At 72.9% G+C, this 57671-nt stretch carries 46 protein-coding genes (2 of these 46 running past the window's edge); 18 read left to right on the forward strand and 28 right to left on the reverse strand.

All coding sequences use genetic code 11. From position 1 onward, the window contains the following. From FHS13_RS07850 to FHS13_RS07875, 6 genes are all read right to left on the reverse strand, one after another. Positions 1–423, reverse strand: the 5' portion of a protein-coding gene (locus FHS13_RS07850) for a sulfite exporter TauE/SafE family protein (RefSeq protein WP_343064943.1). 348 nt of this gene lie to the left of the window's left edge; 423 of the gene's 771 nt are visible here — the first part of the coding sequence; the start codon lies at positions 421–423; the stop codon falls past the left edge of the window. Between the two features lie 36 nt (positions 424–459). Beyond that, positions 460–1725, reverse strand: a complete 1266-nt coding sequence (locus FHS13_RS07855; protein ID WP_184289852.1) for a styrene monooxygenase/indole monooxygenase family protein — start codon at positions 1723–1725, stop codon at positions 460–462. A 501-nt stretch (positions 1726–2226) separates the two neighbouring features. Further along, on the reverse strand, positions 2227–3498 hold the full coding sequence (locus FHS13_RS07860) for a sugar ABC transporter permease (protein ID WP_184289855.1): 1272 nt from the start codon (positions 3496–3498) through the stop codon (positions 2227–2229). Further along, positions 3498–4295 (reverse strand): ATP-binding cassette domain-containing protein, encoded by a 798-nt coding sequence (locus FHS13_RS07865; protein ID WP_184289858.1) that lies wholly within the window; start codon positions 4293–4295, stop codon positions 3498–3500. The genes FHS13_RS07860 and FHS13_RS07865 overlap by 1 nt, the downstream gene beginning before the upstream one ends. A gap of 76 nt (positions 4296–4371) precedes the next feature. Further along, entirely contained in the window at positions 4372–5514 is a 1143-nt protein-coding gene (locus tag FHS13_RS07870; protein ID WP_184289860.1) for a substrate-binding domain-containing protein, read from the reverse strand. A gap of 278 nt (positions 5515–5792) precedes the next feature. After that, the gene (locus FHS13_RS07875; RefSeq protein WP_184289862.1) at positions 5793–6968 is read right to left on the reverse strand and encodes an ROK family protein; all 1176 of its coding nucleotides are present in this window, start codon (positions 6966–6968) and stop codon (positions 5793–5795) included. 317 nt (positions 6969–7285) lie between these two features. Between FHS13_RS07875 and FHS13_RS07880 the strand changes: the two genes are divergently transcribed. Further along, the gene (locus FHS13_RS07880; protein ID WP_420221934.1) at positions 7286–7915 is read left to right on the forward strand and encodes an AAA family ATPase; all 630 of its coding nucleotides are present in this window, start codon (positions 7286–7288) and stop codon (positions 7913–7915) included. On the opposite strand, the gene FHS13_RS07885 is transcribed toward FHS13_RS07880, so the two are convergent. The 6 genes from FHS13_RS07885 to FHS13_RS07910 all read right to left on the reverse strand — a co-directional run bounded on the left by FHS13_RS07885 (position 7902) and on the right by FHS13_RS07910 (position 18409). Next, entirely contained in the window at positions 7902–10118 is a 2217-nt protein-coding gene (locus FHS13_RS07885; RefSeq protein WP_184289865.1) for a serine/threonine protein kinase, read from the reverse strand. The two genes, FHS13_RS07880 and FHS13_RS07885, sit on opposite strands and share 14 nt — an antisense overlap. Before the next feature lie 87 nt (positions 10119–10205). Beyond that, positions 10206–11441 carry a hypothetical protein gene (locus tag FHS13_RS07890; protein WP_184289868.1) on the reverse strand — a complete coding sequence of 412 codons (1236 nt, stop codon included), beginning with the start codon at positions 11439–11441 and terminating at the stop codon, positions 10206–10208. Continuing rightward, complete coding sequence (locus FHS13_RS07895) at positions 11431–13407, reverse strand: hypothetical protein (RefSeq protein WP_184289871.1); 1977 nt, start codon at positions 13405–13407, stop codon at positions 11431–11433. The genes FHS13_RS07890 and FHS13_RS07895 overlap by 11 nt, the downstream gene beginning before the upstream one ends. Before the next feature lie 124 nt (positions 13408–13531). Beyond that, positions 13532–14098 (reverse strand): SRPBCC family protein, encoded by a 567-nt coding sequence (locus FHS13_RS07900; protein WP_184289873.1) that lies wholly within the window; start codon positions 14096–14098, stop codon positions 13532–13534. Between the two features lie 276 nt (positions 14099–14374). Next, a complete protein-coding gene (acnA, locus tag FHS13_RS07905) occupies positions 14375–17104 on the reverse strand; it encodes an aconitate hydratase AcnA (protein WP_343064944.1) in 2730 nt (909 codons plus the stop codon). A 369-nt stretch (positions 17105–17473) separates the two neighbouring features. Next, complete coding sequence (locus FHS13_RS07910) at positions 17474–18409, reverse strand: LLM class F420-dependent oxidoreductase (protein WP_184289879.1); 936 nt, start codon at positions 18407–18409, stop codon at positions 17474–17476. Positions 18410–18523: 114 nt separating this feature from the next. On the opposite strand from FHS13_RS07910, the gene FHS13_RS07915 reads away from it, so the two are divergent. From FHS13_RS07915 to FHS13_RS07935, 5 genes are all read left to right on the forward strand, one after another. After that, the gene (locus FHS13_RS07915; RefSeq protein ID WP_184289882.1) at positions 18524–19114 is read left to right on the forward strand and encodes a sigma-70 family RNA polymerase sigma factor; all 591 of its coding nucleotides are present in this window, start codon (positions 18524–18526) and stop codon (positions 19112–19114) included. Continuing rightward, positions 19111–19911 carry a zf-HC2 domain-containing protein gene (locus tag FHS13_RS07920; RefSeq protein WP_184289885.1) on the forward strand — a complete coding sequence of 267 codons (801 nt, stop codon included), beginning with the start codon at positions 19111–19113 and terminating at the stop codon, positions 19909–19911. Before FHS13_RS07915 ends, FHS13_RS07920 begins: the two co-directional genes overlap by 4 nt. Continuing rightward, positions 19908–20792, forward strand: coding sequence for an ATP-binding cassette domain-containing protein (locus tag FHS13_RS07925; RefSeq protein ID WP_184289889.1), 885 nt, complete (start codon positions 19908–19910; stop codon positions 20790–20792). The genes FHS13_RS07920 and FHS13_RS07925 overlap by 4 nt, the downstream gene beginning before the upstream one ends. Then, positions 20789–22324, forward strand: a complete 1536-nt coding sequence (locus FHS13_RS07930; protein WP_184289892.1) for a hypothetical protein — start codon at positions 20789–20791, stop codon at positions 22322–22324. Before FHS13_RS07925 ends, FHS13_RS07930 begins: the two co-directional genes overlap by 4 nt. 158 nt (positions 22325–22482) lie before the next feature. Continuing rightward, the gene (locus FHS13_RS07935) at positions 22483–23556 is read left to right on the forward strand and encodes a hypothetical protein (protein WP_184289896.1); all 1074 of its coding nucleotides are present in this window, start codon (positions 22483–22485) and stop codon (positions 23554–23556) included. 10 nt (positions 23557–23566) lie between these two features. Here FHS13_RS07935 and FHS13_RS07940 read toward each other — a convergent pair whose 3' ends face one another. Continuing rightward, positions 23567–24853 (reverse strand): class I SAM-dependent RNA methyltransferase, encoded by a 1287-nt coding sequence (locus tag FHS13_RS07940; RefSeq protein WP_184289899.1) that lies wholly within the window; start codon positions 24851–24853, stop codon positions 23567–23569. Between the two features lie 204 nt (positions 24854–25057). On the opposite strand from FHS13_RS07940, the gene FHS13_RS07945 reads away from it, so the two are divergent. Together FHS13_RS07945 and FHS13_RS07950 are read left to right on the forward strand one after the other, a co-directional pair. Continuing rightward, positions 25058–25732 (forward strand): NAD-binding protein, encoded by a 675-nt coding sequence (locus FHS13_RS07945; protein WP_184289902.1) that lies wholly within the window; start codon positions 25058–25060, stop codon positions 25730–25732. Between the two features lie 2 nt (positions 25733–25734). Further along, positions 25735–26421: a potassium channel family protein gene (locus FHS13_RS07950; RefSeq protein ID WP_184290258.1), complete on the forward strand. Its 687-nt coding sequence runs from the start codon at positions 25735–25737 to the stop codon at positions 26419–26421. On the opposite strand, the gene FHS13_RS07955 is transcribed toward FHS13_RS07950, so the two are convergent. After that, on the reverse strand, positions 26418–27155 hold the full coding sequence (locus FHS13_RS07955) for a DUF3159 domain-containing protein (protein ID WP_184289905.1): 738 nt from the start codon (positions 27153–27155) through the stop codon (positions 26418–26420). The genes FHS13_RS07950 and FHS13_RS07955 overlap by 4 nt on opposite strands. 230 nt (positions 27156–27385) lie before the next feature. Here FHS13_RS07955 and FHS13_RS07960 point away from each other — a divergent pair, with 230 nt between their 5' ends. Next, positions 27386–28486 (forward strand): serpin family protein, encoded by a 1101-nt coding sequence (locus FHS13_RS07960; protein WP_184289908.1) that lies wholly within the window; start codon positions 27386–27388, stop codon positions 28484–28486. Positions 28487–28551: 65 nt separating this feature from the next. On the opposite strand, the gene FHS13_RS07965 is transcribed toward FHS13_RS07960, so the two are convergent. The 4 genes from FHS13_RS07965 to valS form a co-directional block, all read right to left on the reverse strand. Continuing rightward, positions 28552–29295 (reverse strand): PIG-L deacetylase family protein, encoded by a 744-nt coding sequence (locus FHS13_RS07965; protein ID WP_184289911.1) that lies wholly within the window; start codon positions 29293–29295, stop codon positions 28552–28554. Between the two features lie 58 nt (positions 29296–29353). Then, on the reverse strand, positions 29354–30181 hold the full coding sequence (locus tag FHS13_RS07970; protein ID WP_184289914.1) for a DUF3710 domain-containing protein: 828 nt from the start codon (positions 30179–30181) through the stop codon (positions 29354–29356). Positions 30182–30238: 57 nt separating this feature from the next. Further along, entirely contained in the window at positions 30239–30715 is a 477-nt protein-coding gene (dut, locus tag FHS13_RS07975) for a dUTP diphosphatase (protein ID WP_184289917.1), read from the reverse strand. Positions 30716–30827: 112 nt separating this feature from the next. Further along, positions 30828–33413, reverse strand: coding sequence for a valine--tRNA ligase (gene valS, locus FHS13_RS07980; protein ID WP_184289920.1), 2586 nt, complete (start codon positions 33411–33413; stop codon positions 30828–30830). 195 nt (positions 33414–33608) lie between these two features. Here valS and FHS13_RS07985 point away from each other — a divergent pair, with 195 nt between their 5' ends. Beyond that, a complete protein-coding gene (locus FHS13_RS07985; protein WP_184289923.1) occupies positions 33609–33887 on the forward strand; it encodes a DUF4235 domain-containing protein in 279 nt (92 codons plus the stop codon). A gap of 156 nt (positions 33888–34043) precedes the next feature. Here the strand turns inward: FHS13_RS07985 and FHS13_RS07990 are convergent, their stop codons facing one another. From FHS13_RS07990 to FHS13_RS08000, 3 genes are all read right to left on the reverse strand, one after another. Continuing rightward, entirely contained in the window at positions 34044–34340 is a 297-nt protein-coding gene (locus FHS13_RS07990) for a DUF4193 domain-containing protein (protein ID WP_184289925.1), read from the reverse strand. Between the two features lie 579 nt (positions 34341–34919). Next, positions 34920–36176 (reverse strand): ATP-binding protein, encoded by a 1257-nt coding sequence (locus tag FHS13_RS07995; protein WP_184289928.1) that lies wholly within the window; start codon positions 36174–36176, stop codon positions 34920–34922. Then, on the reverse strand, positions 36173–36826 hold the full coding sequence (locus FHS13_RS08000) for a response regulator transcription factor (RefSeq protein ID WP_184289931.1): 654 nt from the start codon (positions 36824–36826) through the stop codon (positions 36173–36175). Before FHS13_RS08000 ends, FHS13_RS07995 begins: the two co-directional genes overlap by 4 nt. 625 nt (positions 36827–37451) lie before the next feature. Here FHS13_RS08000 and FHS13_RS08005 point away from each other — a divergent pair. Beyond that, a complete protein-coding gene (locus FHS13_RS08005; RefSeq protein WP_184289934.1) occupies positions 37452–37613 on the forward strand; it encodes a hypothetical protein in 162 nt (53 codons plus the stop codon). Between the two features lie 85 nt (positions 37614–37698). Here the strand turns inward: FHS13_RS08005 and FHS13_RS08010 are convergent, their stop codons facing one another. The 3 genes from FHS13_RS08010 to FHS13_RS08020 all read right to left on the reverse strand — a co-directional run bounded on the left by FHS13_RS08010 (position 37699) and on the right by FHS13_RS08020 (position 41914). Continuing rightward, on the reverse strand, positions 37699–38511 hold the full coding sequence (locus FHS13_RS08010) for an inositol monophosphatase family protein (protein WP_184289937.1): 813 nt from the start codon (positions 38509–38511) through the stop codon (positions 37699–37701). A 98-nt stretch (positions 38512–38609) separates the two neighbouring features. After that, positions 38610–40649: a S9 family peptidase gene (locus FHS13_RS08015; RefSeq protein WP_184289940.1), complete on the reverse strand. Its 2040-nt coding sequence runs from the start codon at positions 40647–40649 to the stop codon at positions 38610–38612. Between the two features lie 245 nt (positions 40650–40894). Further along, positions 40895–41914: a ferrochelatase gene (locus FHS13_RS08020; RefSeq protein ID WP_184289943.1), complete on the reverse strand. Its 1020-nt coding sequence runs from the start codon at positions 41912–41914 to the stop codon at positions 40895–40897. Positions 41915–42060: 146 nt separating this feature from the next. Between FHS13_RS08020 and FHS13_RS08025 the strand changes: the two genes are divergently transcribed. Beyond that, positions 42061–43362, forward strand: coding sequence for a D-arabinono-1,4-lactone oxidase (locus FHS13_RS08025; protein WP_184289946.1), 1302 nt, complete (start codon positions 42061–42063; stop codon positions 43360–43362). 13 nt (positions 43363–43375) lie between these two features. Here FHS13_RS08025 and FHS13_RS08030 read toward each other — a convergent pair whose 3' ends face one another. After that, positions 43376–44224 (reverse strand): hypothetical protein, encoded by an 849-nt coding sequence (locus FHS13_RS08030; protein WP_184289949.1) that lies wholly within the window; start codon positions 44222–44224, stop codon positions 43376–43378. A gap of 556 nt (positions 44225–44780) precedes the next feature. Between FHS13_RS08030 and sepH the strand changes: the two genes are divergently transcribed. Continuing rightward, the gene (gene sepH, locus FHS13_RS08035) at positions 44781–45965 is read left to right on the forward strand and encodes a septation protein SepH (RefSeq protein ID WP_184289953.1); all 1185 of its coding nucleotides are present in this window, start codon (positions 44781–44783) and stop codon (positions 45963–45965) included. Here the strand turns inward: sepH and FHS13_RS08040 are convergent. Together FHS13_RS08040 and FHS13_RS08045 are read right to left on the reverse strand one after the other, a co-directional pair. Next, complete coding sequence (locus FHS13_RS08040; protein WP_184289957.1) at positions 45937–47679, reverse strand: PH domain-containing protein; 1743 nt, start codon at positions 47677–47679, stop codon at positions 45937–45939. The genes sepH and FHS13_RS08040 overlap by 29 nt on opposite strands. After that, a complete protein-coding gene (locus tag FHS13_RS08045; RefSeq protein ID WP_343064945.1) occupies positions 47676–48245 on the reverse strand; it encodes a PH domain-containing protein in 570 nt (189 codons plus the stop codon). Before FHS13_RS08045 ends, FHS13_RS08040 begins: the two co-directional genes overlap by 4 nt. A gap of 232 nt (positions 48246–48477) precedes the next feature. Here FHS13_RS08045 and FHS13_RS08050 point away from each other — a divergent pair, with 232 nt between their 5' ends. Then, the gene (locus FHS13_RS08050) at positions 48478–49446 is read left to right on the forward strand and encodes an ATP-binding cassette domain-containing protein (protein ID WP_184289963.1); all 969 of its coding nucleotides are present in this window, start codon (positions 48478–48480) and stop codon (positions 49444–49446) included. Continuing rightward, positions 49443–50267, forward strand: a complete 825-nt coding sequence (locus FHS13_RS08055) for an ABC transporter permease (protein WP_184289966.1) — start codon at positions 49443–49445, stop codon at positions 50265–50267. Before FHS13_RS08050 ends, FHS13_RS08055 begins: the two co-directional genes overlap by 4 nt. A 33-nt stretch (positions 50268–50300) precedes the next feature. Here FHS13_RS08055 and FHS13_RS08060 read toward each other — a convergent pair whose 3' ends face one another. Then, the gene (locus tag FHS13_RS08060) at positions 50301–53567 is read right to left on the reverse strand and encodes a BTAD domain-containing putative transcriptional regulator (protein ID WP_184289969.1); all 3267 of its coding nucleotides are present in this window, start codon (positions 53565–53567) and stop codon (positions 50301–50303) included. Positions 53568–53782: 215 nt separating this feature from the next. On the opposite strand from FHS13_RS08060, the gene FHS13_RS08065 reads away from it, so the two are divergent. The 3 genes from FHS13_RS08065 to FHS13_RS08075 all read left to right on the forward strand — a co-directional run. Then, positions 53783–54388, forward strand: coding sequence for a YbhB/YbcL family Raf kinase inhibitor-like protein (locus FHS13_RS08065; RefSeq protein ID WP_184289972.1), 606 nt, complete (start codon positions 53783–53785; stop codon positions 54386–54388). Between the two features lie 346 nt (positions 54389–54734). Then, positions 54735–56687 carry a hypothetical protein gene (locus FHS13_RS08070; RefSeq protein WP_184289975.1) on the forward strand — a complete coding sequence of 651 codons (1953 nt, stop codon included), beginning with the start codon at positions 54735–54737 and terminating at the stop codon, positions 56685–56687. A 247-nt stretch (positions 56688–56934) separates the two neighbouring features. Continuing rightward, positions 56935–57671, forward strand: the start of a protein-coding gene (locus FHS13_RS08075) for a SulP family inorganic anion transporter (protein ID WP_184289978.1). 1612 nt of this gene lie beyond the right edge of the window; 737 of the gene's 2349 nt are visible here — the first part of the coding sequence; the start codon lies at positions 56935–56937; its stop codon lies off the right edge, out of view.

A 57671-nucleotide genomic window follows, 5' to 3' on the forward strand; every position in this document is an offset into this window, starting at 1 on the left:
CGACGCCGGGGTGATGCGCACCCGGACCGACCACAGCGAGAGGACGACGGCGAGCAGGACCATCGCCCCGATCGTCCCGGCCAGTGCCCGGGGGTCGAGCACCGAGACCACCCACACCCCGGCCACGGTTCCCGGGACGCGCGCGGGCAGGCCCCAGGCAAGGGCCCTCAGGTCCACGTTCCGCCACTCCTGCAGGAGGGTGAGCACCGGCAGGGCGACAGCCGTCACCAGGAGCGCGCCGGGCATGACGGTCGGGTCCAGGAGCGAGACGACGGGCGCCGCGACCATTCCCAGACCGAGGCCGACCGTGCTCTGCACGGCGGCCCCGGCCAGTACCGCGAGCGCGGTGAGGGCGAGGAACGTCCAGGCCTCGCCCTCACCGAGAACCCCGTGGCCACTGGGAGAGAAGAGTTCTACGGGCACGGTGAGGACGTTACACCGCATTTCGTCCGATTTTCGTCACCAGGTCGGAACATGGGACGGCCGGTCGGGTTCTGCCCTCCTGATGCTGTCCACGTACTCCAGGGCCCGCTCCGGGTGCAGGAACCACTCGATCAGCCCCATGGGATCGCTGAAGGAGTTGGCGAAGCGGTCGGCGGTCTCCTGGTGGCGGGAGGCGAGGCGGTACAGCTCCCACACGTGCGGCGGCCCGGAGAGCATGACGCGGCTCCAGGCGGTCACCTGGCGGGCGCGGAGCCAGTAGTCGGAGAACGCCTGGCGCATGAACGCCTCGTCGAAGGGGCGCATGCCGTGGTCGACGATGGCCCGGCGGTAGACCTCTGCGGCCGTGGAGGCCATGTTGGCGCCCTGGGCGGTGATGGGGTCGTTGCTGACCACCGCGTCGGCCATCCCGAGGACCACTCTCCCGCCGGGCGTACGGGCCACGGGCTCACGCACCACCGGCGTGTATCCGCCGCTGAGCGAGGCCTTGGGGTCGGCGGGGCGCGCACCGGCGAAGCGCTCGTACTCCCAGGGAGCGTGGCGGCGCACCACCTCCAGGAGGTTGGCCAGCACCTCCTCGGCCGGGGCGTCGAAGGGCAGCGGGCGGTCCAGCGGGCCGCCGGGGACCGCCTCGACCATGAGCGCGTCGCAGACGCCGTTCAGGGAGAGGGTGGACAGGCTGAACACCTCTCCCGCCCCCGGGACGATGCTGCGGGCCAGGATCGGGCCGTCGGGGTGGGGCGCCGCCCCTGACGTGTAGACCAGCGACAGCGAGCGCTGGGGTGCCCGGAAGGGCGAGCGGGAGGTGTCGCGGGGAAAGATCTCCGACAGGCCGCCGCGGCCGGTGGCCACGACGACGAGCTCGTGATCGGCGGCCAGAAGGTCCAGCTCCTCGGCCGCCACCTGGTGGCGGACCAGCTTGCCGCCGCTCCGGGCGAAGAGCTCCATCCAGGCCGCCATCTTCAGGCGCTGGTCGACCGACCGGGCGTGCTCGTCCAGTCGCCCCACCCAGGCCAGGGAGGGTTCGCGACCGCCCGAGGGATCGGCGACGCGCACGCCGACACCGTGGACGGTGGGCGCCTCGCCGTCCCAGAAGGAGAGCCCGTGGCGGCGCTCCCGACGCAGCGCGGGCCCGAAGAGGCACTGCGTGGAGGCCACACGTCCGGCCCTCAGCTCGTCGGGGCCGGCTGCGGTGGCCAGGGTGACGTCGTAGTCCTCGGACAGCAGTCCGAGGGCGAGTTGGAGGCCGGACTGCCCTGCTCCGACGACAAGGATCTTTCGCATGGTCTTCTTTCTGGGGCCGCACGTGCGCACAGCGGCCCGTGGCGGACTTCGGTCGGTCGCGGTGAACCTAACAGCAGCCGGGTAAACGCTGTTTTCACCCCTCTTTGCCGGGACCTTCGGCCCTGTTCGCCCGGGACCTGGGCCCCTGCGGCCCCGGCCGCGAGGAAGACGCCTCCGGCGCCCCGGGCGCCCGAGGCGCATCGGGGCGTTCCCGCAGTTCACATGCGTCACAGAAGCATTTGATGTCCCGTTCGAGGGTGGAGAGGCGCCCTACCCCCACCGCAGCGGCCGGCTCGCCGCACGGGGAGGCCATATCCGTTCGACACAGCAGGAAAAAAGTGCCCGAAGTCACAAATGTTCACACGCGAGCGCGGCACAGGAAAGGCCCCGGTCCGGACGACGGGGTCCGGACCGGGGCCGAGCGGGGCGGCCAGGAGTGGAGGGGCCGCCCCGGGGAGGGGAGGGAAGCCGGTGCACCGGGGAGGAGCGGCGCACCGGCTGTCAGGCTCCTCCCCTGGCGTGGGTCTTGCGCCCTCGGCGGGAGGCCGCGTCCATGACGACCGCCACCAGCAGGACGGCCGCGGTGATCATGAAGCGCACCGAGGTGTCCATCTGGAGCAGCAGCAGGCCCGAGGTGATGGCACCCAGCACCAGGCCGCCCAGCAGGGCCGAGTAGGCGTTGCCCCGACCTCCGAAGAGGCTGGTGCCGCCGATGACCGCCGCGGCGATGGCCATCATCAGCTCGGCGCCGTCACCGGTGGACACGCTCGCCGCGAAGTTGCGCGAGACCAGCAGGATCCCGCCCAGGGCGGCGAGGGCCGAGGCGATGCCGAAGACCGAGATCCGGACCATGTCGACCTGGATCCCCGCGCGGCGGGCGGCCTCGGCGTTGCCGCCGACCGCGTAGACCATGCGGCCGTAGCGGGTCTTGCGCAGCACCAGGTCGAGGACGACCACGGTGCCGAGGAAGATCAGGAAGGCCAGCGGGACGCCCTTGTACTGGTTGAGCACCCACACCCCTCCCAGGATCGGCAGGGCCAGCAGGGCGGTGCGCAGGAGGATCTCGGCCGGCGGCTTGTAGGGCAGCCCGCTGCTGCGGCGCCGCCGCTCGGCCGTCAGGACCGACACCACGTACAGGCCGATCGCGAGGGCGGCCAGGCCCCAGCCCACGACCGGCACGAAGTAGGTCTGGGTCAGCATCGCGATCGCCCCGTTGGGGCTGGTGTTGATGGTGCCGTCCGAGCCCATCAGGTACAGGTGCACACCCTGCCAGCCCAGGAGGCCGGCCAGTGTGACCACGAAGGCGGGCACCCCGACCTTGGCGAAGACGACGCCGTGGAGCAGGCCGATGAGCAGGCCGACCGCGATCGCCGCGAGGATCGCCAGCCACTCGGGCATCCCCTGCTTGACCGCGAGCACCGCCAGTACCGCGGCGGACAGGCCCGCCACCGACCCGATGGACAGGTCGATCTCACCGAGCAGCAGCACCATGAGCACGCCGGCGGTCATCAGGCCGATCGCGGCGATCTGGACGGTGAGGTTGGACAGGTTCTGCGGAGACAGGAACCGGTCGTTGAGCGACTGGAAGACGATCGCGATCAGCACGAGGCCGATGATGACGGGGAAGGGTCCGAGCTCCCCGCCGCGCAGGTTGCGGCGGGCGGCCTGGAGCCACCCCTTGGGCGAGGCGACCGTGGTCAGCAGGCGCGGGTCGCGCGGGGCCTGCGGAGCGGCCGCGCCCTCGGCCTTGGAGGCGTCGATCTGCTGGGTCATCACTTGTCCTCCGTGGCCGGCACCGGGGAGGCGGTGCGCTCCGAACGGCGGCTGACCGGGTTGTCGGCGGCACCGGTGATGGCTGCCACGATCTCCTCGTAGCTGGTCTCCGCGATGGGGAAGTCCCCGGCGTTGCGGCCCAGCCGCAGCACCACGGCGCGGTCGGCGACCGCGCGCACGTCGGCCATGTTGTGGCTGATCAGGACCACGCCGTGGCCCTGGTCGCGCAGGCGCTCGATGAGGTCGAGCACCTGGGCGGTCTGGGCGACGCCCAGGGCCGCGGTGGGCTCGTCGAGCATCACCACGCGCGGCTGTCCGAGGAGGGAGCGGGCGATGGCGATGATCTGGCGCTGGCCGCCGGAGAGGGAGGCGACCGGGACGCGCAGGCTGGGGATCCTGACGGACAGGGAGTCCAGCAGCTCCATCGCCCGGCTCTCCATCTCGACCTCGTCGAGGGTGCCGGGGAAGTGCAGGCTCTCGTTCCCGAGGAACAGGTTGGCGACGATGTCCAGGTTGTCGCACAGGGCGAGGTCCTGGTAGATGGTCGCGATGCCGAGCTTCTGGGAGTCGGAGGGGGAGTTGATGGAGACCGGGCGGCCGTCCCAGCGGATGGTGCCGCCGCTGTCGGCCGGGTGGGCTCCGGAGATGACCTTGACCAGGGTCGACTTGCCCGCGCCGTTGTCTCCGAGCAGGGCGACGACCTCGCCCTCGCCGACCTGGAAGTCGACATCGCTCAGCGCGCGGACCGCCCCGAAGGTCTTGGAGATCCCGGAGAGTTCCAGGACTGGTGTGCTCATGGGTTCGCTTCTCTTCTCTCGTCCCGGGCGGGGCAGGGCCGGGGCCCCGCCCCGCCCGGGGCGTCGCGCCGGCTGCCTACTGGGCTTCCTTGCAGAAGTCGGTGTCGGCGTAGTCGTCGGTGCAGATCTCCTCGATGGAGTAGATCCCGTCCGAGACCACCGTGTCGCCGATGTTGTCGACGGTGACGGCGACCGGGTCCAGCAGGACGGCCTGGACGGTCTCGCCGGCCGCGTCCTCGACCTCGACGAGGCGCTCCTCGCCCAGCTCGGGCTCCTCGCCGGTGGCCAGGGCCACGGCCATGGCCGCGGCGATGCGGGCCTCGGGCTCGATGGCCTTGTAGACGGTCATGTACTGCTCACCGGCGGCGATGCGCTGGATGCCCGCGAGCTCGGCGTCCTGTCCGGTGACCGGCGGCAGGTCCTCGACGGACACGCCCGCGCTGCGCAGCGCGGAGATGATGCCCGAGGCCATGCCGTCGTTGGCGGAGTAGACACCGACGATCTCGTCCACGCCCAGGGCGGTGATGGCGCCCTCCATCTGGGCGTTGGCCTGGTCGGGGGACCAGTCAGGGGTGTCGAACTCCTGGCCGATCTCGATCTGGCCGTCGAGGATCTCGTGGGCGCCGGCCTTGAAGTCGGCGGCGTTGGGGTCGGTGGGCGAACCGTTGATCATGACGATCGAGCCGTCACCGGTGTCGCCCTCCTCCTCCACGGCCTCGAGCAGGGCCTCGGCCTGGACCTGGCCGACGCGGCGGTTGTCGAAGGAGACGTACATGTCCACGCCGCCCTCCGCGAGGCGGTCGTAGGCGACCACGGGAACACCCTGGGACTTGGCCTCGGCCACGGTACCGGCGGCGGCGGCCGAGTCGACGGCGTCCAGGACCAGCACGTCCACGCCCTCGGTGAGCATGGCCTGGGCCTGGGTCTGCTGCTCGTCCACGTCCTGGTCGGCGTTGGCGTAGGACAGCTCGCAGTTGGGGCAGTACTCCGCCAGCGCCTCCTCGAAGAAGGGCTTGTCGAAGGCCTCGTAGCGGGCGGTCTGGAGTTCGGGCAGGAGGAGGCCGACGTGGAAGCCCTCCTCGACGGTGTGGGTCTCCCTCTCGGCGTCCTCACCGCTGGTGGTGAGCGAAGCGCAGCCGGAGACGAGGAGGGCGAGCGCGGCCCCGGCCGCGGCGAAGCCGCCGGCGACCTTGCGCTGGTGAACGGTGCGTGTACTCACGCTGTACCTCTCATGTACGGGGAATGGTGTGAACTCGCGAGTGATGGTGTGAAGTCAAACCCCGACCCCGGCTTGCCGTCAACTCCTGAACACATAACTGAAACATCACGGATATTGCGTTCACACGTTTAAGTCATGATACGTGCAGGTCAGAGCGTATGTGACCTACGAGGCACACATCAACATCGCACGGCAAGAACATGCACGGACACGTACAGTGTTCACATATCGCCTCGCCCGCAGGCGCGGGAAAGGGCCTTTTCCCAGCTCTGGGCGACTCAGCCGATACGGACCGCAGCCATGCGCAGGGCCCCGCGGAGCGACGCGTCCCGCCCGATCCCGCTGGGTACCAGTTCCAGCCGTTCCAGGGCGCTGCCCAGCGCCCCCATCTCCATCGACCGGTACATCGGATCGAGGAGGAGGTCCCCGGCCTCGGAGAGGGGGCCTCCCACGATCACGCGCTCGGGGTTGAACAGGTTCGCCATGATCGCGACCCCCTGCCCCAGCGCGTTGCCCGCCTCGGCGACGACGCGGCGGCAGCCGGGGTTCCCCGCCCGCGCCGCGGCCACCAGGTCCTGGATCCGCGCCGGTTCCGGGCCCCGGGCGATCTCGGCGGTCTGGGGCAGCATGTCCAGCAGGTAGCGGGAACCCACGAAGGTCTCCAGGCAGCCGCGGTTGCCGCACCTGCACACCTGGCCGCGCGGGTCCAGGGCGATGTGTCCGACCTCCCCGGCGGTGCCGCCCGCACCGCGGAAGAGCTGCCCGGCCACGACGATGCCCGCGCCCACCCCTTCGTTGATGACCAGGTGGATCACGTGTTCGGCACCCGCGCCCGCGCCGCCGTGCTGCTCGGCCAGGACGGCGAGGTTGGCGTCGTTCTCGGCCACGACCTCCACGCCCAGCCGTTCGGACAGGGCCTCGGCCGGACGGAAGCCCGCCCAGCGCGGCACGCAGGAGATTCCGCCGACCTCGCCGGTGCCGGGGTCGACCGGTCCCGGTACCGAGGCCACCACCAGCGACACCGAGGACAGGTCGATGCGCGAGCGCATCAGGGCCGTCTCGACCAGCCAGGCCGCACGGCGCACGCTGCGGCCGGGATCCGCGGCCACGTCGTAGGCGATCTCCTCGCGCGACAGCATGGTGCCGCCGCTGTCGCCGATCGCGACGGCGACGCGCCCGGCGGTGAAGTCGACGGCCGCGACCGCGCCGGGTGACCGCACGAGGGTGACGGCCCGGGCGCGCCTGCCGTTGGAGGAGGTGTCCCGGACCGAGACGGTGCCGACCGCGCGCAGGCCGCGCACGATGTTGGAGACACTGGCGGCCGAGAGCCCGGTGGCCCGGGCCAGCTCGGCCTGGGTGAGGGTGCCCTCGCTGCGCAGCACCTCGACCACGCGGCGCTCGTTGGCCTGGCGCAGTGCGGACTGGGAACCCGGTGTCACTACGGTTTCGGTCACCCGTGCCCCCTGCGTTCTGTCGGCTCGACGGCGCTGCTCGCCCGTTGCGTGGAATGCTACAAGCATTGAAGGCAAGCGGAAACGAGGGCCTCCGAAGACCCCGCGGCACTCCGGGGACCTCCTCGGCCCTGTTCTTCGGATCATCTCGGGCTGCACGGCCGCCGGGCGCCCCCTTGCCGCGCCGGAGAGCGTGCCGAGCCCACCAGGCCGAGCTGCGCTCCCCGCCTCGCAAGGGCACGCCTGGCCGGCCGCTCGCCGGAGGATCGGCTCCGCCGACACGGCGAGAGCATCCACACAACAGGTCCTAGAGTTCAGGCGTGACCGTACCCTGTATCCGCACCGGCGAGGACCGGTGGGAGGAGCGCCTGGCCGACGCCGTGTCGGCGGTCGGTGCCCGCCGCCGTACGCGTGTCGTGGCCTTCGAGGGCCACTCGGGCTCGGGAAAGAGCACCGTGGCCGAGAGGCTGCGCACCGTGCTGGAGGAGCGGGGCGAACCCGCGGCCGTGGTGGCGATGGAGGACCTCTACCCGGGCTGGCACGGCCTCGGGGAGGCTCCGGGGCTGCTGCTGGAGTGGGTGCTCGTCCCCCTGGCCCGCGGCGGCCGGGCCGCGTGGCGGCGCTACGACTGGTCCCTGGGGCGCTTCCTCGACGGGTGGACGGAGCTCGACGCGCGCGTCGCGGCGGGCGGCACCTTGATCGTGGAGGGGTGCGGTTCGGGCGCCGCCTCCGTCCGCCCCTTCCTGGACCTGCTGGTGTGGGTGCGGGCCCCGCGCCGGGTGCGGGCCGACCGCCTGGACGTTCGAGCGGACGCGGACGCCTACGCCCCCCACCGCCGGACATGGGCGGACCAGGAGAGGGCCTTCCACACGCGGGACCGCCCCCGCGACCACGCGGGCCTGGTCGTCGACAACGGCCGGCCCTCCCCCGCGCCCGTCAGCCGCCGGTGATGCGGCGGGCGGTCGCCAGGTCGCCGCGGATCCTCTCCACCCCCGAGGTGAGCTGGGGCAGCTGGCTCCCCACGTGGGTGAGCTCCATCAGCCGCTGGTTGCGTACGGCGAGGTTGCCGTACCCCACCCGCAGAACGATCGAGAGCACGGCCGTCGCGGCCAGACCGAGGACGGAGAGCAGGATCAGCAGGTCGCCGATCAGCGCGGGAAACCAGCTGCCCTCCAGGAACAGGGACGAGAACATGTGCAGGAACATCCCCGCCGGAAAGCCCCAGAGGGCGAGGTTGCAGTAGCGGCGGATCCGGGTCATCTGCTGCTGCTGGGCGACCCTGCCGGCCAGGGCCTCGTGCTCGGAGGACACCTTGGCGAAGCGCTCCTCCCAGTAGCGGCGCTCGCGGGCCAGGGTCTGGAGGAGCGGCAGGGAGGTGTAGACCACCGCCGCGTACCCGGCGGCCTCCGCCTCCGGGGAGCTGCTCACCCTCTGCCAGAGGATGTCGACCCATTCCTGGGCCCCCGGGTCGCTGGCGGCGGGCGGAAGCATCCGCTCGGGGTGCAGCAGGAAGGTGAGGACGAGGACCGGGTTGACGGCACCGGCGGCCTTCCACCCCGCGAGCTGCCCGGTCAGCTCCTCCCGGAAGGCGCTGCCCGCACGCTCCGCGGAGTCCAGCTGGTCGGCGAGCCGGCGGAGGGTCTCCTGTTCGACACCGCGGTGGAGCGCCATGGTCCGCAGTACGGCCGGGCGGGCCAGGAGCGCCATCTCGTTGGAGACCGGTTCCCCGGTGAGGACCGGCCGGGGGTCGGTGAAGATCTCGCGGAGCTCCGCGACGGTGGCGCCGCGGCCCCGGAAGACCGGCGGCAGGTCGGGGCGCAGCTGGGCGACGAAGGAGGCCAGGGAGAGGTTGGCGTCGCCCGCCGCGCGCCGGAACAGCGAACGGTCGACGGTGGTGTCCCCCAGGTCGTCGACCAGCCAGGCGCCCAGGGCCGCCCGCTCGACGGGGTCGCCGAACACGCGCACGGCCATGCTCCAGTTGCTCTGCATCGCCTCGGCGAGGGAGCCGGGGTCGGTGAACCGGATGCCGTCGAAGTGGTAGGGCGGCCTGCCTCCGACCGCCGCACCGGAGGGCGTCGGGGGCTCTCCCCAGGAGGGGCTTCCGGACGGAGGAGGCATGCCGGGGGCCGGGGCTCGGCCCTCCTGCCCCGTCTCCCCGCCGGTGTAGGAGGTGGTGGGGAACACTCCGCCCGGTGGTGCCACCCGCGTGGGGTCGACCCCCTCGGCCGGGGCCACCCGCGTGGGGTCGATCCCCCCGGCCGGGGCCACCCGGGTGGGGGAGAGCCCTTCCGGAGGCGCCGTGAGGGTGGCGGCCGCCTGTCGCACACCGGTACGGGTCCCGCCCCCGGAGATGAGGAGGTCGAGCAGGGCGGAGGCCTCCGGACGCCGCCGGGGGTCCTTGTCCAGGCAGCTGCCCACGATCTGGAGCAGCGGTTCGGGGAGACCGCCCAGCTCGGGCTGCCCGCCGAGGATGCGGGCGATCCTGGAGGCCTGGGTCGGGCCGGGGAACGCCTCGTGGCCGGTGGCGGCGTAGACCATCACCGACCCCCAGGAGAAGATGTCCACGGCAGGGGTGAGCCGGATGCCCTCCAGCTGTTCGGGGGCCATGTAGCCGATGGTCCCCACGACCCCGCTGGCGGTCACGGAGGTGCTCTCCACCGCGCGGGCGATTCCGAAGTCGATCACACGCGGACCGTCGGCGGCCAGCATGATGTTCTCCGGTTTCAGGTCCCGGTGCACCACCCCGGCGGCGTGGATCGCCGCCAGTGCCGTGGCCGTGCTCACCGCGAGCCGGTGCAGCTCGGACCCGCTCCGGGGCCCCTTCTCCTGCACGAAGTCGTGGAGCGTGGGGCCGTCGATGTACTCGGTGGCGATCCAGGGCCGGGGCGCGTCGGGGTCGGCGGCGAGGATCTCCGCGACGCAGAAGCCGCTCACCTTGCGTGCCTGCTCCACCTCCGCGGCGAAGCGCCGGCGCATGTCGGCGTCGCCCGCCCAGGAGGCGTGCAGCATCTTCACCGCGGCCCGGCTCCCGTCCGGGGCCTCTCCGAGGAAGACCTCGCCGAACCCGCCCCGGCCCAGCGAGCGCACGAGCTGGTAGTCCCCGACGACACGCGGTGACTCCGCCGTCCCGTTCCCGCCCTGCGGGTCGGCCATGGAAAGCTCCCTCTGTCCATCTCTTCCGTCGCACCCTCTACGACGGTTGGAACTATAACGGGGTTTCGGACACCTGGGTGCGGGCCCTCACACCGCGCCGCGCCGGTGTTCTCCCCGCTGGATCCGCGCCACGAGGTCGTCGGTGAGCGTCCCGTATCCCGTGGCCGCCCACACGCTCCGCTCCGCGGGGACCTCGTAGTAGGGAACGGTGGCGCCGTCGTGTTCGGCAGGCAGGACGGTGGGCCGGACCCGGACCCGGACCGCACGGGCGCAGTCCGCGCACAAGGGGACGCGAATGCTGTGCGTGCCGCCGAACTGGCGCCACTGCACGGGCCTGGTGCCGCTTCCGTGCAAGGGGTCGGCGTAGCAGGGGCGGCGCGGAGTGCGCAGGCCGGCCAGGGCGTCCTCGGCCAGGTCGAGCAGGACGAGCACGCCGACGGCGTCGGGCAGGTTCGTGCCCTCCCGCAGCATCCGGTCGTGGACGGCGGCCGCGGCGTCCCGGGCGTCCAGGGCGCGGGAGAGGCGCTCCGCGGGGACCCCCCGGGCAGAGCTCAGCCGCTCCCCGAGTTCGACCAGTTCGCGGCCGCCGCGGTCCACCAGCCTCTCCAACCGGGCCCGGTCGGCGTTGGCGAACGCCGCGTGCTGGGGAAGCCCTCGCAGGACACCGCGCCGGGTGCGCGCCCCCAGGGCACGGCCGACCAGGAGCGCCGCGGCGGCCGCCAGGAGGACGAGGAGGAGCACGCCCGTCCAGAGCGCCCACCGGGGCAGCGCGAACAGGAGACCGTGGGAGGGGCGGCCCTCCTCGTACACCTCTCGGGCGGCGTGGTAGGCGGCCTCGGGGTCCGGGGAGTAGGCGGCGTCGAGCGCCGCGTCGACCTGCTCGACCGGGCCGCCGTCGAAGCCGGTGCCGTAGCTCGCGGCGAGGGCTCCGTAATAGGCGGGCGAGAGGCCCTGCGTACCGAACCCGGTGCCGGTCAGCTGCTCTCCCCCGTAGACGAGGTAGTGGGCCTCTCCCCCGCCCCTGCGGTCGTGGACCGCCGAGGCCAGGGCCTCGGGGTCCCCGTTCCAGGGGTCTCCCCGGGTCAGGGGCACCGCGATGACGTACAGCTCCAGGTCCTCGGCCCCGATGCGCGCGGCGACCCGGTCGCGCTCGTCCTCGGGAAAGGCCGTCCCGTAGGCGGGGTCGACGTGGACGGGCACCCCCTCCAGGGCCTCGGCCACCGCCTGTGCGGGCGAGACCGCGGTGTCGGCCGCCGCGGGTGCGGGCAGCGCCGCCAGCAGGGCTGTGGCCGCGGCGGCCGCGAGCGTCCTCTCAGCGGACACGGTTCTCCTCCAGGACGAGTTCGATCATGCGCTCGGGGCGCCGGGCTCCGAAGGCATGGGTGATCCAGGGGCTGTCCCCCTCGTGCGTGTAGGGCGTGAAGGCGCCGCCGGGGCCCCGCAGGGACAGGACCGCCGTCCGCCTCCGGGCCTCGGTGAGCTCCGCGCAGTCCCGGCACACCCGGGCGGCGCCGGCGGCACCTTCCCCGCGGGTCCGAACGCGCTCGGTCGCGGTCCCGTGGAGGGGGTTGACCTCGCACGGCCTGCCCCGGACCGGGGCGCCGGGCTCCCGTGCCGCGGCCAGGACCCGGCGGGCCAGTACGGTGGCGCCGACCAGGTCGAGCGGTCCGGGATCGCGCTCGGCCACCAGGAGGGCGGCCTCGGCCTGGGGCATGAGGGAGGCGGGGATCCGCTCGGCGCCGGGCGAGGACAGCAGCCGGGCCAGCCGCCGGCACTCGGCCCCGGCCAGGCGCCGCAGGCGGCGGGTCCCCGGCCTGGAGCCGATCCGGCGCCGCACTCCCCGCAGGACACCGGCCGCGACGCCCAGGACCGCGACCGCGAGCACCCCCAGGAGCGGACCGGCCCCGAAGAGCCCTCCGAAGAGACCGCTGGAGAAGCGCTCGCCGCGCGGACGCGGAACCGAGGGTTCGGACTCGACCAGGGGCGGCTCCTCCGGCCCGCCCGGATCGGTCTCCACGTCCCCGAGGGCTCTCACGGCTGCGGCCAGTGCCTGGGCGGGGGTGTCCGCCTCGATGTCGTGGACGGCGTTCCACACGTCGTAGGGGTCGGTACCCAGCCCGGTGGCGTGGGCCCCGATCTCGACCCCTTCGCCGTGGGAGCGGTGGCGGACGACGAGGTGGACGCCGTCCCTTTCCGACAGCGAGGCCAGGGCCGCGGCCAGCAGCTCGGGGTTGCCGCCGGCGTCGTCGCCGGGTCCCATCGCCAGCACCGCGGCGTACACCGGCGGCTCCGCGGTGGCGATCAGGTCGGCCGTCTCCGCCAGGCCCTCTCTCCGCACCGGCGCGAGGGGGTCGACGTACAGGGGGTCCCCCTCCCACTGCTCCAGCACGTTCTCCGCGCGGGCCGTGGAGACCACGTAGGGCGGTCCGGCCCTCGCCTCGTCCTCCGGGTCGGGGGTCTCGTGGCGGCCGGCGGGAGCCCGCACCATGTATCCGTGGGGCACCGCCACGGCCGCCGCGGCCAGGCCGGCGGCGAGCACGGCGATCAGGGCCGCACGGCCCCGCGAGCCCCCGCCGGCCCTCTTCCTTCCCCGGCCGGCCCGCCACGCGAGGACACCGCCGACTACCAGGACGAAGCCGGCGGTGCCGCCGGCCAGCATGCCGAGGTTCTCGGGGCCGGTGTAGGACGTGGGGTCGAGGTCGTCCAGGAGGTACCGCAGGGTGCCGGGTCCTCCGTCGTAGGTGTACTCGCGCGCGCTCTCCGGGTCGGCCGCGATCTCGGCCAGCACCCCGACGACCTCGGTCGCGGGGGTGTCGTACTCCAGATCGGGGTGCAGCTGCACGGCCAGGCGGATGTCCTCGGCGGGCAGGTCGACGCCGTGGGCCGCCAGCTCCAGGTCGGTGCCCCGGGGGCGCAGGCGGAGGTAGAGGCCCTCTTCGCCGAGCCTGTCGTACAGGGCGGGCACCACCGTGTCCCCGCCCCACCGGGCCTCGTGCCCCGGGAAGGGGCTGACCACCGCGTAATAGGGGATCCCCAGCGGGGACAGGGCCTCGTGCACGGCCCGCGCGATCTCCTCCGGGGAGGAGGCGCCGCCGGTGGCGGCGTCCACGACGACGGCCGCGCCCTCGGGTTCCTGCGCGAGCAGGGCGGCGTAGTGGGCGGCGGGAGTGGTGTGCTCGGCGGACGGAGGGGGCGGGGGTGAGGACTCAGCGCGGGCGGGGGCGGGGGCTGCCAGGAGGGCGAAGAGCAGCGCGGCGATCCCCCGTGCGACCTGGGTGGGAACAGGCATGGACCGAGCATAAGGGGCGTACCGAGCGGGGGAAGAGCCCGGCCGCAGGTCAGGGGCCCTCACGAGCGGGCCCCCGCGCCGGCGGCGGCGCGGGGGCCCGGGGGCGGCGGGGTGGGTCCGCCGGTCAGTTGCCGGGGAAGCGGCCGGGGTTCTGGCCGGGCTCACCCGGGATCCGGCCGGGGGCCGGGTCGGTCGGGCCGGGGAAGCCGCCCAGCCTCTGGTCCGGAGTGGTGTTCGGCGTCGGGCCCGGCGTGTACCCGGGTGCACCGTCCGGGGTGCGCGCCCCCTCGATGTACTCCTTGAAGCGCTTCATGTCGCCCTTGGCGCGGGCCTTGACCAGGCCCAGCTTGTCGCCGAGCTGCTCGACGGCGCCCTCGGGAACCGTGCGCAGCTGGAGGGTGATCCTGGTCCGGGAGGCCGAGATGTGGTGGAAGGTCACCACACCGGCGTGGGACACGCCGTCGACGCTGCGCCAGGCGATGCGCTCCTGCGGGACCTGCTCGGTGACCTCGGCGTCGAACTCGCGCTTCTGGCCGGCGATCTCGATGTTCCAGTGGAGGAGGCGCTCGCCGGTGCGCGTGATGCTGTTGACGCCCTCCATGAAGCGGGGGAACTGCTCGAAGTCCGTCCACTGCGCGTAGGCGACGGACACGGGGACGTCGACCTCCACAGTCTCCACGATGTCAGACACTGTCGGAATCCTTCCGTCGGGTGTGATGCGTCCTCGGAGGCACCGCTACCCAAACGCCGATACCCAAACGTTACCCAACATCCGGCCAAGCTCGGGAGAAGCACCGAGCGCCCGCCGTGACCTGGGATTTTTTCCGCGCGGCGGATCGCGAAATTTTTCCCGCCGCCGGTACCCCGTACCGGAAAAGGGCGGGGCCGCCACCGTCGGTCGGACGGTGGCGGCCCCTTCTCGCACCGCGCCGCGCACCGGTCGGGTGCGGGGCGGAGTCGGCAACCGCTACTTGGCGATCAGCTGGCGCAGCACGTACTGCAGGATGCCGCCGTTGCGGTAGTAGTCGGCCTCACCCGGGGTGTCGATGCGCACCACGGCGTCGAACTCGACACCGGTGTCGGTGCTGACCTTCACCGTTTCGGGGACGCGGCCCTCGTTCAGCTCGGTCACGCCGGTGATGGAGAAGGTCTCCTCGCCGGTCAGGCCGAGGGAGTCGGCGGACTGACCCTCCGGGAACTGGAGCGGCAGAACACCCATGCCGATCAGGTTGGAGCGGTGGATGCGCTCGTAGGACTCCGTGATGACCGCGCGCACACCCAGCAGGGCGGTGCCCTTGGCGGCCCAGTCGCGCGAGGAGCCCGAACCGTACTCCTTGCCGCCGAGGACGACCAGCGGGGTGCCCTGCTGCGCGTAGTTCTGCGCGGCGTCGTAGATGAAGGAGACCGGCGCGCCCTCCTGCGTGAAGTCGCGGGTGTAGCCGCCCTCGGTGCCCGGCGCGATCTGGTTGCGCAGGCGGATGTTGGCGAAGGTGCCCCGGATCATCACCTCGTGGTTGCCGCGGCGGGAACCGTAGGAGTTGAAGTCGCGGCGCTCCACACCGTTGGCCTTGAGGTAGTCGGCCGCCGGGGTGCCCGGCTTGATGGCGCCGGCCGGGGAGATGTGGTCGGTGGTGACCGAGTCGCCCAGCTTGGCCAGGACGCGGGCACCGGTGATGTCGGTGACCGGCTCGGGGGTCTCGCCCATGCCCTCGAAGTACGGGGGCTTGCGGACGTAGGTGGAGTCGTCCTCCCACTCGAACGTGTTGCCCGTCGGGGTGGGCAGCGAGCGCCAGCGCTCGTCGCCGGCGAAGACGTCGGAGTAGGCGGACTCGTACATGTCGGCGGCGATCGCCGAGTCCATGACCTCCTGGATCTCCTCGGCGGTGGGCCAGATGTCGGCCAGGTAGACCGGCTGGCCGTCCTTGTCGGTGCCCAGCGGCTCGGTGGTGATGTCGACGTCCATGGACCCGACCAGGGCGTAGGCGACCACCAGCGGCGGCGAGGCCAGGTAGTTCATCTTGACGTCCGGGTTGATCCGGCCCTCGAAGTTGCGGTTGCCCGACAGGACCGCGGCGACGGCCAGGTCGTTGCTCTGGACGGCCTGGGAGACCTCCTCCGGCAGCGGGCCGGAGTTGCCGATGCAGGTGGTGCAGCCGTAGCCGACGAGGTTGAAGCCCAGCTTGTCCAGGTACGGGGTCAGGCCGGAGCGCTCGTAGTAGTCGGTGACGACCTTGGAGCCCGGGGCCAGCGAGGTCTTGACCCACGGCTTGCGGGACAGGCCCTTCTCCACCGCCTTCTTGGCCAGCAGGGCGGCGCCGAGCATGACCGAGGGGTTGGAGGTGTTGGTGCAGGAGGTGATCGCGGCGATCACCACGGCGCCGTGGTCGATCTCGGTCTCGGTACCGTCGGCCATGGTGACCGTGACCGGGCGGGAGGGGCGGTCGCCGCCGGGCTGGGCCATGTGGGCCGGGGAGTCCGAGGCGGGGAAGGAGTCGGCGCTGGCCTCGTCCACCAGGTCCTCGACGTAGTTGTGCACGTCGTGGCGCCAGGTCTGCTTGGCCTCGGACAGGGCGATGCGGTCCTGCGGGCGCTTGGGTCCGGCGATGGAGGGGACGACGTCGCCGAGGTCGAGCTCCAGGTACTCGGAGTACTCGGGCTCCTTGGACGGGTCGTGCCAGAAGCCGTTGGCCTTGGCGTAGGCCTCGGTCAGGGCGACCTGCTCCTCGCTGCGGCCCGTCAGGCGCATGTAGCGGATGGTCTCGTCGTCGATCGGGAAGATCGCGGCGGTGGAGCCGAACTCGGGGCTCATGTTGCCGATGGTGGCGCGGTTGGCCAGCGGCACGGAGGTGACGCCCTCGCCGTAGAACTCGACGAACTTGCCGACCACGCCGTGCTGGCGCAGCATCTCGGTGATGGTGAGCACCAGGTCGGTGGCGGTGGTGCCGGGCTTGAGCTCACCGGTCAGCTTGAAGCCCACCACGCGCGGGATGAGCATGGAGATCGGCTGGCCGAGCATGGCGGCCTCGGCCTCGATACCGCCCACGCCCCAGCCCAGGATGCCCAGGCCGTTCTGCATGGTGGTGTGCGAGTCGGTGCCGACGCAGGTGTCGGGGTAGGCCTGGCCGCCGCGGCTCATGGTGACGCGCGCCAGGTGCTCGATGTTGGCCTGGTGCACGATGCCGGTGCCGGGCGGGACGACCTTGAACTCGTCGAAGGCGGTCTGGCCCCAGCGCAGGAACTTGTAGCGCTCGTAGTTGCGCTCGTACTCGATCTCGACGTTGCGCTCGAAGGCGTCGGGGCGGCCGAAGAGGTCGACGATCACGGAGTGGTCGATCACCAGCTCGGCGGGGGCGAGCGGGTTGATCTTGTCCGGGTCGCCGCCCAGGTCGCGCACGGCCTCGCGCATGGTGGCGAGGTCGACGACGCAGGGAACGCCGGTGAAGTCCTGCATGATCACCCGGGCGGGGGTGAACTGGATCTCCTGGCTGGGCTGGGCCTTGGCGTCCCAGCCGCCCAGGGCGCGGATGTGGTCGGCGGTGACATTGGCACCGTCCTCGGTGCGCAGAAGGTTCTCGAGGAGGACCTTCAGGCTGTAGGGGAGCCGGTCGGCGCCCTCGACTGCGTCCAACCGGAAGATCTCGTACGACTCGTCGCCAACGCGCAACGTGTCGCGGGCGCCGAAGCTGTTCACGGACACGGTGTCTGCCTCCTGATCTCGCCACTTTGTCCCCAGCATCCTGCCTCATGGGGCGGATGCGGGTCCTACTGAGGCCGCCCTCACCGGACACCGCGAGCGCGGAGGGCCGCGGGGTGGCTCTCCGTCTTCTCCGGCCTCCGTCCGGACCGCCGTGGCCTGCGACGACACCACTCGTCCCAGACCAAGGCGGGCCGCCGTACGAGGGCGACCGCGTCGTTCGGTCCGGGCGGCGGAGCGGTCAACCTCACACGCCCGGACGCGGGGAAGCCCCGCAGTTATCTTGATGTCAAGCTATCCAACTTGTATCTCGATATCAAGTTATCGGGCCGCTTCCCCGCCCGTGCAGGCGCCCCCGCGATCGCGCCGGCCTCAGTCCAGCTGCGGGGCAACCTTGGCGGCGACCAGCTCCAGGTGGTCCAGGTCCGCCATGTCCAGGACCTGGAGGTACATGCACTCGGCCCCGATCTCGGCGAAGCGGCCGATCTTGTCGACCAGCTCGTCGGGCGTCCCCGCCAGGCCGTTGCGGCGCAGCTCGTCCACCTCGCGTCCGATCCGCCCCGCACGCTCGGCCACCTGGGCCTCGTCGCGGCCGACGCACAGCACCTGCGCGGCCGAGTAGGCCATGGGCCTCTCCCGCCCTGCCGCCGCGACCGCCTGCCGCGTGCGGTCGAAGGCGGCGGAGGTCTCCTCGACCGAGGCGAAGGGCACGTTGTACTCGTCGGCGAACGTGGCCGCCAGGCGCGGCGTGCGGCGCAGCCCCGTGCCGCCGATGAGCACCGGAGGTCGGGGGGACTGCTGCGGCTTGGGCAGGGCGGGCCCCTCCGACAGACGGTAGTGCTTGCCCTCGTAGCGGAACGTGTCGCCGGGTTCGGTGGCCCACAGGCCGGTGATGATGTCGAGCTGCTCCTCGTAGCGGTCGAAGCGCTCACGGGCGGTCAGGGGGAAGGGGATCCCGTAGGCGGAGTGCTCGTCCTCGAACCAGCCCGCGCCGAAGCCGAACTCGACCCGGCCGCCGCTCATACGGTCCACCTGCGCCACGGCGATGGCCAGCGGCCCCGGGTGGCGGAAGGTCGCGGCGGTCATCAGCGTGCCCAGGCGGATCCGCGAGGTCTCGCGGGCCAGCCCCGCCAGGGTGATCCAGGCGTCGGTCGGCCCCGGCAGGCCGGTGACATGGTCCCCCATGTGCAGATAGTGATCACTCCGGAACAGAGCGTCGAACCCCAACGCCTCGGTCGCCTTGGCGACGGCGAGCTGGTCCTCGTACGTGGCCCCCTGCTGGGGTTCCAGAAAGATCCTCAGGCGCATACGTCTCATTTTCGCCCACCGCGGCCGCCAACCCGCAACCGGCGCGCGGGTACTCTCGAAAAGGCCGGTCCCCGCCGGTGAACCGCTCCCCCGGCACGTGACGTTAGCCCTCCCGTGAAGTTCCTCCGCCGCTCGCGCCGACGCGCCCCCTCCTACGGTCCCGACAGCCCCGACCCGGTGCTCCTGTCCGCCGTGGCCTCGGGCGAGACCGAGGCCCTGGAGATCCTGCACCGCAGGCACGCCTCCTGGCTGCGGGCCCGCCTGCGCTACCGCTGCTCGGACACCGACCAGCTCGACGCCGCCCTCCAGGAGACCTTCCTCGCCGTCTGGAGGAACGCGGGCTCCTTCACTCCGCGGGAGGGCGACGGAGACGCCGGCGCCTGGCTGTGGACCATCGCGATCCGCCAGCTCATCTCCCAGTTGCGCAAGCGGGCCAACCGCTGGATCGCCGAGACCGACCCCGAACCCTACGAGACCATCGGCGACGCCTCGGCCGAGGACACCGTGCTGCTCAACATCGAGCACGGCCCGCTGGGCGCCGCGCTGCACTCGCTCTCCCCCGAGCTGCGGGCGGCCATACAGGCCACCGTGCTCGACGGGCTCACCGTCCGGGAGGCGGCGCAGATCCTGCAGATCCCCGAGGGCACCGTCAAGACACGGGTGATGCGCGCCAAGGCGCGCCTACGGGAGGCACTGACAACATGAGCTGGCACCTGACCCCTGCCCAGGCACACGAGTACGCGGCCCACCGGGCCGACGAGATCACGGCGATGTCGGTGGAGGCCCATCTGATGCACTGCGCCCCCTGCCGTTCCCTGGTACCCACCGACGAGCAGTGGCTGGCCGACAGCTGGGCGGAGCTGCGCGACGTCGTGGACCGGCCCCGCACCGGCCCGGTGGAGGCCCTGCTGGCCCGGACCGGCCTGGCCGAGAGCACCGCGAAGCTGCTCGCCGCAACTCCCCGCCTCTACCGGGCGTGGCTGGCCGCCACCGTGGCGGTGCTGGCCGCCGCGCTGCTGGCCGCCCACACCCTGCCCAAGGGTTCCCTGGTCTTCGTCTTCGTCGCTCCGGTCGTACCCCTGCTGGGGGTGGCCCTGGCCTACGGGCGCGGCGTCGACCCGGCGCACACGCTGACGTCGGTCACGCCGCTGGCTGGCCAGCGCCTGCTCTTCCTGCGCACGTGCGCGGTACTGGTCCCCGCGCTGACGCTGTGCACGGCGGTGGCGCTGCTCCTGCCGGGGACGACGGCACCGTGGACGGCGGCGCTGTGGCTGCTGCCCGCACTGACACTCGTGGCCGGCTCGCTCGTGCTGGGCCGCTGGATGCACCTGAGCGCGGCCGCCGGTGTCATGGGCAGCCTGTGGGCGGCGGCCCTGTTCACACTCTTCCTCGTCGAGCACTCCGCGCCCGTGGTGCTGCTGGCGCCCCCGTCCCAGGTGTGGTGGGGCACGGCGCTGGCGCTCCTGCTGGGAACCCTCCTGCTGCGGGTGAGGACGGCGTGAGCGCCCCGGCCGCGGCACCGCCGGTACACGTCCGGGGGCTGGTCCGCCACTACGGCACCCGGACCGCCCTGAAGGGCGTCGACCTGTCGCTGGGCCGGGGGGTGACGGGCCTGCTGGGCCGCAACGGGGCCGGCAAGACCACACTTCTGCGCTGCCTGGCCACGGACCTGGAGGCGAGCGCGGGCGAGGTGCGCCTGTTCGGGCTCGACCCCGAGCGCGCGGCCGGGCGCACCGAGATCCGGAGGCGGCTGGGCTACCTGCCGCAGAACCCCGACTTCTACCCGCACTTCACGGTGTTCGGGCTGCTGGACTACATGGCCGTGCTCAAGGAGCTGGGGAGCCGCCGGGACCGCCACGACGAGGTGCGCCGCGTACTGGTGCGGACCGACCTGTACGACAGGCGCCACAGCCGGGTCCGGCGCCTGTCCGGAGGGATGCGCCAGCGCCTGGCGCTGGCCGCGGCCCTGCTGGGAGGGCCGGAGCTGCTGCTGCTGGACGAGCCCACGGTGGGGTTGGACCCCGAGCAGCGCATCCGCTTCCGCAGCCTGGTCTCGGAGCTGGCCGTGCACAGCACCGTGGTGCTGTCCACCCATCAGATCGAGGACGTGGCCGCGCTGTGCGGGCGCATCCTGTGTCTGGACCGGGGGCGGGTGATCTTCGACGGCACCCCCGGCGACCTGGTGGAACGGGCCCGGGGCCGGGTGTGGGAAGGCGCCGGCGACCCCGGCGACGGCTGCACCTCCTGGCGGCTGGCCGACGGCCGCCACCGCGTACTGACCCCGCACGGCACCGACTCGCCCGGCGGGGGTTTCACCGCCGTGGAGCCCTCGCTGGAGGACGCCTACCTCCTGTACACGGGCATGGACAGGGGGCGGGGTTGAGACGGCACGCCGCGGCCTTCCTGCGGCTGACATGGTTCAACTCCCGGCGTCTGGCCACCAGCCCCTTCCTGCTGCTCGGGGCCGCCGCCGCGGGCGCCATGGTGTGGAGCCTGCGGGGGATCGAGCGCACGGGAACGGCGGAGAGCTGGTACAACGAGCTCTCCACCCTGGCCGTGCTGGTCGCCCTGGCGATGTTCGCCGCGGTGACGCCGGCGGCGGTGCGCGAGGCCCGACACCCCGGGACGCCCGTCGCACCGCTGGGCCGTACGGCAAGGCTCCTGGCGCTGCTGACCGCGGCCGTACTGGTGAGCTGTGCCGCCCAGGCCGCGGGGACGGCAGTGCTGTACCACACCTACGACCACCCACTGCCCGGGGTGGTGAGCCCGTACGCCGTCCCGGTCCCCTTCGCCACGGCGGCCTCGGGAGCGGTGACCGGCATCGCCCTGGCCTCGTGGACGCGCTCCTACCTGCCGCTGCTCCTGCTCGCCCTGGGCGGCCCCGGCTACGTTCTCTACGCGACGCTCGCCGCCTCCAGCCGGATGGGCTGGACCATGGGCAGGATGGAGCAGGTGGCCTACCAGCTCCACAACCCCTTCATCGTGCAGACCCCTTCGCTCACCGGGGTGAGCCTGCTGTCCCTGGCCTACGCGCTGCTGGTCCTGGCCGCCCTGGCCGCGCTGGCCCTGGCCGCGCGACGGCGCGGGGCCGTCCTGTTCGTGTCCCTGGGGACCGCGGTCGCCCTGTTGGCGGGTGCCGCGGGCACCGCCCTCCACGGTCGGCACACCTACCCCTGGGGCACGCCGATCCCCGACAGCGAGGTGTACGGCCACAGCGGTGCCTCCCCCTGCCGGGAGCTGGAGGGCATCACCTACTGCCCGCTGCCCGGTTACGAGTCCTGGACCGGTCTCTGGCACTCCGTGCTCGGGCCCGCGATGGCCCAGCTGCCGGAGGAGGCACGCAAGCCCGTGCTGTGGCAGGACAGCCATGCCTACACGAGGGAGATGGAGCTGCCCCCGGGACGGGGCATGGTGGTCTACGACCACGCCGATCCCGGATCGGGGTACTGGGAGGCCTGGCTGATCGCCGATGCCGCCCGCATCGCCCTGAACATGGACTTCACCCCGCACCGGGCACCGTGCCGGGCGACCGGTCAGGCGCGCATCACGGTGGCCCCCTGGCTGTTCGACCTGCCCGACACGCTCTCCGCCCTCGAAAAGGCCGAGATCACGGCCGCGTACCTGACCGACCACACCCCCGCGCCCGCCGACCTGGAGCTGGTCCGCGCCCTGGAGGAGCTTCCCCGGGAGAGGGTGCGCCAGGCCCTGCACCTGCACTGGGACCGCCTGGTGTCGGGAGAGCTGGGTTCGGTGGAACTCGCCGAGGAGCTGGGTGTGGTCCTGGAGAGTCCGGCGGACACCCCGATGAGCGCCTCGGACTGGGATCTGCTGTCGCCGCTGCTGTCCTCTCAGCAGTGGGGCGAGGGCTATCCCGTCTGGAACGCCGATGCCGACGTGTGCGGGCGCGCTTCCTGACCGCAGGGACCTCGCGGAACGCGCTCCGACCTGCATCTATGAACCTGGCCACAGCACGGGACATTTTTGGCTTACATTACCGAATGATAAATATAATCACTATTGTCCCAATTGTCGCTTTTGGCAGTTTCGTGGTCGCTACCGCAAGGTGAGTTCTCTTGACCGTCGCCCGCATGCTCGCAGGAACCGTCGTCCCCGCCGCCCTCCTGGGTGCCTCGGTGCTGTCCGCACCAGCCCAGGCGGACACGGCGTTCCCGGCGAGCGCGGGCAGCACACTGGTCGGCCTGTCCGCCACCCACGCGGAGGGCACCACCGAAGGTGTGTGGGGCCGGGTCTACACCAGTTCCGAGGTGGGCGGAGAGTACCCCTCGGCGGACCTCTCCTCCGACCCCAGCGGGCTGCTCGACCTCGCCACCGTCGGCGGGAGCGAGTCCCTCGTGAACACCACGGCGTCCGGCGGGGGCCGCGCCGAGGCCGAGGCCTCCATCAGCGGCGGCTTCGAGCTGCGGCTGCCGGGCTACCAGGCACCGGCGGTCGGCCTGGCCACCCTCCACCACTCCCTCAGGTGCGACTTCTCGGGCAACCTGGAATGGGAGAGCAGGCTCGACGGCGGCTCGGGCGGCAACGACCACGTGGTCACCGTGTTCGGAACTCCGATTCCGGTGGACGAACCGCGGGTGAGCACCACCGTCCCGGTCCCCGGCCAGGACATGACCGCCGACGTCACCGTCGAGAACGCCGAGCCGACCGACCCCACCGCCGCCGGCGGCGACCTCTACACCCGTGTGACCGCCGAGGCCGACGGGGCCACTCTGTTCGACCTGACCCTGGGCGCGGTCTCCGTCGACTGCTCCGAGGCCGCAGCCGGCGCCGGGGAGGAGCCCGCCGGTGAGCCCCCGGCCGAGACGGAGAGCGCACCGCCCCGGGCCGACGGCGAACCCCGAGGCGGAACCCCCGGCGAGGAGGAGCCGGTCCCCGGGACCGGAGTCCCCGAGCCCGGCGCCGACGCACCCGGCAGCCCGGAGGGCTCCGAGAGCACGCGGCCGGACCCGCAGGACAACGACGCCACCGGCGGGACCGAGGAGGCCGACGGCGGGTCCGGAGAGACGGACGGCACCCGCGCCACCGGCGGCCTGCCCGTCACCGGCGGCGCACTGGCCGGACTGATCGCACTCGGCCTGCTCACCGCCGGTATCGGCGGCCTGGCCCTGCGCCTCGCCCGCAGGAACTGACCGTCCTCCCTCAGTCCTGGAGGTGGCGGCGCGCCGGGCGCACGGGCTCCAGGACGGCCAGGCACTCCACGTGGTGGGTCATGGGGAAGGCGTCGAAGGCGCGCAGCGCCACCAGCCGGTAGCCGCTGCGGTCGAACTCCGCGAGGTCGCGGGCGAGGGTGGCCGGGTCGCAGGAGACGTAGGCGACCTTCCTGGGCCGCGTGCCCGCGATGGAGCGGACCACCTCCGCGCCGGCGCCCGACCGCGGCGGGTCCAGGACGACGAGGTCGGCGTGCACATCGGCCCACTCGCGCATCTGGGCCGCCACGTCGCCCTGCTCGATCCGGGCCTGCTCCATGTCCCGCAGGTTGCGGCGGGCGTCGCGCACGGCCTCGCTTCCGCTCTCCACACCCATGGTGCGGCCCTCCGGGCCCACCGCCTCGGCGAGCGCTGCGGTGAACAGGCCCACGCCGCAGTACAGGTCCAGGGCGGTCTCCCCCTCCCCGGGCTCCAGGGCCTCCATGACCGCGCCGGTCAGGACGTCCGCGGCGGCCGGGTGGACCTGCCAGAAGCTGTTCGCGCCGAGGCGGTACTCGCGGCCGGCCGCGTTCTCGCGCACACCGCGGCGTCCGCGCACGTGCTGGACACGTCCGCCCTTGAAGCGGCGCAGCACGGCGGCGGGGGCTCCGAGCTCGGGCAGGGGGCCCAGCTTGGAACCGGTCGGGGTGACCACGACGGCGCGGTCGCCGCTGGTGGCCGAGGCGACCGCCTCCACGTCGCGCACCCCCTCCCAGCGCACCCGGGGGATGCCCAGGTCCGCCACCCCCGGAGAGGCGATCAGGCAGCGGTCGACGGGTTCGACCTCGTGGGAGCGGTGGCGGCGCAGGCCGGCGCGGCCCTCGGAGTCGACGGTGAAGCGCACCCGGGTGCGCCAGCCCAGACCGTCCGGTGTGCCGGGCAGCTCCTCCACGACGACCTCGCGGTCGATCCCGGCGATGCGGCGCAGCTGCTCGGAGACCACCTGGGCCTTGATGCGGCGCTGGGCCTCGGGAGCCGCGTGCTGCCAGTCGCAGCCGCCGCAGCGGCCCGGACCGGCGAACGGGCAGGGTGCCTGGACGCGGTCGGGGGAGGCGGTGAGCACCTCCACGGCGTCGCCGCGCAGGAAGCGGCTGGTCTGCTCGGTGACGCGCACGCGCACGCGCTCTCCCGGCAGCGCGTGGCGGACGAACACCACCTGCTCGTCACGGCGCCCCACACACCAGCCGCCGTGGGCGGCACCCTCGACGGTGATCTCGAACTCGTGTCCCACTAGGGTCATGGCGGGGTCCTCCCGGGTCGGTGCTGTCGCGGAGCTGCCGCGCTGTTGTCGCGGTGAACTGCCTGTACAGCCACCAAACGTCCCCAATCTACCGGCCTTCGAAGGCCGTCCGGACAGGTCCGTGCGGAGGGCCCCGAGGCGGTGTGCCAAGGTGTCCTTGCGGCACGGCGCCCGTGCCCGGAGGCGGCTCGACGGGAGTGGAAGGTGCACATCGTGATCATGGGGTGCGGCCGCGTGGGTTCCACGCTGGCGCACACCCTGGTTGACCTGGGACACACGGTGGCGGTGATCGACCAGGACCCCGAGGCGTTCCGGCGCCTGCGCGGGGACACCGCCAAGTACGCGGTACGCGGGGTGGGCTACGACCGCGAGGTGCTGCTCGCCGCGGGGATCGATCGGGCGGGCGCGTTCGCGGCGGTCAGCAACGGTGACAACTCCAACATCATCGCGGCCCGGGTCGCCCGCGAGACCTTCGGCGTGGAGAACGTGGTGGCGCGCATCTACGACCCCCGCCGCGCCGAGGTCTACCAGAGGCTGGGCATCCCCACGGTCGCCACGGTGCGCTGGACCGCCGACGCGGTCCTGCGGCGCATGGTGCCCGGCGACGAGCGGGCCCCCGCCGGACCCGAGTGGCACGACGCCTCCGGAACCCTGGCCATGGACGCGCTCCCCCTGCCCGCGGGATGGACCGGAAGAACGGTGGGCGAGCTGGAGGAGCGCGCCCCGCTGCGGGTGGTCTACCTCTCCAGGCGGGGCCGGATCGTCCTGGCGCGCTCGGCCGAGCCGCTGGAGGAGGGCGACATGCTGCACGTGGTCGCGCACAACCGGGACCTGGGCGGGCTGGCCGAGCGGCTGCACGACGACGAGGCTGGTGAATGAGGATGCGGATCGCCATCGCGGGCGCGGGCAGCGTGGGCCGCTCCATCGCCACGGAGCTGGCCGGCAACGGGCACGACGTGCTCCTGATCGACCGGGACACCCGGGCGATAGGGGTCGACGACCTGCCCGAGGTGGAGTGGATGCTGGCGGACGCCTGTGAGCTGTCGGCCCTGGAGGACGCCCGGCTGGGCGGATTCGACGTGGTGGTCGCCGCCAGCAGCGACGACAAGGTCAACCTGGTGGTCTCGCTGCTGGCCAAGACCGAGTTCGGGGTGGAGCGGGTCATCGCCCGCATCAACGAGCCCGCCAACGAGTGGCTGTTCGACGACTCCTGGGGCGTGGACCTGGCGGTGTCGCCGCCGAGGCTGATCGCCGACCTGGTGGAGGGCCTGCACGAGGAGGAGGGTCCCGAGGAGGGTGCCCTGCCGCCCCTGCCGGGTGCCGAGATCGCCGAGTCGGTGCTGCACGCCGCCAGCCCGTTCGCGGGGCGGCCCGAGAGGGACCTGACCTCCGCGCTTCCCCGAGGTGTGGCCCTGGTGGCCGTCCTCGGTTCGGGCGGGGTGCGCCCGCCCGACCCCGACCGCACGCTCGCGGTGGGCAACACCGTGGTCTTCCTCTCCGAACCGGACTCCCTGGGTCCTCTGGAGGAACTCCTCTCACCCCCGGGGGAACCCGGCGGCGAGGACTAGTCCTCGCGCCCGGCGGCGGGGGCGCTCTCCACAGGGGTGCGCCCCCGGGCCAGGAGCCACACCATGGCGGCGAAGGCGGCCACCTGGAGCGGCCAGCCCATGGCGACCTTGGAAAGACCCAGGAGGGCGAAGGTGTCGGCCCAGCCGTAGTTGTCGGCGAGCCACAGGGGGTACTGCACCAGGACCCGGATGACGCAGGGCAGGACCAGGAGCCAGGTGAGCCTGGAGGCCAGGCGGACCACCGCGGGGTTCTCCCGCCAGGAGGTGAAGTCCTCCTTCTCCCCGATGAAGGGGCCGATCATCAGGCCGATGGCGGGCCAGCGCACCAGGACCGACAGACTCAGGACCACCGCGTAGACGGCGTTGTAGATGATGCCGGGCAGGAAGGCGTCGGCGGCGTCACCGCTGCGCATGGCGAACACCGCGGCGATGCCGATGCCGAACAGGCTGGTCACCACGTACTGCACCGAGGAGCGCTGGAGGAGGCGGACGGCACCGAGCACGAGGGCGGCGACCACGCCCATGGCGATGGACAGGCGCAGCTCGGAGCTGACGATGTAGGAGAGGGTGAAGGTCAGCGTGGGGACGGCCGCCTCGACCATGCCGCGCTTGCCGCCCAGGGCCTTGGCCAGCTGGGAGCGTACCAGCGCCTCGACCGTGTCCTCGGTGACGGCGGGGGCTGCCGCCTGCTCCTGCGCCGGCGTGTCCCCGGCGGCGCTGCGCTGCTCGCTCATCTGCTTCCGGTCCGCTTTCCTCGTCGTGTCGCCCGTTGCGGGCCATGGCGGCCCCAGCCTATGCAACGCACCACCTGCCGGTACAGACGCGCAAGGCGGAACGCCCCTCTTCCTGGGGATGTGGCTGCCTTGTCCGCCCGCCTTCTTACCGGACTCTCACCCGGCGGGGCGGTGGCGCACGCCGTCACCGGTTCCGTACTCTGGGCGGCGACCGCGAGCGAAGGAGCCCGATGCCGCCTCGAACCGCCCCCCGGACCGACCATCTGGAGTTCGCCGCCGCCGTGGACCGGCGACTGGCACGCCACGACGCCTCGCACGTGTGGTCCCCCCACTCGGTGGGCACCGTGCTGGCGCTGCTCGCGGCCGGAGCCTCCGGACGGACCCTGGACGAGCTCCGGTCCCTGCTGGGCGCCGGGCCGGAGGAGCTCCTGCCGGCTCTGGACGCGGCCGTCGAGGCCGAGGAGGGCCTGGATCTGGCCGCGTTCAACGGTCTGTACGTGCCCGCGGACCTGCCGCTGCTCCCCCGGTTCGCGGAGCGGGTGGGCGCGCGCCCGGGGGCCGAGGTGGCGGGTGCCGACTTCGCCGGCGACGCCGAAGGGGTGCGCAGGCGCGTCAACGGCAAGGTGTCCGACACCACCCGCGGTCTCATCGGGGAGCTGCTGCCCCGGGGCGTGCCGGGCAAGGACACCCGGCTGCTGCTGGTCAACGCGCTGTGGGCGAAGGTCGCATGGGTGGACCCGTTCGATCCCGCGTACACGAGGGACCGCGCCTTCCACTCCCCCGGGGGCAGGCGGAAGGTGCCCACCATGGTCCGGACCGGCCGCTGCCCGTTCAGCCGCGCGCACGGATGGGGCATGGTGACCCTCGAGGGGCACCACGGCCTGTCCCTGGACGTGCTCCTGCCCGACGAGCCGGGTGCCGCTCCGCTCACCGGCGGGGAGCTGGCCGCCCTCCATCGGGGCCGGTCCGTCCAGGAGGTGGCCCTGTCCCTCCCCCGCTTCTCGGTGGAGACCGACACCTCCCTGGTGGAGCCGCTGGCGTCGCTGGGGGTGCGGCGGATGGCCACGGACGAGGCGGAGTTCGACGGCATCGGGCCCGAGCCCCTCAAGGTCGACGAGATCCTGCACCGGTCCGTGCTGAAGGTCGACGAGCGGGGGGCCGAGGGGGCCGCGGCCACCGCCGCGATGATACTGACGGCGGCCGCCGTTCCGCGCCGGCCGGTGGCCTTCACCGTGGACCGGCCGTTCGTGTTCGCGCTGCGCCGCCGCGGCGCACTGCTCTTCCTGGGCCGCGTCACCGATCCCGTCGACCCCGGCCCGTCCCGCCCATGAGGGCGGCGGGCGGCGGACGGGGGGACCGCGGCCGCGGGGCAGCCCTCGCGGGCGACGGGTGACGCTCAGACCTCGAAGACCTCGAAGCCGGTGGCCAGAGGCACACCCGCCCACTCGCCCGCCTGTGCGGCCGCCCGCGGCAGGAAGGACTTCTGGTCGAAGCCCTCCAGGTTCTCCAGGTAGACCCTGTGCGCGTCCAGGGAGGCCACGCCCGCGGCGAGGTCGTCCTCGGACAGCTCGACGTAGTGGCCGGCCAGGGGGGAGGCCGCGAAGGCGACGAGGCGCACACCCGGCCACGGCTGCAACCCGTCGGCGACCTGTTCGGGGAAGACCCACCGGTTGGCGGCGTCGCGGACCGCGTCCAGCAGGGCCGGGCCCAGGACACGGTGGTCGGCGTGGTTGAAGCCGCCCGCCCCTCCGGGGAAGCTCTCACGGAAGTTGATCGAGACCACCACCTCGGGCCGGTGGCGGCGGATCGCCCCGGCCAGGGCGTGGCGCAGCGGCACACCGTACTCCAGGAGCCCGTCGGGGAAGTCGAGGAACTCGACCTCGTCCACACCCACCGCCGCGGCCGAGGCGCGCTGCTCCTCCATGCGCAGGGGCGCGCAGTCCTCGGGGGAGATGCCGTCGATCCCGGCCTCTCCCCTGGTGACCAGGAGCTCGGTCACCTTCTTGCCCTGCGCGGTCCAGCGGGCGATCGCCGAGGAGGCGCCGAACTCCAGGTCGTCGGGGTGCGCGACCACCGCCAGAGCCCTCCCCCAGTCCTCGGGAAAGGGGCGGGGAGCGGTGTTCTCCGTGGTCTGAGTCATGGAACACACACTACGGAACGCTCCCCGGCACGTCCACGACAGCGGCGCGCACCCGCGCTCAGGCCTGCGCGGGGCCGCCTGGGGTCCCGCCGGGGGCGGCTCCGTTGCCGGCCTGGCGGGCGGCGTCGCGGCGGGCCTGCGCCGCCTGCGCCGCGCGCGCCTGGGCCGCCTTGGCCATCTGCTCCTGGATCTGCTTGGGCACGGTGATGGGCAGCAGCTCACTGGGGGGCACGGGGTGGTCGCCGCGCACCACGACGATGTCGGCGAAGAGCTTCTCGGCCTCGGCCATGACCTCCGGCTTGGCGGCGCCCTCGCCCCGGATCACGCCGCGCAGCACCCAGCGCGGACCGTCCACCCCGATGAAGCGCACGCGCTGGGCCAGCTGCTTGCCGTCCTCGGTGGTACGGCCGGGCACGGGGACGAGCGCCTTGAGCTCGGGGCCGAAGGTGCCGTCGTGCTCCTCGGCCTTGCCGCCCTGCTTGACGACCTGCTCGCGCAGCTCCTCGCGCATCTCGTCCCACAGGCCGGAGGACTTGGGTGCGGCGAAGGGCTGCACCTGCAGGGCGGTCTTGCCGCGCACCAGGGTCACGCCGATGATCTTCTGCTTGCCCTGGCGGTCCTGGGCGACGTTGACCTGGATGTCGGTGCCCTGCTCCATCGGCACCTTCATGCTGCCCAGGTCCATGCGCTTGACCTCGGGGGCCTCTTCCCGAGAGTCCCACGGGCCGGTGGCCCGGTGGCGGTCGGCCTCCTTGACCGGCTCTCCGCCGGATCTCACCGGCTCGACCTCGTTTCCGAAGGAGACCGCTCCCGCAGCACCCTCACGGGGTTTCTGCTCCTCGTGCCCGGTGTTCTTGTCCCGCTTCTTGCCGCGGCGTCCAAACACGCCCTCACCTCTCGCTGTTCGTTGGCCCCGGCATCGCTCCGGGAACGTGCCCGCGCGTCAACGCTGTGCCGCGTGGCCCCCGGTCGAACCGAAACCGCCTTCTCCGCGGACCGACCCTGGCAGTTCACCGGCCTCGGTGAACACCGCCCTCTCCACGCGCTGGACGACCAGCTGCGCGATCCGGTCCCCCCGGGTGAACTTCACCGGGGTGTCCTTGTCGGTGTTGATCAGGGTCACCTTGATCTCGCCCCGGTAGCCGGCGTCGACCGTGCCCGGCGCGTTGACGAGCGTGACGCCGCAGCGCGCGGCGAGTCCCGAACGCGGGTGCACGAAGGCCGCGTACCCGTCGGGAAGGGCGATCGCCAGACCGGTGGGGACCGTGGCCCGCTCCCCGGGTTCCAGGACGACGTCGATCGAGGTGCACAGGTCCGCCCCCGCGTCGCCGGGGTGCGCGTACTCGGGCAGCGGGACACCGGGGTCCAGGCGGCGAACCGCGATCCCGACCCGTCCGCCTTCCGGGGATGTGGTACTCACAATGGCCGAGCCTATCGCTCCCGGGCCCCTGCCCCGGCGCACCGGAGGGCGCAGAGGCGGGCGGCCGGGGACAGGAGTGCTCCCGTCCCCGGCCGCGCGACCGGTGCCCCGCCTATCCGGCGGACTCCTCCGTGCTCTCGGGCAGGGTGACCTCGACGGTCAGCTCGGCGTCGTCGGTGGCCGCGAAGTCGATCGCGGCGGCGCGGCCGGCGGCGGCGATGTCGCCGGCGGCGGCCCGTGCGGCCTCGACCTGCTTGCCCGCCACGCGCACGTGCTCGACCTCGGCGCGCATGGACAGCTTGGCCTCGGACTTGGCCTTGCGCACGGCCTGGAGGACCTCGGCGGTGGCGGCGAGCACGGCCGGGTCGCCGTCGGCGGCCGCGGTGCGGTACTCGGCGGCGTCGGGCCAGCGCTGGGCGTGGACCGAGCCCTCCTGCCACCAGCTCCAGACCTCCTCGGCCACGAAGGGCACGAAGGGGGCGAACAGCTTGTGCAGGGCGCCCAGGGCGAGGAGCAGCGCGGCGCGGGCGGAGGCTCCCTCGGCCGAGTCGGTGTCGTAGGCGCGGGCCTTGACCAGCTCCAGGTAGTCGTCGCAGAAGTCCCAGAAGAAGCGCTCGGTGCGCTCCAGGGCCCGGGTGTGGTCGTAGGCGCGGAAGGCGGCGGTGGCCTCCTCGACCGTGTCGGCCAGGGCGGCCAGCATCGCCCGGTCCAGGGGGCGGGTGACGGCGGCCGGGTCGGCGGCGGTGCCCTCGCCGGCCACCGACATCACGAACTTGCTGGCGTTGAGGATCTTGATGGCCAGGCGGCGCCCGACCTTCATCTGGCCCTCGTCCATGGCGGTGTCGGTGCCCAGGCGCCCGCTGGCCGCCCAGTAGCGGACCGCGTCGGAGCTGTACTTCTCCAGCAGCGCCAGCGGGGTGACCACGTTGCCCTTGGACTTGGACATCTTCTTGCGGTCGGGGTCCAGGATCCATCCGGAGATACCGGTGGTCCGCCAGGGCAGCGTGCCGTTCTCGAAGTGGGCGCGCACGACCGTGGAGAACAGCCATGTGCGGATGATGTCCTGGCCCTGGGGACGCAGGTCCATCGGGAAGACGCGCTCGAACAGGTCGTTGTCGCGCTCCCATCCGGAGGCGATCTGCGGGGACAGCGACGAGGTGGCCCAGGTGTCCATGACGTCGGGGTCGCCCATGAATCCGCCGGCCTGCCCGCGCTGGTCCTCGGTGTAGCCCGCGGGCGCCTCGGAGCTCGGGTCCACGGGCAGCTGGTCCTCGGTGGGCAGGATCGGCTCGTCGTAGCGCGGGTTGCCGTCGGCGTCGAGCGGATACCAGACGGGGAAGGGGACGCCGAAGAAGCGCTGGCGGCTGATCAGCCAGTCGCCGTTGAGCCCCTCGACCCAGTTCTCGTAGCGGGCGCGCATGTGCTCGGGGTGCCAGGCCAGTTCCCGGCCCCGCTCGACCAGCTGCCGGCGCAGCTCCTCGTCGCGGCCGCCGTTGCGGATGTACCACTGGCGGGTGGTGACGATCTCGAGGGGCTTGTCGCCCTTCTCGTAGAACTTGACCGGGTGTGTGATCGGCTTGGGGTCGCCCACCAGGTCGCCGCTCTCGCGCAGCATCTCCACGGTGCGCTCGCGCGCGGTGTGGACGGTGGCGCCGACCAGCTTGTCGTAGGCCTGGCGGGCGGCACCCGACTCCAGGCCCTGGGGCGGGTCGGCGACGACGCGGCCGTCCCAGCCGATGATCGGCCGGGTCTCCAGCTGGAGCTCGCGCCACCAGGTGACGTCGGTGGTGTCGCCGAAGGTGCAGATCATGGCGATGCCGGACCCCTTCTCGGGGTCGGCCAGGCGGTGCGCCTTGACGGGCACCTCGACACCGAAGAGGGGGGTGCGCACGGTGGTGCCGAACAGGTCCTGGTAGCGCTCGTCGTCGGGGTGGGCGACCAGGGCGACGCAGGCGGCCAGCAGCTCGGGGCGGGTGGTCTCGATGTGGACCGGGGTGCCGTCGGGCCTGTGGAAGGCGACCTTGTGGTAGGCGCTGGGCCGCTCGCGGTCCTCCAGCTCGGCCTGGGCCACGGCGGTGCGGAAGGTCACGTCCCACAGGGTGGGTGCCTCGGCCATGTAGGCCTCGCCGCGCGCCAGGTTGCGCAGGAAGGCGCGCTGGGCCGCGGTACGGGAGGTGTCGTCGATGGTGGCGTAGGTGTAGCGCCAGTCGACGCTCAGACCCAGGCGCCGCCAGATCGACTCGAAGACCTTCTCGTCCTCCGCGGTGAGCTCGTCGCACAGCTCGATGAAGTTGCGCCGCGAGATCGGCACCTGGCGCTTGGGGTCGGGCTTGGCCGGCGGCCGGAAGTCCGGGTCGTAGGGGATCGACGGGTCGCAGCGGACGCCGTAGTAGTTCTGGACCCGGCGCTCGGTGGGCAGGCCGTTGTCGTCCCAGCCCATCGGGTAGAAGACGGCCTTGCCGTTCATCCGCTGGAAGCGCGCGACGGTGTCGGTGTGCGTGTAGGAGAACACGTGGCCGATGTGCAGCGATCCCGAGACCGTGGGCGGCGGGGTGTCGATGGAGTAGACGTCCTCGCGGCTGCGGGTGCGGTCGAAGTGGTAGACGCCGGACTCATCCCATACGTCGACCCACTTCGCCTCGATACCGTCCAGCGAAGGCTTGTCGGGCATGCGGAAGGAATGAGAGCGGTTGGTCATGGGGGCAATGGTAGTGCGCCCCGCAGCTTGATCGCTCCGGATTCGCGCCCTGCGGGGTCCGCGCCCCGTCCGGCCCCCGGCCGGGGCGACCCGCCCGCGGGAAGGGTGTGCGTGAAAGGATCGTCTCGTCCATCCTGGGGACGGGCGCCTGCCGCCCGCTTCCGTACACACGACAGGAAACGGTGAGCGATTCACATGGCAAAGAAGAGCGGCGGTGAGCTCGGACCGATCGCCCTGGGCTTCGTGGCCGGGTTCGCCGCGGAGTTCGTCGCCCGCAGGACCCTGGCCTTCGCATGGACGCGCGCGGTCGGCGAGGAGCCGCCCGTGGACGTCGACTCCCCCGACGTGAGCCTGGGCAAGGCCATCGGCTGGGCCGTGCTCGCCGGTGTCGGCGTCGAGGTCGCCCGCGTGCTGGCCGTGCGTGCCACGCGCAAGGGACTGTTCCCGTCCACCCGCGCCGGTTCGGGCGTCTGAGCCGCCCGGACCGGGCAGGCGGTCCGCCGTGCACGGTCGCGGTGGGCCGCCCGGCCTCCCGGAAAACGCGCGAGGCGCCCCGGAGGGACGCCTCGGATTGCGATACGCGCGCTGCGCGGGCCTGCGGGACGGGCCTGACGGCTGCCGTCCCGTCGCTCAGGCGCACTCCTTGCAGACGAGCTGACCGCCGCGCTCCTTGGCGAGCTGGCTGCGGTGCTGCACCAGGAAGCAGCTCGAGCAGGTGAACTCGTCGGCCTGGCGCGGCAGCACCCGCACGGCGAGCTCCTCGCCCGACAGGTCGGCGCCGGGCAGCTCCATGCCCTCGGCGACCTCGTCGGGGTCGACGTCGATCGTTCCGGTGCCCTTGTCAACGCGCCGGGCCTGCAGCTCCTGGAGGCTGTCCTCGTTGATGTCCTCGTCGGTCTTGCGCGGGCTGTCGTAGTCGGTCGCCATCGTGGCTAGCTCCATCCCCCTCGTTCAATGCCTCGTCGCGCGGGTGTAACGCTCGAGAGACCTTTGTTGTGCCCGATTCGGTCGTTGAGTTTTCCCGGTGTTCGGTGAACTGTGCCCCCTCCCGGGTCACCGCTCACAGACCGGCAGCACTTTCACGGGATCGTGTCCGAAGGCGGCCACGCGCGACGGCCGCCTCGTCTCCGATTCCCGGGATACCGCCCACCGCCGGGTGGCTCACAGGCCTGGAAAGTCGTCCACGCCCACGCCGGACAAAGCGCGGGACCCCCTCAGGTGCGGGCGGGAACAAGGACATGCCCACGTCAGGAGGGATTCCCTCCGTGTCCACGCCCGGGGAAGCATACACACCCGGACTCGGCGTCCGGGAACCGGGTGAGCGTGTCTTCGGACACGTATAGATACCACGAAGCGTCGACTAACGCAGCTTGGGCCCCATAGCCCGCCCCAGGGGATATGTTCGGGCGTTCACAAAGCACCACAAGGAGTACAAAAGAGCGCAACGAAAGGGTTTACAGAAACAGAGCACGTTTTCTGTGAGTTAGGTCCCACCGGGCGCGGAAGTCAGCGCGCGCCGACCTCTCCCGGCGGCAGAGGCAGGCAGACCGTGACGACCAGTCCGCCTCCGGCACGCGGCCACGCGCTGACCACGCCCTCGTGCGCGCGCACCACCGAGCGGACGATGGACAGGCCCAGCCCGGCGCTGCGGCCGGAGCCGACGCGGTCGGCCGAGCCCCGGCGGAACGGCTCGAACAGCCCCTCGATCTCGTAGGCGGGGATGACCTTGCCCGAGTTCTCGACCTGCACGGCGGGCCTGCCCTCGTACATGCCGCTGCGCACGGTGATCTCCCCGTCCTCGACGTTGTACTTGAGGGCGTTCTCCACCAGGTTGCCGACCAGGCGCTCCAGCAGGACGGGGTCGCCCGTGACCAGGGCGGGGCGCAGGTCCCGGCGCAGGTGGAGACCGGCGTCGGCGATGTCACCGGAGAGCTGGCTGAGCACGCTCTCGGCGACCTCTCCCAGGTCGACGCGGTTGCGCACCTCCAGCTCCCGGTCGCTCCTGGCGAGCAGGAGCAGACCGTCGATGAGGCGTTCGTGGCGGGCGTTGGTCTCCAGCAGGGTCTGCCCGACGGTCTTGAGATCGGGCGAGACGTCGGGGGCGCTGAGCGCGACCTCCAGGAGGGTGCGGTTGATCGCCAGGGGTGTGCGCAGTTCGTGGGAGGCGTTGGCGACGAAGCGGCGCTGCCCGTCGAAGGCGCGGTCCAGGCGCTCCAGCATCCCGTCGAAGGTGTCGGCCAGCTCCCGGATCTCGTCGTCGGGCCCCGAGAGCGCGATGCGCTCGTGCAGGGAGCGCTCGGACAGGTGGCGGGTGATGCGGGTGATCTTCTGCAGCGGGGACAGGGCGCGTCCGGCCACCGCGTAGCCCAGGGCCACGGCGAGGAGCCCCACGGTGAACAGCGCCAGAAGCGAGAACCGCGTGACGTGGGTGAGGACCTCCTCGATGAGATACCTGTGCGCCAGCAGGTCGGCGGCGCTGTCCTCGCTCAGCATGGCGTTGAGCAGGAGCGCGACGACGAGGTAGTTGACCAGGACCAGCAGCGAGCCGGCCGCGAAGAACAGCATCCCGTAGATGAGGGTGAGCCGCGCCCGCAGGCTGAGGTTGTCGGTGAAGCGGTGGACCCGTTCGGAGGCGGTGGCGCGCTCCCCGCCCTCCCGGCGGGACTCGGTCGGCCCTCCGGGGGCGAGATGGCGCCAGGTCCCCGTGTCTCCTGGCCGGGTGGGTTCGACCTGTCCGGGCTCGGGGTGCTCGGCCGGTCTCACAGCCGGTATCCCGCGCCGGGCACGGTCTGGATGACGGGCGGGGCGCCGAGCTTCTTGCGCAGGGTCATGACGGTGACCCTGACCACGTTCGTGAAGGGGTCCGCGTTCTCGTCCCATGCCTTCTCCAACAGGCCCTCGGCGCTGACCACGGTGCCCTGCGCCCGCATGAGCACATGGAGGACCGCGAACTCCTTGGGCGTCAGGGTGACCTCCCGGCCGTCGCGGTGGACGCGGTGGTTGGCCGGGTCGAGGGTGATGCCGCAGCGCTCCAGGACCGGCGGGAGCGGGGGCGTGGAGCGGCGCCCGAGGGCGTGGACGCGGGCGATGAGCTCGGCGAAGGCGAAAGGCTTGGCCAGGTAGTCGTCGGCGCCCAGGCTGAGGCCCTCGACCTTGTCCTGGACCGCGTCCGAGGCGGTGAGCATGAGGATGCGGCCGTTGTAGCTCTCGGCGACCAGGGTGCGGGCGACGTCGTCACCGTGGGTCCCGGGCAGGTCCCGGTCGAGCACGATCACGTCGTAGTCGTTGATCGCGGTGTACTCCAGGGCGGCGTTGCCGTCGTAGACCACGTCGACGGCCATCGCCTCGCGGCGCAGGCCCACCGCGACGGCGTCGGCCAGAACCTGTTCGTCTTCGACCACGAGTACGCGCAACGCTCTGTCCTCATTCACTACCTGGGGAAAAAAGAGCCGCTGCCGGCGCATCCCCCAACACACCGGCAGCGGCGTTCGTGGTCCCGGCCGCGTTCCCCGTTCTTCCACGGCGGGGGTAAGGAGACGTTAAACCGTCCGGGCGGCCCTGGCGAATCCGGCCGCCCCTCCTTCGCCCCGCGCCGGGAAGCGGCGCTGGTCCGGGAGCTTTCACCCCCACTGCGCGAGGGGAGCCGCCACCGGCGAATCCCCCAACCGCCGGCGGCGGCTCAACCCCGCACATCTCGAATGTGCCACATCAAGAATAAGAATCGAGTAAGCAAAATGGTTTACCCGGCGGTGTGCCGTGGAACACTTCCGCCCGCGCGTCGGCCGCAACCCCAGGCTCCCCCGCGAAGATCACGAAAGAGTCACGTGCGAGAGCGGAGGTTTGGGGACGATCCGGGTGCGGTAGAGATACCAGGCACCCGCGGGAAAGTCCTGGAGTCCCGTCTCCGGACCGCGACGGGCGCACTTGTCACAGGGTCGTGACCATCCCGGACGTGCTCTCTGCACGCGCCGGACCCGAGAAACACCGAGGACCCCGGCACAGGCGTGCCCGGGTTCTCCTACCCCTGGAAGAGGTGCAATGGGCGAGTTCCTCGCGGAGATCAAGGTCCGGATCAACGAGACCCACCGGTCGCTCCAGACGGCCAGGGCGGTGGGGGACGAGTTCCTCGCCGACGCCCACGCCTCGGAGCTCGAGGACCTGTACCGCATCGCCGCCCGCAACGGCGTCGACTGCGCCTGAGGGCTCCCGCTCGGGACCGGCGAGGTCCGGCCCGCGAAAGAGCGCACCGGGGCGCGGCAGGAGGCCTGCCGCGCCCCGTCCCGTGTCACCCGTCGGTGTCGGCCCCCAGAGGGGCCAGGAGGTCCGACAGGGCCTCGTGCAGCTCCGGCCGGGCGGCGACCACCAGGTCCTTCGAGGGCGCTTCCCCGTGGAGCCCGCCCACACGGATGCCCGCCTCGCTCGCGACCAGGCCCGGGGCGGACCAGTCCCACCGGTTGAGGCCGCGCTCGTAGTAGGCGTCGAAGCGGCCCGCCGCCAGCCCGGTGAGGTCGACGGCGGCCGATCCGCTGCGGCGGATGTCGCGGACGCGCGGAAGCACCTCGGTCAGAACCTTCGCCTGACGGCCGCGCCGTTCGGCGGAGTAGCCGAAGCCGGTGGCCACCAGCGCCTCCGCGAGGGGCACGGCGGGAGGCGCCTGGAGGGGCTCGCCGTTGCGGCGCGCACCGCCGCCGCGCACCGCCTCGTACATCTCGCCGCGCCGGGGTACGTTCACGGCGGCGGCCACCGCCACGCCGTCGATCTCGGCGGCGATCGCCACGGCCCAGTCGAGCTGGCCGTACAGGTAGTTGACGGTGCCGTCGATCGGGTCGACGACCCACCGCACGCCGCTGCTGCCCGCCGTGTCGCCGTCCTCCTCCCCCAGGACCGCGTCCTGGGGCCGTGCGGCCAGCAGCCGCGAGCGGACGAGTTCCTCGGTGACCCGGTCCATCCTGGTGACGACGTCGGTGGGGCTCGACTTGGTCTCGAGGACGGTGACCCCCTCCTGTCCCCTGGCGGCGAGCTCACCGGCCTCGGCCGCCACCCGCACGGCCAGGTCGCGCAGGCTCTCAGGATCGGGTGCGGTGTGGGCGGTGGTCATGGATGCCTCTCCCTGTCGCGATGGGATGCGTCCGGGGGGATCCCCGGACGCGGGCGCGGCCGGGCGCCATGGGGTGCCCGGCCGGCGCCGTGTCCGGTTCAGAGCAGTCCGGGCCTGTTCCACTCCTTGCCGTGGACGTGGTGGTCGAGGAAGGCCAGGATCGTCTCGTACCAGATCCGCGCGTTCCCGGGTGTGAGGATCCAGTGGTTCTCATCCGGGAAGTAGAGGAACTTGGCCTCGACCCCGTGCAGCAGCAGGTCGCGCCACAGGCGCAGACCCTCGCCGATGGGGACGCGGTAGTCCTTGTCGCCGTGGATGACGAGCACGGGCGTGCGGATGTCCGCCGCGTGCAGGTGGGGCGAGTTCCGCTCGTAGAGCTCGGGGTTCTCCAGCGGAGTGCCGAACTCGCTCTCCCACACCGGCGGGTAGTCGGTGGTGCCGCCGAAGGCGTCCAGACCCCACAGGGAGGCGTGGGTGACGACCGCGCGGAAGCGGTCGGTGTGCCCCGCGATCCAGTTGGCCATGTAACCGCCGAAGGAACCGCCCATCACGGCGGTGCGCTCGCCGTCGATGTCGTCGCGGGCCACGGCGGCGTCGGTGACCGCCATGAGGTCGGCGAACACGCGCTCGCCCCAGCGGCCCCAGGCGCGGCGGAGCATGTCCTGGCCGTAGCCGGTGGACAGGGCCGGGTCGGGCAGCAGGACCGCGTAGCCGCGGGCGGCCATCAGCCACGGGTTCCAGCGCCAGGACCAGCCGTTGAAGCTCATGTAGGGGCCGCCGTGGACCCACAGCAGCAGCGGCGCGGGAGAGTCGGCGGAGGCCTCCTCGGGCAGCACCAGCCAGGAGCGGACGCGGGTGCCGTCGTCGGCGGTGGCCTCGATCTCGGTGAGGGTGCCGGGCATCGTCAGCTCGGACCCGGGGGTGCGCAGGTGCACCGGCTGCCCGTCCACGGCACCGGCGTCCAGGCGCACGGGGGCGGGCGGCGCGTCCCAGGCGTCGCGCAGTGCGTACACGTAGCGGCCGTCGGGCGAGGGGTTGAGCTCCGTGTAGGAGCCGTGGTCACCGGTGAGGCGGACGACCGTGCCCTCGGCGGTGTCGGCGCGGAAGACGGGAAGGCGGCCGTTCTCGTCGGCACCGAAGAACAGCGACCGGGAATCGGCCGACCACGCGTAGCCCCGGGCCCACAGTTCGAGGCCGGGGTGGGCGGACCGGCTCTGCCCGCTCTCCAGGTCCAGGATGCGCAGTTCGAGGCTGCGGGGCTCCCCGCCGGGCTCGCCCGCGAAGAAGCGCGTGTAGGCGAGGAGGCGCCCGTCGGGGGAGACGAGGGGGCCGCCCAGCTGGGCGTCCGGATCGTCCAGGAGGGTGCTGCGCTCCCCGGTGGCGGTGTCGACGCGCACGATCCGGGTGCGGTGGGCGCCCCGGCCGGCGGGGACCCGCCACGGTGTGATCAGCGCGGTGCCGTCGGGGGTGAGGCAGGACCCCCCGTCGAGCAGCGCCGATCCGGCGTCGGGGGTGAGGTCGCGGGGCTCGCCCAGACGGGCCTCCTCGTCGGCGGGCGGTTCGGCGACGAAGCGTCGGGGGCGCCCCGGGCCGATGTCGCTGTCCCAGTGGCGGACGGGCAGCTCCTCGTGGAGGATCGCGCTGACCCCGGCCTCCGCGCGGGCCTTGCGGGCCGCGCGGTCCTCCTCCTCGCTGCCGCTGCCGAGCAGGGTGTCGGAGGCGAAGGAGACCAGGCCGCTGTCCCGCGCGACGGTGAAGGCGCCGATGCCGCCGGGGCGGGAGGCGACCTGCCGGGCCTCGCCGCCGTCGGCGGGCAGCAGCCACAGGGAGGCCTTGGGCTTCTCCTCGGGTTCGGCCGCCTCGGCGTCGGGCCGGGCACTGGTGAACAGGACGGACCCGTCGGGGAGGAAGTCGACGGCGGCCTCGCCCTTGGCGCCGCGGGTGAGGCGCCTGGGGGCGCGCCCGCCCTCGGCCTCGGGGCGGACGTCGATCTCCCACAGGGCGCTGCGGAAGGACGTGCCGTCGGGCGACAGGCCGCTGACGGGCGCGACCAGGCGGGTTCCGTCGGGTGACAGGCGCAGACCGCTGACGCGGCGGAGACGGACGTACTCCGGAAGTTCGTACCAGGAACGGACCAAGGGATGACTCCTGACCTGTCGACTCGTGTTGCGCCACACATTACCGACCGAGGGGTCAGCGGTGTTTACGCCCTCTGTTCGATACGGCCGGCGGGGGACCCGCCGGCCGTCGGTGCCCGCGGCGCGGAGAACAGGACCCGGGGCGCGCACCGCGGCCCGGGCCGTGCTCTTCGGATGCTCTCGCCGCGTCGGCGGAGCCGACCGTCCGGCGGCCGCGCGGCCCGAGGCGATCCGAAAAACAGGGCCTAGCAGCCGCAGCGCTCCTCCGCGCAGGGAGGGAGGCTGCCCAGGCGCTCGCGCCCGCCGCCCTCGGTGTACTCGCGCACGAGGTCGGCCACCATCGACACGAACGCGGGGTGCGTGCCGGGGCTGAGCGCGCGCTCGTAGCCGATGCCGAGCTTGGCCGCGGTCTCGCGCGCCTCCACGTCGAGGTCGAACTTGACCTCCATGTGGTCGGAGACGAAGCCGTGCGGGATCACGACCACGGCGGGCACGCCCTCGGCGGCCAGCTCCTCCATGCGGTCGTTGACGTCGGGCTCCAGCCAGGGCTGGCTGGGCGGGCCGCTGCGGCTCTGGTAGACGACCTCGTAGGGGTGGTCGCTGTCGAGCCGCTCGACGACCAGGCGGGCCACCTCGGCCAGCTGGGCGCCGTAGGCGCCCTCGGGGCCGAAGCCCTGCTCGGGGCCGCCGCTCTGCTCGGCCATCGCGGTCGGGATCGAGTGCGCGGAGAAGAGCAGGCGCACGCCCTCGCGCTGGTCGGAGGGCAGCATGTCCAGGGCGGCACGGGTGTGCTCGACCAGGGGCTCGATGAAGCCGGGGTGGTCGTAGAAGGGCCGGATCAGGTCGACCTCGGGGGCGTCGTCGCCCAGGGCGGCACGGGCCCGGGCGATGTCCTCCAGGTAGGCGGTCCGGCTGGACCAGTTGCAGTAGGCGGAGGTGGGCAGTGCCAGTACGCGGCGCACGCCGTCCTCGTGCATCTGCGCGAGGGTGTCGGTGAGCATCGGGGCCCAGAAGCGGTTGCCCCAGTAGACCGGCAGGTCGATGCCCTTCTCCGCGAAGTCGGCGGTGATCGCGGCGAGCAGGTCGCGGCACTGTTGGTTGATGGGGCTCACTCCTCCGAACATGAAGTAGTGCTCCCCCACCTCGGCGAGCCGCTCGCGGGGGATGTTGCGCCCGCGCGTGACGTTCTCCAGGAACGGGATGACCTCGTCCTCGCCCTCCGGGCCGCCGAAGGAGATCAGCAGAAACGCGTCGTAAGAGCTCATGAACCCTATGAAACCAGCTCTGCGCGCCTGTACCGCGCTGCCCCGGCCCCTGCGGCCTGTGGCTTTCGACTCCCGGCGTACGGGGCCGGTCGGGAGGGCGGAAGCACTCTGGTCAGACAGGTGACCGGCGAGTAGTGTCCCCTGGCATGACAGATGTGGTGTGGCGCACATGGTCGGACACCCACCAGGCCCGGCCGAGGCGCACGGCCTCCCCCGGCAGCACGGCCGAGGTGTCGGCCGCCGTCGCCTCCGCCGGGAAGGAGGGGCTGCGGGTCCGCATGGTCGGCTCGGGGCACTCCTTCACCGACGTGGCGGTCACCGACGGCCTTCTCCTCTCTCCCTCCTCCCTCACCCGGTTGCGCTCGGTCGACCCGGAGGCGGGCACCGCCACGGTCGAGGCCGGCATGCCCCTGTGCGACTTCAACGAGGCCCTGGCCGCCCGCGGCGTCGCGCTGGCCAACATGGGCGACATCGCGGTGCAGACCGTGGCGGGCGCGGTGCAGACCGGCACGCACGGCACCGGCCGCGACGCGGGCGGGCTGGCGAGCCAGGTCGTGGGGATGGAGATGGTGCTCGCCGACGGCTCGGTGGTGGAGTGCTCGGCCGAGCGCGAGCCTGAGCTGTTCCACTCCGCGAGGGTGGGCCTGGGCGCCTTCGGCGTGGTCACGGCGCTGACGATGGCGGTGCGTCCGTCGTTCCTGCTGCACGCGCGCGAGGAGCCGATGCCGCTGGACGAGGTGTTGGAGCGCCTGCCGGAGCTGCGCGCGGAGAACGACCACTTCGAATTCTTCTGGTTCCCCCACACCAACAACACCAACACCAAGCGCAACAACATCACGCCGGGGCCGGCGCAGCCGCTGACGAGGTTCCGGGCCTGGCTCGACGACGAGTTCCTGTCCAACACCGTGTTCGAACGCGTCAGCCGGCTCTGCCGCCGCTTCCCCGCCGCTGTCCCGGCGGTGAACCGGGTCAGCTCGCGCGCGCTGTCGGCGCGCACCTACACCGACGCCTCCCACAAGGTGTTCGCCTCCGTGCGCGACGTGCGGTTCGTGGAGATGGAGTACGCGATCCCCGCCGAGCACGCGGTCGACGTGCTGCGCGAGGCCAGGGCGATCGTGGACCGCGGCGACCACCGGGTGAACTTCCCGGTGGAGGTGCGCTTCGCCCCCGCCGACGACGTGTGGCTGTCCACCGCCCACGGCCGGGAGAGCGCCTACGTGGCGGTGCACATGTACCAGGGCACGCCCTACGAGGCCTACTTCGCCGACCTGGAGGCGCTGTTCACCTCGGTGGGCGGCCGGCCGCACTGGGGCAAGATGCACACCCGCGACCGCGCCTACCTGGAGTCGGTGTACCCGCGCCTGGGCGACGCCCTGGCCGTACGCGACCGCGTCGACCCGCACCGCCGCTTCGGCAACGCCTACCTGGAGCGCGTGCTCGGCGGCTGAGGCCGCCGGGGGATCAGCCGGCGGGCGGGGCCGTGTCGGGGACGAGGGCACCGCTCCCACCGCCGGCGCCCTGGTCCCCGGCCCCCGGGGCGGGGTCCGGTTCGAGGAGCTGCCCGGGGGGCTGCTCCTGTGCGGGCGGGTCGGGAGCCGGAGCGGTCCCGGGGGCGTCCGTCGGCTCGCTCCCGGGTGCCTCGGTGCCCTCCGGCGCGTCCGGCGAGGGCTCGGTCGGCTCTGCCTCCCCCTCCGGAGCGGGCACCTCCCCCGGCTGCTGCCCGGGGATGCCCGCGGGAGGGTCCTCGGGGGCCTCCTCCGCGGGGGCCTCCTCCGCGGGGGCCTCCTCCCCCGCGGCCGGGCCGGAGGAGGTTCCGCCGAGCAGGGTCGGTGCGGTGGGCTCGCCCGTCCCCCTCGTCCACGAGGTGAGGGAGCGTCCGGTGAACAGCTCGAACAGCAGGATCACGAGCATGGCCAGGACGAACACCGCGGCCGCGGACACCGCCAGGGAGCGCCATCCGCGCCGGGCTCCGCCCTTCTTCCGCGTCTTAGGCGGGGACGCGGTGCGGACGGCGGAGCTCTCGGCGGAGGCGGCGGGTTCCCCGGTGCGCGGGGCCCTCCTCTCGGCCAGCTGCCGCGCCTGTTGTCCGCCGCGTGAGAACCAGTGCTGGAGGAAGGGGCTGGCGAGGGTGCTGAGCGCGGCCATGACGGCGGCCCCGACGACCGTGCCGTACACGTTGAGCCAGGACGCGGCGGTGGCGGCCGCCAGTGTGGCGGCGCCGGCCCCCACGACCTGGGAGGCGCTCAGTTCGATGCGCTTGCCCTCGCCCTCCTCTTCCTCTCGGTCACCGCGGTCTCCGGGACGGTCCATCCAGCTCTCCCTCTCTCGGACCGACGGGGGCCGGTGCACAGTGCGTGTCGGAACAAGCAGCACCAGGAACCACAACGGTCACATTTCGCTCACAAGGGGATAAATAAGCCTATGAGCACTGGAGACCTGATAACGACACCGCGAAGCGGCGATCACTTCCCCGCAGACACCGGCGCGCCGACTTGCATATGTGAGGATCCGTGCGCTCATGGGAGGGTCCGAGATCTGAGTTTCCCCCACACCTGAGGCGATTCGGGCCCGAGGGATACCATCGCGGCGGGGCTTTCGCAGGGGATCGGCAACATTTCCCCGCGATCGCTCCCGGGCGCCGAAGGGTCAGCATGCCAAGATTGACACCAGAAGCAACCGTGAGCGCTCCGGAGGCACCGGGGCAACTCCCTACTGTGGTGCAAATCATCACAAAACGGGAAGCGGGCATACATGTTCGGACATGCCGGGCGCGGTACTGGCCGAACGGTTGTCGGCCGACCAGACTTGGAGAACGCGGAGGCCGGTCCCCAGGGCCTGTTCTCGACGGGACGCGAAAGGGAGGGCGATGCACGAGCTTCGCCTCGTGGCGGTGAGCGAGGACGGCACCTACCTGGTGCTGGCCAGCGCCGGCCGCGGCACCCGCTTCATGCTCCCCGTCGACGACCGTCTCCGCGCCGCCGTGCGCGGCCAGTTCTCCCGGCTCGGCCAGTACGAGATCGAAGTGGAGAATCCGTTGCGCCCCAAGGAAATCCAGGCCCGTATCCGGTCCGGCGAAACCGCGGAGGCCATCTCCGAGATCTCCGGCATCCCCCTCGAACGGGTCCGCTGGTTCGAGGGACCCGTCCTCCAGGAACGCGAGTACATGGCCCAGCGCGCCCAGAAGGCCGGCGTGCGGGCCCAGGGCGACACCGCTCCCGGCCTTCCCCTGGGCGAGCTGGTCGCCCAGCGGATCGGTGCCCACCAGTTGGAGACCGGTGACGCGGTGTGGGACTCCTGGAAGCGGGAGGACCGCACCTGGCAGATCAAGCTCGTGTTCCTCCACGGCGGCGAGGAGCGCGTCGCCCATTGGGTCTACGAGCCCAGACACAACAGCGTGGTCCCCGCCGACGAGGAGGCTGCCCTCTTCTCGGTCGAGAGCGCCCCGGAGCAGCCGGTCGCCCCGGTCGCCCCGCCCGCCGTCGCGAACGTGACCCCCTTCGCCCCGCGGCGCCCCGAGCCGGCCGCCCCCGCCCGCGACGACCGGCGTCAGAAGGCCTTCGAGGAGGCCCGCCGCGAGCCCTTCGACCACCACCCGGCCGCACCGCGCCACCACGAGGAGCGCCGCGCCCCCGGCCAGGAGGGGCACCGCGGCCGCGGGGAGGAGCGCGCACCCGCCCAAGGCGCGGGACCCCGGCGGGAGTCCGAGAGCGTCCCGTTCTCGCCGTCCGTGCGCACCGAACCCGAGGTGCGCCGCCCCGCGCCGACGCGGTCCGACGCGGGCCCGGCACGTCCGGCCGAGCAGATGCCGCACGCGGCCGAACCGCCTTCCGCGCCCCCGGCGGCCCCGCGCCGGCGCCGCTCCATCGACCTGGGCGACACGGGCACCCCGCGTCGCGCCGCCGACCCGCAGCCCGCACCGGCCGCACCCGCCGCCCCGATCCCGGCGGCCGCGGCCGGCGACCGTCCCGCGCCCAAACGCAAGGTCCGGGGACGGCGCGCGTCGGTGCCCTCCTGGGACGAGATCATGTTCGGCGCGAAGAAGGACGAGTAGAGGGCTCCGAGGACCGCGCCCCCTCCCCGGCGGATTCGAGGAAGGGACGCACCATCTCCGGTGTGACGCGGGCGGCGAAGGCCACGGACTCCTCCAGGGAGGCGTCCCCGGCCGTGTAGCCGCCCGCCCCCGCACCGACGTTGACCTGCAGGTCGGCCAGACCGGAGCGGCGCTGGAAGAGGGTCTGGCGCCAGGTCCATCCAATCACCGCCGGGGCCTCCACGGTGGCCTGGGAACGGCTGAGCGACCCCGATCGGACGCTCACCCGCCCGCCGTCGTACCCGTGGCCCAGGGAGCGGTAGCGGTCCACCCCGAGGGGAATACCGAGGCCGGCCAGCACCGCGGCCGCCCCCGCGAGCCAGTACGCCCCCAGGAGCGCGGCCACCGCGGCGACCAGCGCGGGAGGGCCCACCGAGCGCAGCAGGCGACGGCCCAGCGCGGCACCCGGGTGGCGCACCAGCGTGCCGGAGAAGCGGCTCAGGGCCGCCTCGACGACCTCCTCGACCGCTCCTCGGGGGCCGGTCGGCAGCAGCACAGCACGCCCCCCGGTGTCGCCCAGCCCGGTGACGACGGCGCTCAGGCGCACCGCGCCGCGCAGCCGTTCGAGGGGGCTGTCCCGCAGCTCGTACCCGCGGATGCGGCGCTTCTCCAGAGTGACGCTGCGCCGGGTGAACAGACCGCGCTCCGCCACCAGGGAGCCGTCGCGCTCGCTCAGCGTGAAGCCCCAGTGGGCGATCGTGTACGAGATCACGGCGAACACCGGCATGAGAAGCACCAGGATTCCCGCGAAAACCGCGGCGAACAGCGTCAGCAGGGCCCTGTCGGAGGCGAGCACCCAGTCCACGACGTACTCGTTGGCCAGTTCGCCCGCGGTCTGCTGGACCGCTCCGAACAGGGCGGCGAGCACCGCGAAGGGGGTGAGCAGGTACCCGAGGCCGAGAGCGCCGTACAGGTACCACGAGCGCGGCATGGAGAAGTGCGTGACGCCTTCCTCCGCGTCCTCGGTACCGCCGTCGCCCGCGGCGGCAGGCACCTGCTCGGCCTGCGTCCCCTGCCCGGTGAGCACGGCCCTCCGGTGCAGCAGAACCCGGCGCAGCCGGTCCGCCTCGTCCGCCGCGACGGCGTCGAGCTTGCCGTCCTCGGTGACACCGGGCGCGCCCGCAGCGGCCTCGATCCGCACCACGGCCACGCCCAGGAGGCGGTGCAGCAGGGTGCTGGTGACGTCGACGCCGCGCACCCGCTCCAGGGGGATGGTGCGCCGGGAGCGGCGGACGAGCCCCCTGCGGATCTCCAGCCGGTCCTCGACCACCTCGTACCGGGTGGTCTGCCAGGTGACGAACCCGCCGACGAGCAGGGCGACGATCGTCGCCGCGGTTCCGCCCAGCACCCATATGTTGAAGCCGCCCACGAACAGCCCCGCCGCGATCGGCAGCAGCAGACCCCGCAGCTGGTTGACCGGTCCGACCACCATGCTGCGCGGGCTCAGCCGCCGGGCGCTCCCGATTCCGAAGTCGGGAGAGACGTCGGCGACCCACCAGTCGTGCGCCGCGGCGGGTCCGCCCGGGCCCTCGGGCGGCCCTGCCGGTCCTGCCGGTCCCTCCGGTTCCGGCGGTACCGGCCGCTCCATCGGCGGTGCCGGCTGCGGCGCAGCACTCTCCTCGGGTTCCGAGCGCGAACCGGGAGCCACCCAGCCGCCGTGCTCCTCGCCCGTCATGTCGCGTCGCCCTGCAGCGCGGCGGCCCGCACGGCGAGCTCCTCGCTCATCCGTCGCGCCTCCTCGGCGTCCAGCCCCTCGATGGTGGAGGAGCCCGCGTAGGAGGCGGTCTGCACCTTCAGCGTGGCCACGCCGAAGAGCCGCTCCAGCCACCCCTGGGTGTGGTCGACCGTCTGGAGGCGGTTGACCGGCACCAGCTGCCACGACCGGCTGACCCAGCCGGCCCGGGTGTAGATGACGTCCCCCGAGGCCTCCCACCGGTGCACGCGGTAACGCCACGACGGCACGACCGCCACCTTGAGCAGCGCGTACACCCCGTAGACGACGGGCAGCACCCATGCATGCTCGCGCGCCCACACGGGGATCCACGCGAACGGCAGCACCCTCACGCCCCAGGCGACCGCGCTCAGCAGCACGGTGTTGACCGCTCCGGTCAGGAGCAGCCGCACCGTCCACACCCCGACCGCGCTCCGGCTCACCCGGTGCTCGGGGGGCCGCAGCCGGGCGGTACCCGCGTGCGGGACCTCGTTCGGTTCGATCTGCTCGTGCTGAGGGCTGTTCGTCACCCGCCCGAGTCTAGGCCCTGTTCTTCGGATGCCCTCGCTGAAGGATCGGCTCCGCCGATACGGCGAGAGCATCCGAAAAACACGGCCGGAAACGCCCCCCGGAGAAAACACTTTGCCTGCCGATGGCCGCTTTCAGGAGGTTGTCAGCGGAGTGTGAGGAAACGGGGCCGTGTGTCAGTGTCCTGTCAGTGCCCTCCCTCAGACTGGGGCCGGACGTCGAAACGGAGGAACGATGACTGACGCCATCCGCGCGGAGGGCCTGGTCAAGCAGTTCAAGGGGAAACGGGCCCTGGACGGTGTCGACCTGACCGCCCGGACCGGGACCGTACTGGGGGTCCTGGGCCCCAACGGCTCCGGCAAGACCACCACCGTGCGCATCCTGGCCACGCTGCTGAGACCCGACGCCGGACACGCCGAGGTCGGCGGGTTCGACGTGGTACGCGAACCCCACCAGGTGCGCAGGCTGATCGGCCTGACCGGACAGTACGCGGCGGTCGACAACGAGCTCACCGGTACCCAGAACCTCGTGATGATCGCCCGCCTGCTGGGCATGGGCCGCGCCGAGTCCCGGGCCCGCACCACCGAACTGCTGGAGCGCTTCGGACTCACCGACGCCGCCGACCGGCCCGTCAAGACCTACTCGGGGGGCATGCGCCGACGCCTGGACCTGGCCGCGAGCCTGGTCGGACGTCCGTCCCTGCTGTACCTCGACGAGCCCACCACCGGTCTGGACCCGCACAGCCGCAACGGGTTGTGGGGCGTCGTGCGCGGCCTGGTGGACGACGGGGTGACCGTCCTGCTCACCACCCAGTACCTGGAGGAGGCCGACCAGCTGGCGGACGACCTGGTGGTGCTCGACCACGGCCGCGTGATCAGCCGCGGCACGCCCGAGGAGCTCAAGAGCCGCGCGGGCGACCAGGTTCTGGAGCTGCGCACCGCCGACCCGGGGCAACTGCACCTGGCGGGCAAGATCGTCGAGGCGGTCACCGGGTCCCCGGTCGAGGTGGCCCCGGGCGACCTCGCCGTCGCCGTCCCGGTGGCCGACGCCGGGGTGCTGCCCGAGGTGGTGCGGCGCCTGGACGACCAGGGCCTGGCCGTCGGGGAGCTGTCGCTGCGCAGGCCCAGCCTGGACGAGGTCTTCCTCGCCCTGACCGGCCGAGCCGCCGAGGAACACACCGAGAACGAGGAGGCCCGGGCATGAGCACCGCGACGACCGAGGGGGCCGGGGCGCGGACCCGGGCGCAGGTCCCCGAGCGCATCACCCCGCTGACGACCATCGGCAACGGTCTGCAGCTGGCCCGGCGCAGCGTCCTGAAGATCAAGGCCAACCCGGCGGAGGTCCTCGGGCTGGTCCTCCAGCCCTTCATGTTCGTCGTCCTCTTCGTCTTCGTCTTCGGAGAGGCCATGATGGGCGACTGGCGGGCCTACCGCGACTTCCTCATGCCGGGCGTCATCGCGCAGTCCGTGGTGTTCGCGACGCTGGGCACGGGGTTCTCCCTGAGCGAGGACGTGGAGAAGGGCGTCTTCGACCGGTTCCGCTCCCTGCCCATCGCCCGCTCGGCGCCGCTGATCGGCGCGATCCTGGGCGACCTGGTGCGCTACGCCATCACCGTGGTGATGGTGCTGCTGGTGGGCCTGCTCATCGGCTTCCGTCCCGAGGGGGGAGCCGTCGGTGTGATCGGCGCGGGACTGCTGGTGCTGGTGTTCGCGTTCGCGCTGTGCTGGATGTCGGCCTTCGTCGGGATGATCGCGCGCACCCCGATGTCGGTGCAGGCCTTCGGGATGATCCTCATGTTCCCGCTGACCTTCGCCAGCTCGGCGTTCGTCTCCCCCGACGACATGCCCGGATGGCTGCGGGCGGTCGCGGCCAACAACCCCGTCACCCACCTGGTGGACTCGATGCGCGCCCTGATGCTCGGCGGCGACGCCGCCTCCCCGGTGGCCTGGACACTGGTGTGGGCGGCCGTCATCACCGCGGTGTTCTTCCCGCTGGCGGTGTGGGCCTACCGCCGCCGTACCTGAGCCGCGTTCCCCGTCCCTGCCGACCGCTCCCGCTCAGGGGCGGCCGGCAGGACCGTCGGTTGCCCGGAGGAGCGTGCGCAGCCTCTCCTCCACCCGCTCCCCGACCGCCTCGGGCGCCGTGGCGGCCGCGGAGTCGGCGATGCGGTCGTACTCGTGCGCGCCCAGGGCCCCGCGGGCGCGCTCGGTCCCGCGCACCACGAACGGCGTGACGGTGTCGGGCACCCCCCGCAGCGACCGCGCGTGGCCGGACAGGGCCGCCGAGCTCCCCGGGTCCTCCTCCGCGCAGATCGCGGACACGAGATCGAGGAGCTCCGCGTGCACCAGCGCAGGCGCGCCCGCGGACAGGCGCCAGGCCCGGACGGCCTCCCGCAGCGCCGCCCGGGTGTTCCCCGCGTACCACTCCACCGCGGCCGCCGCCGAGCACCACACGCTCTCGCCGTGGCCGGGCATGTACCCGCCGACGGCGGCGGCCGCCCGCTGCACGCGCGCCACCTCGCGGCGGGCCTCCCCGATCCGCCCGCTCTCGCACAGGTAGTGGACACGGGCCAGCGCGACGAGGAAATCATGCCCCTCGCTGGGCATCTCCCCGTCCAACCCGGCCAGCTCCCGGCCGGCGGCCGGCAGGTCGCCGAGGTCCACGAGGACCTGCAGGCGCCGGATCCGCAGCTCCACCGCCGTCCCGCGCAGGCCCCGGTCCTCGGCCCGGGCCACCCCCTCGTCCAGAAGCCTGCGGCAGGCCTCCAGATCACCGAAGCGGCGCGCGTCCACCAGCTGGGCGAGCGCCTGGCACTCCCCCCAGGTGTCCCCGAGGGCCCGGAACTCCGCCAGTGCGGTCTCCGCGGGGCCCTCGGAGTCCGCGATCCGGCCCGAGAGCATGTCGAGGACGGACAGCATCAGCCGTACGGCCGCCCGCATCCACGGGTCGCCTTGCTCCCGGGCCTGCTCCAGGCGCTTCCGCGCGGGACCGCCCCGGCCCTCCAGGATCGCCCTGTGGACCAGTGCCGACACCAGTACGGGGTGCTCCTCCAGCCGCACACCCGCCTGCTCGGCCACCGCTTCCACCCGGTCACCCGGAAAGGGCTCACCACTCGGGGCCGACCCCCGGACCACCCCGCTGTGGAACACGCAACCGGCCACGGCCGCTCCGCGCCCTTCCGGGACCCGGCCGTCCAGCGCTGCCAGGACCTCGTCCGACCAGCGCCCGAGCTGGACCGCGGCCCCGCGCAGCGTCCAGTACCACTGGGAGTGCTCGACCAGGTCCAGGGCCGTTCCGGTGTCGCCGCGCAGCAGAGCCCAGCGGACGGCCGAGGCGAGGTTGTCCTCCTCGGCGTGCAGGCTCTCCAGGAGCTCCGCCTGGCGCGGACCGCGCAGCAGCGGATCGCACTCGCGCCACAGGTCGCGGACGCGGCAGGCGTGGGCGTCGCGGACGCGCTCCTGCTCCCCGGCCTCCTCCAGGCGCTCGGCGGCGTAGGCCCGCACCGTCTCCAGGAGCCGGTAGCGCGGCGGACCGTCGGATCGCGCGGTGTCCTCGACGACCACCAGGGACTTGTCCACCAGGGAGAAGAGCACGGGCCAGACGTCCCGGCCGGCCACCTCTCCCCCGCTCCCGGGATCGGCGCAGACCTGTTCGACGGACTCCAGCGAGGCTCTTCCGGAGAAGACCGACAGACGGCGCAGCGTGCGGCGCTCGGCCTCGTCCAGCAGCTCCCAGCTCCAGTCGACGACGGCGCGCAGCGTGCTGTGGCGCGGGCGCGCCTCCCGGACACCGCTGCCGAGGAGCCGGAAGCGGTCGCCGAGGCGGTCGGCGAGCTGGGCCGGGGTCATGGCGCGCAGCCTCGCCGCGGCGAGCTCGAGCGCCAGCGGCATGCCGTCGAGCGCACGGACGGCCCGGCCGACATGGGCGGCGTTGTCCTCGGTGACCTCGAAGCCGGGGCGCACCGCCCGGGCCCGTTCGGCGAACAGGGCGACGGAGGGGTAGGAGCGGGCCTCCTCCGCCCCCGCCCCCTCGGGCGGCATCGCCAGCGGCGGCACGGGCAGCAGTTGCTCGCCGGGGACGCCGAGCGGTTCCCGGGAGGTGCCCAGCACACGCAGGTTCGGGCAGCGGGCGAGCAGGTCGGCGGTGAGGCGGGCGGCGTCCCCGACGAGGTGCTCGCAGTTGTCCAGGACGAGCAGGACGGCGTGGTCGGCGGTGAAGGAGGCGACGCGGTCCGCGGCGGGGGCCGTCCGCGCCGGTGCGGGACCGTGCACGAGGTGGCGTTCGCGCAGCCCCAGGGTGTCGGCGACGGCCTCGGCGACGTCGGCACCCGGCTCCAGCGGGGAGAGGTCGACGAACCAGGCGCCCCGGGAGAGCAGGCCGGGTTCCCGGCGGGCCAGCTCGGCGACGGCCTCGACCGCCAGCCTCGTCTTGCCCGAGCCGCCCGGGCCCAGCAGGGTGACCAGGCGCCCGTCGGTGAGCAGGTCGGCCGCGACGGAGACCTCCTCCCGCGGAACGAAGCCGGTGAGGGCGACGGGCAGGCGGAGCCGGGGCGCCGCGGGGGCCGGCGCGGCCGCAGGAGGAGCCGGGGAGAGCTCTCCGCGCAGCACACGTGCGTGGGCAGCGGCGAGCCGGGGCGAGGGATCCAGGCCCAGTTCGCCGGCCAGCCTCGCGCGCATGTCCTCGTAGACGCCGACCGCGTCGGCGGAGCGGCCGGTTCCGGCCAGGGCGAGCATGAGGATCTCGGCGGGGCGCTCGCGCAGGGGCTCGTCGCGGGCCAGTGCCTCTGCCTCGGGCAGGGCCTCGCCGTAGCGCCCCGCGCCCACGAGCGCGGCCAGCCGGTCCTCGACCACACCGCGGAAGGTGTCGGCCAGCCGGAGCGCGACGCCCTCGGCCAGGCCCTGCGAGGTGAGCTCGGGCAGTGCGGGTCCGCGCCAGAGGGCGGCGGCCCCGTCCAGGGCGAGCACCGACTCCGCGTACCTGCCCTCGTCGAGCAGGCGGCGGCCGCTGCGGGCCAGTCCCTCGAACTCGGTCAGGTCCACCTGCCCGGGGTCGACCGCGAGGCGGTAGCCGGAGGGCCCGCCCTCGACCGCCGCGGCCGCACCCAGGACGCGACGCAGCCGTGAGACGAGGGCCTGGAGGGCGTTGCCCGCCGCGGCGGGCGGAGAGTCGGCCCACAGGGAGTCGACCAGGAAGTCGGTGGACACCCACCGGCCGGGGGCGAGCAGGAGGAGCGCCAGGAGCGTGCGCAGGCGCGCGCCGCCGACCGCCACGGCCGCGCCCGCCTCGTCGCGCACCAGCAGGGGACCCAGGATGGAGAAGCGCACCTCCCCATCATGGCCCGGTCCGCGTGGCGGCCCGGCACGGGCTCCCGCCGCCGGTGGGAGCCGGAGACATGCGCAACCGCAGTAAGGTTCGCTGAGGAACGTGTGCGGGTACCGCTCCCGCGCGCTTTTTCCGGACGCGCCCGACACCCCTTCGTCCGGGCGCCCCCACACACAGCGAGGCCGCCGCCGCGGCCCGACAGCCCAGGAGTACCACATTGTTCCCGGCCCTCCCCTCTTCTCGGATCACCGGTGCGCACCCGGCGCCCCGCACCCTCACCCGCGCGCTCCCGGGCGCCGCCGCGGCAGGGGCAGCGGTCCTGCTGGCGACGGGCTGCGGGTTCTTCGCCCCCGGGCAGAACGGGGACGTGCCCGACAGCATCAACCTCTCCAGTCCGCTGATCCAGGCGGGGCAGCCGCTGCCCCCGGCCTACACCTGTGACGGCGAGGAGGGCGAGGACCAGGCCTACTCCCCGCCGCTGAGCTGGTCGGGCCTCCCCGAGAACACGGAGTCGATCGCCCTGGTCGTGGACGACCCGGAGGCGGCCGAGGTGTTCTGGGTCCTCCACGACCTGGACCCGCAGGCCGGTGAGCTGCGCCAGAACACGGTTCCGGGCGATGCCCGCCAGGGCCTCAACAGCGCCGGCGAGGCCTCCTACGACCCGCCGTGCGCGCAGGAGGGCGAGGTCCGCCAGTACCGGTTCACGCTGTACGCGCTGGACAGCCCGCTGGGTCTGCCCGAGGGTTCCGAGCTGGATGCGGTACTGGAGGGGATCGCCGACCGCGCCGTGGCGAGGGGTTCCCTGTCCACCACCAGCGAGTGACACAGGTCATGATGGGAACTTCCTGGAATTACCCGCGAGTAAGCCGCATCCGACGGAACTCGGCGGATTCCTCCAGGAAGCTCCCATGGCCCTCTGCACACAGAGCACCGCAGCACATACAGTGGTCCTGTGCCCCCTGCCACATTTCAGATGACCGTTTTCCGTTCACTCGCCGCGCAGCACCCTGACGTGCGTCCGCACCGAACCACCTGCTTCTCTTCCCGCCGACAGGCAGGAGCACCGCGGAAAGACACGAGGGACCTCCTCCACCCGGTCGGCCGCTCCTGTCGGCCGGAGGACGGAGCGCTCCGGGTGCGGCCAACCTCTCCAAGGTAGTGCGTAGACCATGACCATCACCGTCATCATCATCGCCGTCGTCGTCGTACTCGCCGCGCTCCTGGTCCTGCTGCTGGGCATGCGCTCCCTGAACCTGGGTCCCCGCAGGGACGACTACGACGACCACGAGTACGACGACGCGGATGAGGACGGCGCCCCCGAGGACGCCGACCGCGCGCCCGCCCCGAGGGGGCGGGCCCGTCGCCGCTCCCCGGAGAGCGGCGGCCGCGCCGAGGGCGGGCGCCCCCGGCGCGGGCGGCGCGACGACGACTGGGACGACGACGGCTTCTGGTCGAGCCTGGGCGACGACGGCCCGGACGAGCGCGGGGGGCACGAGCGGGACCGGCCCGCGGACACCGGCCCGAGCATCACCGCCTACGAGTACGAGGACGACGGCTACGACGACGAGGAGACGGGGCCGCCCGGAGCCACCACCCTCCTGCCCCGGACCGGCTCGGGGCAGGGCGCCTCGGCCGACCTGGCCGTGCTCGCGAGCCTGGGCCAGACCCCGGAGCCGCCCGCTCCCGAGCAGGGAACCCCCGAGCCGCCGCGATCGGAGCTGCCTCCCCGGCCGGAGCCCAGAGCGCTGTCCGCTCCCTCCGCGCGCGACGAGGACCCGCTCACCGCGCCGTGGACACCGCCGCCGTCCTCGTCACGGGACACCGTGTCGTTGGCCGACCGGCTGACCTCGCCCCGTCCCGACCCCCTGGACGGCCCCAGCGGCCCCCAGACCCCGCCCGCGGCGCACGACCCGCTCGGCGCACCTTCCTCCTACGGGAGCCGGAGCGACCTCCCCGCTTCCGGGGACCCGCTCTCGCCGGGCTTCCGCTCCTCCTCCCCGGGTTCGGACCCGGCCTCCCCGATCTGGTCGAGCATGGACACCGGCGCGCACCAGCGACCCCAGGCCGGCTACGGCTCCCCGTCGGCGGGCACGCCCGCCGATCCGCTGACCGGCGGCTACCCGTCCTCGTACCCGGAGCCGACGCCGCTCGGCCATGACACGGGCACTCACCGGCGCTCCTCCTACGACGCGGCGGGGCCGACCGCGCCGCCCGAGTACACCAGCGGAACGCACGCCCGCCAGGACTACACCGCACCCCAGCAGCCGGACCTCGGAACACACAGCCGCCCCTCCTACAACACGGGCGCCTACGACACCGGATCCCTCGGCCGCAGCGAGTACGACACCGGTTCCTTCGGCCGGGGTGAATACGACACCGGTTCCTTCGGCCGGGGCGAGTACGACACCGGCACCCACCGGCGCGCCCCCTACGACAGCGGGACCCGGCAGGACTTCCCCGCGCCCCCGCGCCCCGAGTACGACACCGGCTCCTTCGGCCGCGGTGAATACGACACCGGCACCCACCGGCGCACCCCCTACGACGCGGGGCCGACCGCACCGCCCGAGTACACCAGCGGAACCCACGCCCGCCAGGACTACACCGCACCCCAGCAGCCGGACCTCGGAACACACAACCGCCCCTCCTACGACACCGGCGCCTACGACACCGGATCCCTCGGCCGCAGCGAGTACGACACCGGCTCCTTCGGCCGGGGCGAGTACGACACCGGCACCCACCGGCGCGCCCCCTACGACAGCGGGACCCACAGCCGTCCCGTTCCTCCGGCGGACAACCCGCCGCTGTGGGGCGAGGGCAGCACGGCGTTCGGGACCCCGGGCGCGCCCACCGACGGCGGATTCGGCGGTCCGGCCCCGTCCGGGCAGCACTCCTCACCGACAGGCGGCCGCGACCCGTACGGCCGCCCCGACCCGCGGAGCACGGGCTACACCGACCCCCTGAGCGGGGGGTATCCCTCGCCGTACGGGACCGGCGACCGGACCCCGCAGGACGACTGGCAGCCGGGCGACGGCCGCGGCAGCCGGGACCAGGACCCCTACGAGCAGCGCGACCGGGGCCGGGGGCGCTACGAGGGCGGCTACGAGGACGGCCGCTTCATCTGAACGCACGGCGCGGCACACCTCCACGACCGGGGGCGACGGGAGTTTCTTCCTGTCGCCCCCGGGCCTCTTCTGTCCGGTCCTGTCCCCGGAGTCGGTCGAAAGCCAGAAAACGGTAACCAAAACCGCAACAGTCCGTCACACCGGCCCGGAAATTCTGACTACAGTTGGTGATCACAAGGGCACGCAGAGGCTTCCTTTCCTGCGTGTCCCTCCCCCCTGTGTACCGGTCCGACCGAACGGAGCTGCCATGCGCAACGACGCCCGAGGAATCCTGCCGCCCGAGCCGCCCGAGCCGCCGCCGCAAGAGGCGCCGCAGAGCCGCAGGATGACGGTGTCCGCCGACGTCGGCGCCTCCCTCGTGGTCTTCCTCGTCGCCGTCCCCCTGTCCCTGGGCATCGCCGTCGCCTCAGGGGCGCCCCTGGTCGCCGGAATCGTCGCGGCCGTGGTCGGCGGCATCGTCGCCGGCCTCGTGGGCGGGTCCATGGTGCAGGTCAGCGGGCCGGCCGCCGGGCTCACCATCATCGTCGCCGACCTGATCGCCACCCACGGCTGGCGCGTCACCTGCCTCATCACCCTGCTGGCCGGGATCGTCCAGCTCTCCCTCGGCGCCTTCCGCATCGCCCGCGCCGCCCTGGCCGTCTCCCCCGCCGTGGTCCACGGCATGCTCGCCGGGGTCGGCGTGACCATCGCCCTCGCCCAGCTGCACATCGTCCTGGGCGGATCCCCGCAGAGCTCGGCGGTGGCCAACATCGCCGACCTGCCCGCGCAGATCGCCCACAACCACACACCTGCGGTCGCGGTCGGCGTGGTCACCATCGCGATCATGTTCTGCTGGGGCAGGCTGCCCGCCCTCGGCGCCTTCCGGCCCGCGGTCGTGCCCGCGGCCCTGGTCGCGGTGGGAACGGCGACCGCCGTCGCCACACTCGGCCGCTGGCAGCTGGAGACCGTCTCCCTGCCCTCCTCCCTGGCCGACGCCTGGAACGG

Origin of the sequence: Nocardiopsis algeriensis, assembly GCF_014203695.1 — a bacterium.
Lineage (GTDB): Bacteria > Actinomycetota > Actinomycetes > Streptosporangiales > Streptosporangiaceae > Nocardiopsis > Nocardiopsis algeriensis.

What these genes read in the sequence shown, in the direction of transcription:
- FHS13_RS07855 (WP_184289852.1), bottom strand. Translation starts at nt 1,725, where the DNA reads ATGCGAAAGATCCTTGTCGTCGGAGCAGGGCAGTCCGGCCTCCAACTC.
- FHS13_RS07860 (WP_184289855.1), bottom strand. Translation starts at nt 3,498, where the DNA reads ATGACCCAGCAGATCGACGCCTCCAAGGCCGAGGGCGCGGCCGCTCCG.
- FHS13_RS07865 (WP_184289858.1), bottom strand. Translation starts at nt 4,295, where the DNA reads ATGAGCACACCAGTCCTGGAACTCTCCGGGATCTCCAAGACCTTCGGG.
- FHS13_RS07885 (WP_184289865.1), bottom strand. Translation starts at nt 10,118, where the DNA reads ATGGCCGACCCGCAGGGCGGGAACGGGACGGCGGAGTCACCGCGTGTC.
- FHS13_RS07895 (WP_184289871.1), bottom strand. Translation starts at nt 13,407, where the DNA reads ATGCCTGTTCCCACCCAGGTCGCACGGGGGATCGCCGCGCTGCTCTTC.
- FHS13_RS07910 (WP_184289879.1), bottom strand. Translation starts at nt 18,409, where the DNA reads ATGCGCCTGAGGATCTTTCTGGAACCCCAGCAGGGGGCCACGTACGAG.
- FHS13_RS07920 (WP_184289885.1), top strand. Translation starts at nt 19,111, where the DNA reads ATGAGCTGGCACCTGACCCCTGCCCAGGCACACGAGTACGCGGCCCAC.
- FHS13_RS07940 (WP_184289899.1), bottom strand. Translation starts at nt 24,853, where the DNA reads ATGACCCTAGTGGGACACGAGTTCGAGATCACCGTCGAGGGTGCCGCC.
- FHS13_RS07950 (WP_184290258.1), top strand. Translation starts at nt 25,735, where the DNA reads ATGCGGATCGCCATCGCGGGCGCGGGCAGCGTGGGCCGCTCCATCGCC.
- FHS13_RS07955 (WP_184289905.1), bottom strand. Translation starts at nt 27,155, where the DNA reads ATGAGCGAGCAGCGCAGCGCCGCCGGGGACACGCCGGCGCAGGAGCAG.
- FHS13_RS07960 (WP_184289908.1), top strand. Translation starts at nt 27,386, where the DNA reads ATGCCGCCTCGAACCGCCCCCCGGACCGACCATCTGGAGTTCGCCGCC.
- FHS13_RS07965 (WP_184289911.1), bottom strand. Translation starts at nt 29,295, where the DNA reads ATGACTCAGACCACGGAGAACACCGCTCCCCGCCCCTTTCCCGAGGAC.
- valS (WP_184289920.1), bottom strand. Translation starts at nt 33,413, where the DNA reads ATGACCAACCGCTCTCATTCCTTCCGCATGCCCGACAAGCCTTCGCTG.
- FHS13_RS07985 (WP_184289923.1), top strand. Translation starts at nt 33,609, where the DNA reads ATGGCAAAGAAGAGCGGCGGTGAGCTCGGACCGATCGCCCTGGGCTTC.
- FHS13_RS07990 (WP_184289925.1), bottom strand. Translation starts at nt 34,340, where the DNA reads ATGGCGACCGACTACGACAGCCCGCGCAAGACCGACGAGGACATCAAC.
- FHS13_RS08005 (WP_184289934.1), top strand. Translation starts at nt 37,452, where the DNA reads ATGGGCGAGTTCCTCGCGGAGATCAAGGTCCGGATCAACGAGACCCAC.
- FHS13_RS08010 (WP_184289937.1), bottom strand. Translation starts at nt 38,511, where the DNA reads ATGACCACCGCCCACACCGCACCCGATCCTGAGAGCCTGCGCGACCTG.
- FHS13_RS08020 (WP_184289943.1), bottom strand. Translation starts at nt 41,914, where the DNA reads ATGAGCTCTTACGACGCGTTTCTGCTGATCTCCTTCGGCGGCCCGGAG.
- FHS13_RS08025 (WP_184289946.1), top strand. Translation starts at nt 42,061, where the DNA reads ATGACAGATGTGGTGTGGCGCACATGGTCGGACACCCACCAGGCCCGG.
- FHS13_RS08030 (WP_184289949.1), bottom strand. Translation starts at nt 44,224, where the DNA reads ATGGACCGTCCCGGAGACCGCGGTGACCGAGAGGAAGAGGAGGGCGAG.
- sepH (WP_184289953.1), top strand. Translation starts at nt 44,781, where the DNA reads ATGCACGAGCTTCGCCTCGTGGCGGTGAGCGAGGACGGCACCTACCTG.
- FHS13_RS08040 (WP_184289957.1), bottom strand. Translation starts at nt 47,679, where the DNA reads ATGACGGGCGAGGAGCACGGCGGCTGGGTGGCTCCCGGTTCGCGCTCG.
- FHS13_RS08050 (WP_184289963.1), top strand. Translation starts at nt 48,478, where the DNA reads ATGACTGACGCCATCCGCGCGGAGGGCCTGGTCAAGCAGTTCAAGGGG.
- FHS13_RS08055 (WP_184289966.1), top strand. Translation starts at nt 49,443, where the DNA reads ATGAGCACCGCGACGACCGAGGGGGCCGGGGCGCGGACCCGGGCGCAG.
- FHS13_RS08070 (WP_184289975.1), top strand. Translation starts at nt 54,735, where the DNA reads ATGACCATCACCGTCATCATCATCGCCGTCGTCGTCGTACTCGCCGCG.